Origin of the sequence: Alloalcanivorax profundimaris (genome assembly GCF_015265435.1) — a bacterium.
Classification (GTDB): domain Bacteria; phylum Pseudomonadota; class Gammaproteobacteria; order Pseudomonadales; family Alcanivoracaceae; genus Alloalcanivorax; species Alloalcanivorax profundimaris.
This window is the reverse complement of the sequence record NZ_JABJWH010000036.1, coordinates 167597-221619: the sequence shown is the minus strand read 5'-3', so window position 1 is coordinate 221619 and position 54023 is coordinate 167597. Positions and strand designations below refer to the sequence as shown.

At 66.3% G+C, this 54023-nt stretch carries 61 protein-coding genes (2 of these 61 running past the window's edge); 40 read left to right on the top strand and 21 right to left on the bottom strand.

Annotation, left to right across the window (positions count from 1 at the left end):
• Positions 1-240 carry the start of a pyridoxal phosphate-dependent aminotransferase gene (locus tag HMJ39_RS15715; RefSeq protein WP_228462406.1) on the bottom strand. 939 nt of this gene lie to the left of the window's left edge, so 240 of the gene's 1179 nt are visible here — the first part of the coding sequence; the start codon lies at positions 238-240; its stop codon lies off the left edge, out of view.
• Positions 241-327: 87 nt separating this feature from the next.
• The gene (locus HMJ39_RS15710) at positions 328-669 is read right to left on the bottom strand and encodes a DUF3301 domain-containing protein (protein ID WP_194298010.1); all 342 of its coding nucleotides are present in this window, start codon (positions 667-669) and stop codon (positions 328-330) included.
• A gap of 131 nt (positions 670-800) precedes the next feature.
• On the opposite strand from HMJ39_RS15710, the gene HMJ39_RS15705 reads away from it, so the two are divergent.
• Positions 801-1046: a hypothetical protein gene (locus tag HMJ39_RS15705; protein WP_228462405.1), complete on the top strand. Its 246-nt coding sequence runs from the start codon at positions 801-803 to the stop codon at positions 1044-1046.
• 128 nt (positions 1047-1174) lie between these two features.
• A complete protein-coding gene (locus tag HMJ39_RS15700) occupies positions 1175-2635 on the top strand; it encodes a catalase (protein WP_161382826.1) in 1461 nt (486 codons plus the stop codon).
• An 81-nt stretch (positions 2636-2716) separates the two neighbouring features.
• On the opposite strand, the gene HMJ39_RS15695 is transcribed toward HMJ39_RS15700, so the two are convergent.
• Entirely contained in the window at positions 2717-3478 is a 762-nt protein-coding gene (locus HMJ39_RS15695) for an ABC transporter permease (RefSeq protein ID WP_161382827.1), read from the bottom strand.
• 1 nt (position 3479) lies between these two features.
• On the bottom strand, positions 3480-4415 hold the full coding sequence (locus HMJ39_RS15690; RefSeq protein ID WP_194298009.1) for an ABC transporter ATP-binding protein: 936 nt from the start codon (positions 4413-4415) through the stop codon (positions 3480-3482).
• A 117-nt stretch (positions 4416-4532) separates the two neighbouring features.
• Here HMJ39_RS15690 and soxR point away from each other — a divergent pair, with 117 nt between their 5' ends.
• Positions 4533-5015, top strand: a complete 483-nt coding sequence (gene soxR / locus HMJ39_RS15685) for a redox-sensitive transcriptional activator SoxR (RefSeq protein ID WP_161382829.1) — start codon at positions 4533-4535, stop codon at positions 5013-5015.
• Here the strand turns inward: soxR and ligD are convergent.
• Together ligD and HMJ39_RS15675 are read right to left on the bottom strand one after the other, a co-directional pair.
• Positions 5012-5932, bottom strand: coding sequence for a non-homologous end-joining DNA ligase (ligD, locus tag HMJ39_RS15680; RefSeq protein ID WP_161382830.1), 921 nt, complete (start codon positions 5930-5932; stop codon positions 5012-5014). The two genes, soxR and ligD, sit on opposite strands and share 4 nt — an antisense overlap.
• The gene (locus HMJ39_RS15675) at positions 5925-6536 is read right to left on the bottom strand and encodes a DNA polymerase ligase N-terminal domain-containing protein (RefSeq protein ID WP_194298008.1); all 612 of its coding nucleotides are present in this window, start codon (positions 6534-6536) and stop codon (positions 5925-5927) included. The genes ligD and HMJ39_RS15675 overlap by 8 nt, the downstream gene beginning before the upstream one ends.
• A gap of 144 nt (positions 6537-6680) precedes the next feature.
• Here HMJ39_RS15675 and HMJ39_RS15670 point away from each other — a divergent pair, with 144 nt between their 5' ends.
• The 3 genes from HMJ39_RS15670 (at position 6681) to thpD (ending at position 10099) form a co-directional block, all read left to right on the top strand.
• Positions 6681-7511: an HAD family hydrolase gene (locus HMJ39_RS15670; protein WP_194298007.1), complete on the top strand. Its 831-nt coding sequence runs from the start codon at positions 6681-6683 to the stop codon at positions 7509-7511.
• A 97-nt stretch (positions 7512-7608) separates the two neighbouring features.
• Positions 7609-9039 carry an amidase gene (locus HMJ39_RS15665; RefSeq protein ID WP_194298006.1) on the top strand — a complete coding sequence of 477 codons (1431 nt, stop codon included), beginning with the start codon at positions 7609-7611 and terminating at the stop codon, positions 9037-9039.
• Between the two features lie 124 nt (positions 9040-9163).
• Positions 9164-10099 carry an ectoine hydroxylase gene (gene thpD / locus HMJ39_RS15660; protein ID WP_194298005.1) on the top strand — a complete coding sequence of 312 codons (936 nt, stop codon included), beginning with the start codon at positions 9164-9166 and terminating at the stop codon, positions 10097-10099.
• Here the strand turns inward: thpD and mmsB are convergent.
• From mmsB to HMJ39_RS15640, 4 genes are all read right to left on the bottom strand, one after another.
• On the bottom strand, positions 10080-10976 hold the full coding sequence (gene mmsB / locus HMJ39_RS15655) for a 3-hydroxyisobutyrate dehydrogenase (RefSeq protein WP_161382835.1): 897 nt from the start codon (positions 10974-10976) through the stop codon (positions 10080-10082). The genes thpD and mmsB overlap by 20 nt on opposite strands.
• A 10-nt stretch (positions 10977-10986) precedes the next feature.
• Positions 10987-12138, bottom strand: coding sequence for an acyl-CoA dehydrogenase family protein (locus tag HMJ39_RS15650; protein WP_194298004.1), 1152 nt, complete (start codon positions 12136-12138; stop codon positions 10987-10989).
• A 73-nt stretch (positions 12139-12211) separates the two neighbouring features.
• Positions 12212-13717: a CoA-acylating methylmalonate-semialdehyde dehydrogenase gene (locus HMJ39_RS15645; protein WP_194298003.1), complete on the bottom strand. Its 1506-nt coding sequence runs from the start codon at positions 13715-13717 to the stop codon at positions 12212-12214.
• A gap of 43 nt (positions 13718-13760) precedes the next feature.
• Entirely contained in the window at positions 13761-15071 is a 1311-nt protein-coding gene (locus HMJ39_RS15640; RefSeq protein WP_161382838.1) for a GntP family permease, read from the bottom strand.
• Positions 15072-15233: 162 nt separating this feature from the next.
• Between HMJ39_RS15640 and HMJ39_RS15635 the strand changes: the two genes are divergently transcribed.
• Complete coding sequence (locus tag HMJ39_RS15635; protein WP_256244445.1) at positions 15234-16109, top strand: AraC family transcriptional regulator; 876 nt, start codon at positions 15234-15236, stop codon at positions 16107-16109.
• A gap of 119 nt (positions 16110-16228) precedes the next feature.
• Entirely contained in the window at positions 16229-16576 is a 348-nt protein-coding gene (locus HMJ39_RS15630; protein WP_194298001.1) for a hypothetical protein, read from the top strand.
• A gap of 133 nt (positions 16577-16709) precedes the next feature.
• On the opposite strand, the gene HMJ39_RS15625 is transcribed toward HMJ39_RS15630, so the two are convergent.
• Genes HMJ39_RS15625 through HMJ39_RS15610 form a run of 4 tightly spaced genes read right to left on the bottom strand, consistent with a single transcriptional unit; the run spans position 16710 to position 20272 of the window.
• Entirely contained in the window at positions 16710-17228 is a 519-nt protein-coding gene (locus HMJ39_RS15625; protein WP_194298000.1) for a hypothetical protein, read from the bottom strand.
• Between the two features lie 39 nt (positions 17229-17267).
• Positions 17268-18698 carry a GTPase/DUF3482 domain-containing protein gene (locus tag HMJ39_RS15620; protein ID WP_194297999.1) on the bottom strand — a complete coding sequence of 477 codons (1431 nt, stop codon included), beginning with the start codon at positions 18696-18698 and terminating at the stop codon, positions 17268-17270.
• Complete coding sequence (locus HMJ39_RS15615) at positions 18695-20020, bottom strand: DUF2868 domain-containing protein (protein ID WP_194297998.1); 1326 nt, start codon at positions 20018-20020, stop codon at positions 18695-18697. The genes HMJ39_RS15620 and HMJ39_RS15615 overlap by 4 nt, the downstream gene beginning before the upstream one ends.
• A complete protein-coding gene (locus HMJ39_RS15610) occupies positions 20021-20272 on the bottom strand; it encodes a hypothetical protein (protein WP_194297997.1) in 252 nt (83 codons plus the stop codon).
• A gap of 176 nt (positions 20273-20448) precedes the next feature.
• Here HMJ39_RS15610 and HMJ39_RS15605 point away from each other — a divergent pair, with 176 nt between their 5' ends.
• The 7 genes from HMJ39_RS15605 to HMJ39_RS15575 all read left to right on the top strand — a co-directional run bounded on the left by HMJ39_RS15605 (position 20449) and on the right by HMJ39_RS15575 (position 27131).
• Complete coding sequence (locus tag HMJ39_RS15605; protein WP_194297996.1) at positions 20449-21213, top strand: ATP-binding protein; 765 nt, start codon at positions 20449-20451, stop codon at positions 21211-21213.
• A gap of 209 nt (positions 21214-21422) precedes the next feature.
• Positions 21423-24218: a monovalent cation/H+ antiporter subunit A gene (locus tag HMJ39_RS15600; protein ID WP_194297995.1), complete on the top strand. Its 2796-nt coding sequence runs from the start codon at positions 21423-21425 to the stop codon at positions 24216-24218.
• A complete protein-coding gene (locus HMJ39_RS15595) occupies positions 24218-24553 on the top strand; it encodes a Na+/H+ antiporter subunit C (protein WP_161382845.1) in 336 nt (111 codons plus the stop codon). The genes HMJ39_RS15600 and HMJ39_RS15595 overlap by 1 nt, the downstream gene beginning before the upstream one ends.
• On the top strand, positions 24553-26034 hold the full coding sequence (locus HMJ39_RS15590; RefSeq protein WP_194297994.1) for a monovalent cation/H+ antiporter subunit D: 1482 nt from the start codon (positions 24553-24555) through the stop codon (positions 26032-26034). Before HMJ39_RS15595 ends, HMJ39_RS15590 begins: the two co-directional genes overlap by 1 nt.
• Positions 26031-26519, top strand: a complete 489-nt coding sequence (locus HMJ39_RS15585; RefSeq protein ID WP_194297993.1) for a Na+/H+ antiporter subunit E — start codon at positions 26031-26033, stop codon at positions 26517-26519. Before HMJ39_RS15590 ends, HMJ39_RS15585 begins: the two co-directional genes overlap by 4 nt.
• Positions 26513-26782: a K+/H+ antiporter subunit F gene (locus HMJ39_RS15580; RefSeq protein ID WP_161382848.1), complete on the top strand. Its 270-nt coding sequence runs from the start codon at positions 26513-26515 to the stop codon at positions 26780-26782. Before HMJ39_RS15585 ends, HMJ39_RS15580 begins: the two co-directional genes overlap by 7 nt.
• Before the next feature lie 16 nt (positions 26783-26798).
• Positions 26799-27131: a Na+/H+ antiporter subunit G gene (locus HMJ39_RS15575; protein ID WP_161382849.1), complete on the top strand. Its 333-nt coding sequence runs from the start codon at positions 26799-26801 to the stop codon at positions 27129-27131.
• 459 nt (positions 27132-27590) lie between these two features.
• On the opposite strand, the gene yihA is transcribed toward HMJ39_RS15575, so the two are convergent.
• On the bottom strand, positions 27591-28232 hold the full coding sequence (gene yihA / locus HMJ39_RS15570) for a ribosome biogenesis GTP-binding protein YihA/YsxC (RefSeq protein WP_194297992.1): 642 nt from the start codon (positions 28230-28232) through the stop codon (positions 27591-27593).
• A gap of 219 nt (positions 28233-28451) precedes the next feature.
• Here yihA and HMJ39_RS15565 point away from each other — a divergent pair, with 219 nt between their 5' ends.
• From HMJ39_RS15565 to HMJ39_RS15545, 5 genes are all read left to right on the top strand, one after another.
• Positions 28452-28748: a c-type cytochrome gene (locus tag HMJ39_RS15565; RefSeq protein WP_161382851.1), complete on the top strand. Its 297-nt coding sequence runs from the start codon at positions 28452-28454 to the stop codon at positions 28746-28748.
• A 24-nt stretch (positions 28749-28772) separates the two neighbouring features.
• Positions 28773-29429 carry a c-type cytochrome gene (locus tag HMJ39_RS15560; protein WP_194297991.1) on the top strand — a complete coding sequence of 219 codons (657 nt, stop codon included), beginning with the start codon at positions 28773-28775 and terminating at the stop codon, positions 29427-29429.
• Positions 29430-29600: 171 nt separating this feature from the next.
• Positions 29601-30245, top strand: coding sequence for a thiol:disulfide interchange protein DsbA/DsbL (locus HMJ39_RS15555; RefSeq protein ID WP_161382853.1), 645 nt, complete (start codon positions 29601-29603; stop codon positions 30243-30245).
• Positions 30246-30262: 17 nt separating this feature from the next.
• Positions 30263-31162, top strand: coding sequence for an endonuclease/exonuclease/phosphatase family protein (locus HMJ39_RS15550; protein WP_194297990.1), 900 nt, complete (start codon positions 30263-30265; stop codon positions 31160-31162).
• 118 nt (positions 31163-31280) lie between these two features.
• Positions 31281-32840, top strand: a complete 1560-nt coding sequence (locus HMJ39_RS15545) for a purple acid phosphatase family protein (RefSeq protein WP_228462403.1) — start codon at positions 31281-31283, stop codon at positions 32838-32840.
• On the opposite strand, the gene HMJ39_RS15540 is transcribed toward HMJ39_RS15545, so the two are convergent.
• Entirely contained in the window at positions 32837-33970 is a 1134-nt protein-coding gene (locus HMJ39_RS15540; RefSeq protein ID WP_228462402.1) for a helix-turn-helix transcriptional regulator, read from the bottom strand. The two genes, HMJ39_RS15545 and HMJ39_RS15540, sit on opposite strands and share 4 nt — an antisense overlap.
• Before the next feature lie 327 nt (positions 33971-34297).
• Between HMJ39_RS15540 and HMJ39_RS15535 the strand changes: the two genes are divergently transcribed.
• Positions 34298-35068: an alpha/beta fold hydrolase gene (locus tag HMJ39_RS15535; RefSeq protein ID WP_194297988.1), complete on the top strand. Its 771-nt coding sequence runs from the start codon at positions 34298-34300 to the stop codon at positions 35066-35068.
• On the opposite strand, the gene HMJ39_RS15530 is transcribed toward HMJ39_RS15535, so the two are convergent.
• Positions 35062-36414 (bottom strand): deoxyguanosinetriphosphate triphosphohydrolase, encoded by a 1353-nt coding sequence (locus HMJ39_RS15530; RefSeq protein ID WP_194297987.1) that lies wholly within the window; start codon positions 36412-36414, stop codon positions 35062-35064. The genes HMJ39_RS15535 and HMJ39_RS15530 overlap by 7 nt on opposite strands.
• 141 nt (positions 36415-36555) lie before the next feature.
• Between HMJ39_RS15530 and HMJ39_RS15525 the strand changes: the two genes are divergently transcribed.
• Positions 36556-37230 carry a type 1 glutamine amidotransferase domain-containing protein gene (locus tag HMJ39_RS15525; protein WP_194297986.1) on the top strand — a complete coding sequence of 225 codons (675 nt, stop codon included), beginning with the start codon at positions 36556-36558 and terminating at the stop codon, positions 37228-37230.
• A gap of 9 nt (positions 37231-37239) precedes the next feature.
• Here HMJ39_RS15525 and HMJ39_RS15520 read toward each other — a convergent pair whose 3' ends face one another.
• Positions 37240-37668 carry a DUF3617 domain-containing protein gene (locus tag HMJ39_RS15520; RefSeq protein WP_194297985.1) on the bottom strand — a complete coding sequence of 143 codons (429 nt, stop codon included), beginning with the start codon at positions 37666-37668 and terminating at the stop codon, positions 37240-37242.
• 195 nt (positions 37669-37863) lie between these two features.
• Here HMJ39_RS15520 and HMJ39_RS15515 point away from each other — a divergent pair, with 195 nt between their 5' ends.
• From HMJ39_RS15515 to HMJ39_RS15430, 18 genes are all read left to right on the top strand, one after another.
• Positions 37864-38199 (top strand): hypothetical protein, encoded by a 336-nt coding sequence (locus tag HMJ39_RS15515; protein ID WP_194297984.1) that lies wholly within the window; start codon positions 37864-37866, stop codon positions 38197-38199.
• Between the two features lie 498 nt (positions 38200-38697).
• Positions 38698-39636, top strand: a complete 939-nt coding sequence (locus tag HMJ39_RS15510) for a hypothetical protein (RefSeq protein ID WP_228462401.1) — start codon at positions 38698-38700, stop codon at positions 39634-39636.
• Between the two features lie 77 nt (positions 39637-39713).
• The gene (locus HMJ39_RS15505) at positions 39714-39974 is read left to right on the top strand and encodes a Flp family type IVb pilin (protein ID WP_161382863.1); all 261 of its coding nucleotides are present in this window, start codon (positions 39714-39716) and stop codon (positions 39972-39974) included.
• Between the two features lie 57 nt (positions 39975-40031).
• On the top strand, positions 40032-41426 hold the full coding sequence (locus tag HMJ39_RS15500; protein ID WP_194297982.1) for a pilus assembly protein TadG-related protein: 1395 nt from the start codon (positions 40032-40034) through the stop codon (positions 41424-41426).
• A gap of 26 nt (positions 41427-41452) precedes the next feature.
• Positions 41453-42223 carry a hypothetical protein gene (locus HMJ39_RS15495; RefSeq protein WP_194297981.1) on the top strand — a complete coding sequence of 257 codons (771 nt, stop codon included), beginning with the start codon at positions 41453-41455 and terminating at the stop codon, positions 42221-42223.
• Between the two features lie 8 nt (positions 42224-42231).
• Complete coding sequence (locus tag HMJ39_RS15490) at positions 42232-42897, top strand: hypothetical protein (protein WP_194297980.1); 666 nt, start codon at positions 42232-42234, stop codon at positions 42895-42897.
• On the top strand, positions 42894-43067 hold the full coding sequence (locus HMJ39_RS15485) for a hypothetical protein (RefSeq protein WP_194297979.1): 174 nt from the start codon (positions 42894-42896) through the stop codon (positions 43065-43067). Before HMJ39_RS15490 ends, HMJ39_RS15485 begins: the two co-directional genes overlap by 4 nt.
• A 15-nt stretch (positions 43068-43082) precedes the next feature.
• Positions 43083-43976, top strand: a complete 894-nt coding sequence (cpaB, locus tag HMJ39_RS15480) for a Flp pilus assembly protein CpaB (RefSeq protein WP_161382868.1) — start codon at positions 43083-43085, stop codon at positions 43974-43976.
• A complete protein-coding gene (locus HMJ39_RS15475) occupies positions 43966-45276 on the top strand; it encodes a type II and III secretion system protein family protein (protein WP_161382869.1) in 1311 nt (436 codons plus the stop codon). Before cpaB ends, HMJ39_RS15475 begins: the two co-directional genes overlap by 11 nt.
• A gap of 4 nt (positions 45277-45280) precedes the next feature.
• The gene (locus tag HMJ39_RS15470) at positions 45281-46981 is read left to right on the top strand and encodes an ATPase, T2SS/T4P/T4SS family (protein ID WP_161382870.1); all 1701 of its coding nucleotides are present in this window, start codon (positions 45281-45283) and stop codon (positions 46979-46981) included.
• Complete coding sequence (locus HMJ39_RS15465; protein WP_194297978.1) at positions 46971-47825, top strand: type II secretion system F family protein; 855 nt, start codon at positions 46971-46973, stop codon at positions 47823-47825. The genes HMJ39_RS15470 and HMJ39_RS15465 overlap by 11 nt, the downstream gene beginning before the upstream one ends.
• Complete coding sequence (locus tag HMJ39_RS15460) at positions 47818-48705, top strand: type II secretion system F family protein (RefSeq protein WP_228462400.1); 888 nt, start codon at positions 47818-47820, stop codon at positions 48703-48705. Before HMJ39_RS15465 ends, HMJ39_RS15460 begins: the two co-directional genes overlap by 8 nt.
• Complete coding sequence (locus HMJ39_RS15455; protein ID WP_194297977.1) at positions 48702-49061, top strand: DUF192 domain-containing protein; 360 nt, start codon at positions 48702-48704, stop codon at positions 49059-49061. The genes HMJ39_RS15460 and HMJ39_RS15455 overlap by 4 nt, the downstream gene beginning before the upstream one ends.
• A complete protein-coding gene (locus HMJ39_RS15450; protein ID WP_161382873.1) occupies positions 49018-49473 on the top strand; it encodes a tetratricopeptide repeat protein in 456 nt (151 codons plus the stop codon). The genes HMJ39_RS15455 and HMJ39_RS15450 overlap by 44 nt, the downstream gene beginning before the upstream one ends.
• Positions 49473-50267, top strand: a complete 795-nt coding sequence (locus HMJ39_RS15445; RefSeq protein WP_194297976.1) for a hypothetical protein — start codon at positions 49473-49475, stop codon at positions 50265-50267. Before HMJ39_RS15450 ends, HMJ39_RS15445 begins: the two co-directional genes overlap by 1 nt.
• A 3-nt stretch (positions 50268-50270) precedes the next feature.
• Positions 50271-51284 (top strand): OmpA family protein, encoded by a 1014-nt coding sequence (locus tag HMJ39_RS15440; RefSeq protein ID WP_194297975.1) that lies wholly within the window; start codon positions 50271-50273, stop codon positions 51282-51284.
• Positions 51265-52416 carry a hypothetical protein gene (locus HMJ39_RS15435; RefSeq protein ID WP_194297974.1) on the top strand — a complete coding sequence of 384 codons (1152 nt, stop codon included), beginning with the start codon at positions 51265-51267 and terminating at the stop codon, positions 52414-52416. The genes HMJ39_RS15440 and HMJ39_RS15435 overlap by 20 nt, the downstream gene beginning before the upstream one ends.
• Positions 52417-52458: 42 nt before the next feature.
• Positions 52459-52935, top strand: a complete 477-nt coding sequence (locus HMJ39_RS15430) for a glutathione peroxidase (protein WP_161382876.1) — start codon at positions 52459-52461, stop codon at positions 52933-52935.
• A 7-nt stretch (positions 52936-52942) separates the two neighbouring features.
• Here the strand turns inward: HMJ39_RS15430 and HMJ39_RS15425 are convergent, their stop codons facing one another.
• The 3 genes in view from HMJ39_RS15425 to HMJ39_RS15415 are tightly spaced (each overlapping or abutting the next) and all read right to left on the bottom strand, a layout consistent with a single transcriptional unit that may run on beyond the window.
• Complete coding sequence (locus HMJ39_RS15425; RefSeq protein ID WP_194297973.1) at positions 52943-53350, bottom strand: YeeE/YedE family protein; 408 nt, start codon at positions 53348-53350, stop codon at positions 52943-52945.
• On the bottom strand, positions 53350-53787 hold the full coding sequence (locus HMJ39_RS15420; RefSeq protein ID WP_194297972.1) for a YeeE/YedE family protein: 438 nt from the start codon (positions 53785-53787) through the stop codon (positions 53350-53352). The genes HMJ39_RS15425 and HMJ39_RS15420 overlap by 1 nt, the downstream gene beginning before the upstream one ends.
• Positions 53784-54023, bottom strand: the 3' portion of a protein-coding gene (locus HMJ39_RS15415) for an ArsR/SmtB family transcription factor (protein WP_194297971.1). The gene runs 111 nt beyond the window's last position; only the last 240 of its 351 coding nucleotides appear in the window; its start codon lies beyond the right edge, outside the window; it ends in the stop codon at positions 53784-53786. Before HMJ39_RS15415 ends, HMJ39_RS15420 begins: the two co-directional genes overlap by 4 nt.

Sequence of the window (54023 nt, the reverse complement as noted above, 5' to 3'; positions counted from 1 at the left end):
GAATTTCTCGCGCACGGCGGCTTTCAGATCCGGGCAGCCGTCCACCGCGGTGTAATGGGTGAAACCCCGGTCGATGGCCGAGTGGGCGGCTTCCTTGATCGCCGCGGGGGTATCGAAATCCGGCTCGCCGGCGCCCAAACGCGCCACCCGTTCGCCGCCGCGCTGCAGAGCGGCGGCCTCGGCGTTGATCTTCAACGTCAGCGAGGGTTGGATATTCTCCACGCGATGCGAAAACGACATGGGTAACTCCATTGACCGTTTCGCACAGGGGTACGCCCATGGGGCCGGCGTGGGCAAGGTGGGAAGACAAAAAGGTGTAAAAGCCGGTCAGTGAAGCTGATCCGGCTCCTGGCTGAAGCGGTGCGGCGGCAGGGTCACCCGCACCACCCGGTCGCCGGTCACCAGGGTTTCGCCCCGGTAGCGCTCGCCGCCGGTGACCGTGAACTCGAACTCGTAAACCCGCCACAGGCGCAGCCGGCCTTCGCCGTCCCGGCGCAGCCGCAGGCGCTTGAGGCCCACGGTCTGGTCGAGCAGCAGCACTTCCTCGCGCTCGCAATGCCGGCGGGTGACGCGCAGGGTCGTTTCGCGGATGCGCTGGGCCCGCCAGAACACGGCCGCGCCGATCACCAGGGCGGCCAGCAGCAGAAGGTCGGTGAGAGCCAGGTTCACGTTGGTTTCAATCCGCGGTCGTCATTATCGGTTCATGGTAAGCGCCGCCCGCGGGGAAGGAAACCGGGCGGCTGACCGGCGCCGGATGCCCTGGCATCATGGCGGTATCGACGTTCACGTCGGGAGCCAGCATGAGCGCATTGATGGATCGACTGCGGCGCCTGTTCCGGCGCCGCCCGGAACCGGAGCCCCCCAGCCGGCCGCCGCCGCCCGCCATGGGCGAGGAGAGCGGTGCCCACGGCGGCGATGATCCGGAGCCCCTGCACCGGGGGCGCCGCCGCCTGAAGGAAACCTACACCAGCCACTGGGACCTGGACTATCTGCCCCGCGACGAAGTGGAGAAAATCCTCGACGACGAGGACCCTCACCGGCGCTGAAGATCAAACTTTGTAAAGCTCGCCATGGGCCCCTTCCCGGCCCCGCGCCACCTTGAGACGTTAGGGGAATTCCCCGACAGATCATGCGGACTTCAAAGCATGCGGACTTCAAGGAAGGTGACAGCACCATGAGCGATCAGCATCGTAATCCGACCACCAATGACGCCGGCAACCCGGTGGCCAGCGACGAACACGCCCTCTCCGTGGGCGCCGACGGTCCCATCGTGCTCCATGACCACTACCTCATGGAGCAGATGGCCGCCTTCAACCGGGAGATGATTCCCGACCGTCAGCCCCATGCCAAGGGCGGCGGCGCCTTCGGCCATTTCCAGGTCACCCAGGACGTGAGCCGCTACACCAAGGCGAAATTTCTCCAGAAGGGCACCAAAACCGATGTGGTGATCCGGTTCTCCACCGTCGCCGGCGAGGCGGGCAGCCCGGACACCTGGCGCGACCCGCGCGGTTTCGCGGTGAAGTTCTACACCGAGGACGGCAACTTCGACATGGTCGGCAACAATACGCCGGTGTTCTTCGTGCGCGACCCGATGAAATTCCAGCATTTCATTCACTCGCAGAAGCGCCGTGCCGACAACGGCCTGCGCGACAACGACATGCAGTGGGATTTCTGGACCCAGTCGCCGGAGTCCGCCCACCAGGTGGCCTGGTTGATGGGCGACCGGGGCGTGCCCGCCACCTGGCGCCATATGAACGGTTACTCCAGCCACACCTATATGTGGGTCAACGAAGACGGTGAGCGCTTCTGGGTGAAGTATCACTTCAAGACCGATCAGGGCATCAAGTGCATGACCCAGGAGCAGGCCGACCAGATGGCCGGCGCCGACGCCGATTACCACCGCCGGGATCTGTTCAAGGCCATCGAGCGCGGCGATTACCCGACCTGGACCCTGAACGTTCAGATCATGCCCTTCGAGGATGCCAAGACCTATCGCATCAACCCGTTCGATCTCACCAAGGTCTGGCCCCACGAGGACTATCCGCTGCACGAGGTGGGCAAGCTGACCCTGGACCGCAACCCCACGGACTTTCACAGCGAGATCGAGCAGGCGGCGTTCGAGCCCAACAACATGGTGCCCGGCACCGGCCTGTCCCCGGACAAGATGCTGCTGGCCCGTTCCGTGTCCTACGCCGACGCCCACCGCGCCCGGCTGGGCGTGAACTACAAGCAGCTTCCGGTGAACGAGCCCAGATGCCCGGTGCACAGCTACAGCAAGGGCGGCGCCATGCGCATCCGCAAGACCGAGGATCCGGTGTACGCGCCCAACACCAAGGGCGGCCCTGCGGCGGACCCGCACCGTTATCCGGAGCAGGCGGTATGGTCCGCGGACGGCGAGCTGGTGCGCGAGGCCTACACCCTTCGCCCCGACGACGGCGACTTCAACCAGGCCCATGACCTGGTCACCAAGGTGATGGATGACGCCGCCCGGGAGCGCCTGGTGAACAACGTGGCCGGGCACGTGCTCGACGGCGTGGAGGAGCCGGTGCTGTCCCGGGTGTTTGAGTACTGGCGCAACATCGACAAGGACATCGGCGAGCGCATCGAGAAGGCGGTGCGCGCCGAGAAGCAATAAGACCCCATTGTAGGAGCGGCTTCAGCCGCGATCCCGCGATCCGACAATCGCGGCTGAAGCCGCTCCTACGAATACTTGGGCTCAATCACGCAGCCGGTAACCAGTTTTGAAAATCCAGCCGATCAACCCGGCGCATACCAGCATGAACAGCACCGTCATGCCCAGGCTTACCCCCAGGTGCACGTCCGCCACGCCGTAGAAACTCCAGCGGAAGCCGCTCACCAGATAAACCACCGGGTTGAACAGCGTCACCGTTTCCCAGAACGGCGGCAACATGGACACCGAATAGAAGGTGCCGCCGAGAAAGGTCAGCGGCGTGACGATCATCATGGGAATGATCTGCAGCTTCTCGAACCCGTCCGCCCACACCCCGATGATGAAACCGAACAGGCTGAAGGTCACCGCGGTGAGCGCCAGGAAACCGACCATGGCGAACGGATGGGCGATCTGATAATCCACGAACAGCCGCGATGTGGCGAGAATCAGCAGGCCGAGAATGATCGACTTGCTGGCGGCGGCGCCCACGTAACCGAGCACGATTTCCAGCGGTGAGATCGGCGCCGACAGTACTTCGTAGATGGTGCCGGTGAACTTGGGCATGTAGATGCCGAACGAGGCGTTGGAAATGCTCTCGTTGAGCAGCATCAGCATCACCAGGCCGGGAATGATGAAGGCGCCGTAGCTGATGCCGTCGATTTCCACCATGCGCGAGCCGATGGCGGAGCCGAACACCACGAAGTAGAGCGAGGTGGAAATCACCGGGGATGCGATGCTTTGCAGCAGGGTGCGCCAGGTGCGTGCCATCTCGAACCGGTAAATGGCCTTTACGCCGTGCAGGTTCATGTCAGTCTCCCTTGCGACCGTTGTGGACCAGGTCCACGAAAATCTCTTCCAGCGAACTCTCGCGGGTGCGCAGGTCGCGGAAGGCGATGCCCTGCTCATCCAGACGGCGCAGCAGGCCGGCCACGTCGCCCTGGTCGTGACGGGCGTCGAAGCGGTACACCAGCTCCTGCCCCTCGGCCTCCAGGCTCAGCGGCAGATCGCTCAGTGCCTCGGGCAGTGTCGCCAGGGGTTCCGCCAGTTGCAGACGCAGCTCCTTGCGCCCGAGCTTGTCCATCAGCTCCCGGGTGCGTTCCACCAGCACGATCTCGCCGTGGTTGATCACGCCCACCCGGTCGGCCATCTCTTCCGCTTCCTCGATGTAGTGGGTGGTGAGGATGATGGTCACGCCCCGCTCGCGCAGGCCGCGCACCAGGTTCCACATGTCCCGGCGCAGCTCCACGTCGACGCCGGCGGTGGGCTCGTCCAGGAACAGGATGTCCGGCTCGTGGGCCAGCGCCTTGGCGATCATCACCCGGCGCTTCATGCCCCCGGAGAGCGCCATGATCTTGTCCTTGCGCTTGTCCCACAGGGACAGGTCGCGCAGCACCCGCTCCACATAGGCCGGATTGGCGGGCTTGCCGAACAGCCCCCGGCTGAAGGTCACCGTGGCCTGCACGGTTTCGAAGGCGTCCGTGGACAGCTCCTGGGGTACCAGGCCGATGCGCGACCGGGCCGCCCGGTAGTCGCGGCGGATATCGTGGCCGTCGGCGAGCACGGTGCCGGAACTGGCGTTGACGATGCCGCAGACGATGCTGATCAGCGTGGTCTTGCCGGCGCCGTTGGGGCCCAGCAGGGCGAAAATCTCGCCTTTGCGGATGCTCAGGTTCACGTCGCGCAGGGCGGTGAAGCCGGAGTCGTAGGTTTTGTTGAGCCGCTCGATCTGAATGACGTTGGACACGAATGCTCCTTGCCAATGGCCTGGGACCCGACATTCTAGAGAGGTCTTGTGAATCGGGCGAGGAGCGGGCAGCATGAAACCTTAACCATTGTTAAGGTCAATCTCCGGAGAGCGTCCATGGCCAGGATCACCGCCGCCAACATCGACAAGGCCCTCACCGTGGGTGAAGTGGCGGAACGCAGCGGCGTGGCGGTGTCCGCGCTGCACTTCTACGAACGCAAGGGGCTCATTCACAGCCGCCGCAGCGCCGGCAACCAGCGTCGCTACCACCGGGACGTGCTGCGCCGGGTGGCGGTGATCAAGGTGGCCCAGCGCATCGGTATTCCGCTGGCGGAGGTGGCGGAGGCACTGGCGTCCCTGCCGGAGGCGCGCAGCCCCAACGCGCGGGACTGGTCGCGGCTGTCCGCCCGTTGGCGCCAGGAGCTGGACGAGCGCATCCAGCGGCTCACCCAGCTGCGCGACCAGCTCAGCGACTGCATCGGCTGTGGGTGTCTTTCGATGACCGCCTGCCGGTTGCGCAACCCCGGCGATGAGTTGTCCGAGCACGGGCCCGGCGCCCGCCGCTGGGAAGGTGATCTCCCCGGCGGCCAGGCCGATTAGCCCTGGTCCCATTCCTCCAGGGCGTGTTCCAGCACCGCCGGGTCCGCCGCGTGGCGGGCCATGCCGGCCCAGGGGTCGTCCTTCTGGCCGAGCCGGCGGAACAGGTTGCCGAGGGTGTAGCGGCGCGGGCCCAGGGCCGGGTCGTCCAGTTCGTGCCAGTCCAGGGGCGTGGCCACCGGCGCGCCGGGGCGGGCGCGCACCGCGTAGGGGGCCACCGCGGTTTGCCCGAAGGCGTTGCGCTGGATGTCCAGGTAGAGCCGGCCGCGTCGTTTGTTCTTGCGCTGCTCGGTGGTGAGCTGATCCGGGTGGCGCGCCGCCAGATGGTCCGACAGCCGGCGGCAGGCGCGCCGCACCCGGTTGAAATCGGCCACCGGCTTGAGCGGCGCCACCACGTGCAGGCCCCGGGAGCCGGTGGTTTTCAGAAACGGGGTCAGGCCGGCCTGGCGCAAGGCGTCGCGCACCTGGCGCGCGGCCTGGCGTACCGGCTCGAAATCGCCGCCGGGCGGGTCCAGGTCGAACACCAGCTGGTCCGGCCGTTGCGGGCGGTCGGCGTGGCTGAGCCAGGCGTGCAGGGTGAGGGTGCCCTGGCCGGCCAGGTAGACCAGGTCGGCGGCCCGTTGGCACAGGATATGGTGGACCTCGCCAGTGTCGCCGCCATGATCCAGGCGCCGGCCTGGCAGCCAGTCCGGGAAGTGGTCGCTTCGATTCTGCTGGTAGAAGCCGTCCGCGCCGATGCCGTCCGGGAAGCGGTGCAGGGTGAGCGGCCGCTCGGCCAGATGCGGCAGCATCACCGGCGCCACCCGGCGATAGTAGTCGGCCAGGTCCGCCTTGGTCAGGCCGTCGTCCGGGAACAGCACCTTGTCCGGGTGGGAGAAGGGCACGGCGCGGCCGTCCACATCCAGGGTGGCGTCAGTCATGGTGGTCTCCCTCGTCCTGTTCCCGCCGGGCCTCCCGGGCGATGCCCGCCAGGGTGCGGCCGCTTTTCACCGAGCGGTTCTCGGTGGACACCGGGTTGCGCCGGGCGTCCGCCTGCTCGTCGTCCATCTTGATCAGTAGCCATTGGGGTTTGTCGCCGTCGCGGAAGCGCTTCAGGGCGTAGCCGCCGCGCAGCTTGTCGCCCTCCAGCCACACCTCCAGCAGGCCGTCTCGCCAGCCCTCGGCCATGGTTTTCGGCGGGTCCTTGTCGGCCAGCAGATTCCGGTAGCCGCCCTGGTCCCAGACCATCACGGTGCCGGCGCCATAGTGGCCCTTGGGGATCACGCCCTCGAAGTCGGCGTAGTCCAGGGGGTGATCCTCCACCTGCACCGCCAGCCGCTTGTCGCGGGGATCCGTGGACGGCCCCTTGGGCACCGCCCAGGATTTCAGGGCGCCGTCGAAGGCCAGGCGGAAGTCATAGTGGAGGTGGCTGGCGTCGTGTTTCTGGATCACGAATCGCGGCGCCCGGTCCTCGCCGCCGGCGGGTTCGCGGCTGGCCTCCAGGTTGCGTTTGCGGCGGTAGTCTTGAAGCCGGTCCTTGCTCATGGAAGGAGCATAGAACGGGGGCCCGGGAGATCGCCAGCGACGCGCGTCAAGAAAACCACTTCGCGGTTCGTCTTCACGCCGCTGTGGTACCGTTGGGCTTCCGGCATGGCACCCGTGCCGGAGGGCATACGGAGACGCGCGACCATGAGTATCCTGCAATTGCCGCACGCGCCGCCGGCGGCCGTCCTGATCGACTGGCACGCCACCCTGGTGGACACCCACGACGCCATGTACCACGCCGTGGACGACGTGCTGCCGCGCCTGGAGGAGCTGGGCCTCTGGGAGCGACTTCTGCGGCCGGAAGAGTCCAAGACCATCGAGGACGCCAAGCTGGTCAAGTACGTGCGCGAGCACCACAAGCTGCACCCCAAGATCACCGCCCAGCGCAAGATTTCCCGCACCGACATCTTCGAGGTGCTGTTCGGCGCCGACGGCGACGCCAAGCGGCGCATTCACCGGGCCTTCGACGACTGCTACAAGAACTACGTGGACGAAGTGCACCCCCTGGAGCCGGACATCCGCGCCCAGCTGGAGCGGCTGCGCGCCGCCGGCGTGCCGGTGGGGGTGATCTCCAACCGCAAGCGCGACTTCTTCGAGCACGAACTGGCCATCGTCGACGGCAGCGGCTGGCGGGACCTGTTCGACGTTACCGTGTGCGGCGACGACGTGGCGCACCGCAAGCCGGCCCCGGACATGCTGCTCAAGGCGTTGGCGGAGCTGGGGCTGGAACCCTCCGAGCGCTGCTGGTACGCCGGCGACAGCACCACCGACGTGATCGCCGCCAAGGACGCCGGGATCACCGCCATCTTCTACAACGGCGCGCACTGGTCGCAAAGCTGGCTGGACAAGATCTTTCCCGGCACGGTGAGCCACCCGCACCGGCCCGACGCGGTGGTGGACAGCATCGGCGGGCTGACCGGGCTGGCGCGGCGGATGCTGGCCAACGGCAAGCGGGTGGAGCGGGCGCGGGCCTGACGGGATTGGCCCGTTCTGATTTTGGCACCATGGTACAGTTTCGGCTCCGGGCGATACCGACCCCACCGGTATCGAATAACAAAAGGAGCCCCCGACCATGGGAACCCCGACCAACGACCCGCGCCAACGCCTGCACGCCTTCACCGACGACGCCCTGGGCGCGGACGACGCCACCGCCCTGGCCGAGCGCATCCGGCGCGGTGATGTGAGCGCCACCGACGCCGCCGAGGCGGCCATCGAACGCATCGGCCGGGTGGATCCGGTGCTCCAGGCGGTGGCCTGGGAAGCCTGGGACCGGGCCCGTGGCGAGGCCGCCCGGCCCGGCCGTGGCGCCTTCGCCGGCGTGCCCACCCTGATCAAGGACAACATCGACGTGGCCGGCCTGCCCAGCGGCCACGGCGCCCGCGCGGTGCGGCCGGGCCCGGCGGACAAGGACAGCGACTTCGCCCGCCAATTCCTGGATCAAGGCTTCACCCTGATCGGCAAGAGTCGCCTGCCCGATTTCGGCTTCAGCGCCAGCACCGAGTTCATGGACCAGCCGCCCACCCGCAACCCCTGGCACACCGATTATTCCTCCGGCGCCTCGTCCGGCGGCGCCGCCGCCCTGGTGGCCGCTGGCGCGCTGCCCATCGCCCATGGCAACGACGGCGGCGGCTCGATCCGCATTCCCGCCGCCTGCTGTGGCCTGGTGGGGCTCAAGCCCACCCGGGGCCGGCTGGTGAAATCCGAGGCCTCCCAGGCGCTGCCCGTGGATCTTATCGGCGAGGGCGTGCTGACCCGCAGCGTGCGCGACACGGCGCGCTTCTTCGCCGCCGCCGAGGGCTACTACCGCAACCCCAAGCTGCCGGCCATCGGCGAGGTCACCGGCCCGGGCAAGCGCCGCCTGAAGGTGGGGCTGGTGGTGGATTCCATCACCGGCCGCGCCACCGACGCCGCCACCCGCGCGGCGGTGGAAGACACCGCCCGCCTGCTGGCGGACCTGGGGCATCATGTGGAGGAGGCGCCGATTCCCCTGAAGCCGTCCTTCATCGACGACTTCGTCACCTACTACGGCATGATGGCGTTCATGGTGCGCACCTTCGGCCACCGGCTGTTCGGTCCTGGCTTCGACCGCGCCCGGCTGGACGACCTGACCCAGGGGCTGGCCGGCCATTACCGCAAGCGCATGCTCAAGACGCCGGCGGTGCTCTACCGGCTGCGGCGCAGCTGGCGGGAGTACGCCCGCGCCTTTGAAAACTACGACGTGGTGCTCTCGCCGGTGCTCGCCCACACCACGCCGAAGCTCGGTTACCTGAGCCCGACCCAGCCGTTCGAGACCCTGATCGAGCGTCTGATCCACTACGCCAGCTTCACCCCGGCCAACAACGCCTCCGGCAGCCCGGCGATCTCCCTGCCCCTGGGGGCCACGGCGGAAGGGCTGCCCATCGGCGTGCAACTGGCGGCGGTGCAGGGCGGCGAGCGCACCTTGCTGGAACTGGCCTACGAGGTGGAGGCGGCCCGGCCCTGGCGGCGCATTCAGGACGCTTGACCGCCCCCCTTGAAACCCTTTTGAGCGTCTTTATATTCACATTGCCAAGTCGGACCCGGGTCCCGGGCCGGCTTCAACATCGTTGCCAATCTGATTCTGATCCCAAATCTCAGGAGGTGATTTGATGTCAGTGCAGACGCAAGCCCGCCCCGCCCAAGCCGACGCCCGGCGGGATGATCCATACCCCACCCGTCTTTCCCGTCGCCCGGATTTGCCGTGGCTGAACCGTCGCGAGCCGGTGGTCCAGGGCCGTGCCGAGGACGGTCCGCTGAGCTCTTCGCAATTGGATGAGTTCGAACGCCGCGGCTTTCTGTTCGAGCCCGGTTTCCTGGGCGAAAACGAAGTGGCGGAACTCACCGGCACCCTGCATGAGTTGTTGAGCCGAGAGGAGTTCCGGGGCCGCGATTTCAGCGTCACCGAGCCGGGCAGCAAGGAAATCCGCTCCCTGTTCGCCGTGCATGTCCTGTCTGAACGATTTCGCGAACTAGCCGAGGATCCGCGCCTGCTCGGTCGGGTACGCCAGATTCTTGGCGGCGACGCCTACGTGCACCAGTCCCGCATCAATTACAAGCCCGGTTTCCATGGCAAGGGCTTCAACTGGCATTCCGATTTCGAGACCTGGCACGCCGAGGACGGCATGCCCGCCATGCACGCGGTGAGCGCCTCCATCGTGCTCACCGACAATCACGCTTTCAACGGGCCGCTGATGCTGATCCCCGGCTCCCACAAGGTGTTCGTGCCTTGCCTGGGAGAAACCCCGGACGACCATCACAAGCAGTCCCTGAAAACCCAAGAGTTCGGCGTGCCCGATAACCAGGTGCTCCGCGAGCTGATCGACCGGGGTGGCATCGAGGCGCCCACCGGCAAAGCCGGCGGTTTGCTCCTGTTCGACTGCAACACCCTGCACGGGTCCAACGCCAATATGTCGCCGGACCCGCGCAGTAATGTGTTCTTCGTCTACAACCGCCGTGACAATGTCTGCGTGGCGCCCTACGGGGCCCGTCGTCGGCGGCCCTGGTTCCTGGCCCACGAGCCGGGCGCTAGTCGTCCTGGCGCTTGAACTGGGTCAGGATGCTGGAAAAGTCCTTGCCGCCATGGCCCTGGTTGGCGTGGCTGGCGTACAGGCTGCGCGCCAGGGCGCCCATGGGGGTGGCCGAGCGGGTCGCCAGGGCGGCGGTGAGCGCCAGGCCCAGGTCCTTGTTCATCAGATTGACGCCGAAGCCGCCCTCGTAGTTGTTGGACGAGGGCACATTCGGCATCACCCCGGGCCAGGGGTTGTACACCTGCAACGACCAGTTGCTGCCGGAGCTGGCCTTCATGATCTCGGAGAGCACCGCCGGGTCCAGGCCGTGGTCGGCGCCCAGCTGCAGGGCCTCGGCGGTGCCGATCATGTGCACCGCCAGCAGCATGTTGTTGCAGATTTTCGCCACCTGACCGGCGCCGCTATCACCGGCGCGGAACACGTTCTTGCCCATGGCTTCGAGCACCGGACGGGCCTGTTCCACCGCCGCTTCCGGACCGCCGCAGATGAACGTCAGGGTGCCGGCCTTGGCGCCGCCCACGCCGCCGGACACCGGCGCGTCGATCATGGCGAGACCCCGTTGGGCCGCCGCGTCCGCCACCCGGCGGCTGGTGTCCGCGTCGATGGTGGAACAGTCGATGATCAGGGTGTCCGGGGCGATGCGCTCCAGCAGCCCGGGCTCGTCGCCGCCCAGGTAGAGGCCGGTGACCGCCGCCGCCGAGGGCAGCATGCTGATCACCACCTCGGCGCCGTCCACCGCCCGCGCCGGGGAGTCGGTGGTGTGCACGCCGCTTTCTTCCGCGGCCACCAGCAGGGCCGGCACCAGGTCGAAGGCGGTCACGTCGTGGCCGGCGGCGGCCAGGTTGGCGGCCATCGGCCCGCCCATGTTGCCGACGCCGAAAAATCCGATCTTCATGTTGTTCTCCTTATAAAAACGACAAATCCTTGAGCACCCGGCGGGCGATGATCACCCGCATGATTTCGTTGGTGCCCTCCAGAATCTGATGCACCCGGCTGTCGCGCACATAGCGCTCCAGCGGGTACTCCTTGATGTAGCCGTAGCCACCGTGCAGTTGCAGCGCCTGGTTGCAGACGTCGAAACACAGATCGGTGGCGAGCCGCTTGGCCATGGCGCAGTAGGTGCTTTTGTCGGCGTCGCCCTGGTCCAGCTTCCAGGCCGCCAGGCGCACCATCTGTTGCGCCGCCACCAGATGGGTGGCCATGTCCGCCAGGGCGAACTGGGTGTTCTGGAACTCGGCGATGGGCTGGCCGAACTGCTTGCGCTCGCCCACGTAGCCCTGGGCCTGGGTGAGCGCGGCGGTGGCGGCACCCAGGGAGCAGCTGGCGATATTGATGCGCCCGCCGTCCAGGCCGGCCATGGCGATGCGGAAACCCTGGCCCTCGTCGCCGATGCGCTGGTCCGCCGGCACCCGTACGTTCTCCAGGGTGATGGCCCGGGTGGGCTGGCTCTTCCAGCCCATCTTCTCCTCGTTGCGGCCATAGCTGACGCCCGGCGCGTCCGCCGGGATCGCGAAGCAGGAGATGCCGCCGGCACCGGGCCCGCCAGTGCGCGCCATCAGCACCAGCACATCGGTGTCGCCGGCGCCGGAAATGAACACCTTGGCCCCGTTGATGACGTAGTCATCACCATCGCGCTTCGCCGTGGTGGCCAGCGAGGCGGCGTCGGAGCCGGCGTTGGGTTCGGTGAGGCAGTAGGAGGCCAGCGCCTCGCCACTGATCAGCGGCGCCGCCCAGCGCGCCCGCACCGCGTCGCCGCCGAAGCGGGTCAGCATCCAGGTGGCCATGTTGTGGATGGTGATGAAGGCGGTGGTGGAGGTGCAGCCGGCGGCCAGTTGCTCGAACACCAGCGCCGCGTCCAGGCGGCTCAGGCCCAGGCCGCCGTGTTCCTCGTCACAGTACAGCGCGCAGAACCCCAGCTCGCCGGCGCGGCGGATGGTGTCCTTGGGAAACACGCTGCCCGTGTCCCAGTCAGCGGCGAACGGCGCCAGTTCCTTGTCGGCGAACTGGCGGGCGGTATCCCGGAACGCCTGTTGTTCTTCGTTGAGGGCGAAATCCACGTTTGATCCTCGCGCTTCGCGGCTCAAGCCGCTCCTACGGCACGGACTATGTAGGAGCGGCTTCAGCCGCGATTCATTTCAGATTAATGGTCATGTTCGGTCCGCCGTGGGCGGCGTCCGGAATGTCGTCGTCGAACCAGCGGCTGGTCACCGTCTTGGTCTCGGTGTAGAAGCGCACCGCCTGTTTGCCGTAGGCGTGCTGGTCGCCGTAGAAGGAACCCTTCCAGCCGGTGAAGCTGAAGAACGGCAGCGGCACCGGAATCGGCACGTTGATGCCCACCTGGCCCACCTCGATGCCGTGCTGGTAACGACGCGCGGCGGCGCCGCTGGCGGTGAAGATGGAGGTGCCGTTGCCATAGGGGCTGTTGTTCACCAGCTCGATGGCTTCATCCAGGGTGTCCACGCACACGCAGCACAGCACCGGGCCGAAAATTTCCTCCCGGTAGAGGGCCATCTCCGGCTTCACGTCGGTGAACAGGGTGGGGCCCACCCAGTTGCCGTCCGGCAGGCCGTCCACGGCGCACTCGGAGCCGTCCAGCAGGCAGGTGGCGCCTTCCTCCTTGCCCTGGCGGATCAGATCCAGCACCCGGTCCCGGGCCTTGGCGCTGATTTGCGGGCCGTAGGCCGCCTTGTCATCGTCCCAGGCGCCGGGTTGGATGGCGGCGAACTCGTCCTTCAGCTCCTCGATCCACTGCTGGGAATCGCCCACGAACACCGCCACGCTGATCGCCATGCAGCGCTGCCCGGCGGCGCCGCAAGCGGAACCCACCAGGTTGCTGATGACCTGATCCTTGCGCGCGTCGGGCATCACCACCATGTGGTTTTTCGCGCCGGCGAAGCACTGGGCGCGCTTTAGGTGATCGGTGGCGGTGCGGTAAACGTGCTGGCCCACCGGCACCGACCCCACGAAGGACACCGCCTTGATGTCCGGATGGGTGAGCAGGGTGTCCACCTGCTGCTTGCCGCCATGGATCACCTGCAACAGGTTCTTGGGAGCGCCGGCGTCCAGGAACAGCTCGGCGAGAATGTTCGGGGTCATCGGGTCCTGCTCGGAGGGCTTGAGCACGAAGCTGTTGCCGCAGGCGATCGCCATGGGGAACATCCACAGTGGAATCATGGCCGGGAAATTGAACGGCGTGATGCCGGCGCACACCCCCAGCGGCTGGGTCCAGGAATGGCTGTCGATGCCCCGCGCCACGTTCTCCACGGTCTCGCCCATCATCAGCGAGGCGATGTTGGCGGCGTGCTCCACCACCTCGATGCCGCGCCACACGTCTCCCTTGGCGTCGGCGAACACCTTGCCGGTTTCCCGGGCCAGCACCTCGGCGATTTCATCGTGGCGCTCCTTGAGCAGGTGCTGGTAGCGCAGCATCAGCCGCGCCCGCTCGGACACCGGCACCTCGCGCCACTCCAGAAAGGCCGCCTTGGCGGCGGCGATGGCGCGTTCCATTTCGTCGGCGGTGGCCGCCGGCGCTTCGCACAGCACCTCCTGGTTGGCCGGGTTGGTCACCGGAATCCAGGTGTCCGTGTCACTGTGCCGGAATTCTCCGTCGATCAATTGGGGCAGTCGGGTGGTCATGGGGCTCTCCATCATTATTGGCCGTATTGGGAAGCCAGTGTCTCTACACCAGCGTATATAGAACCACCGCCATTACCAGTACCACCGAGGGCACCAGCACACTGGCGATGAACACCGTCGGGTAGGCCCGTTGGTGGGTTTCCTTGCAGATCGCGCGAATGGTGGTTACCACGTAGCCGTTGTGCGGCAGCGAATCCAGGCCGCCGGAAGCCAGCGCCGAGATGCGATGCATGGCGCCGTTGTCCAGGCCCATGCCCTGGTAGATCGGCGCCAGAATGGGCAGCGCGATACCCAGGCCGCCGGAAGCGGAGCCCGTGATGCCGGCGATTACCGTCACCGCCATGGCCAGCCCGGCGTACTCCAGCCCTGGCAGGTCGGTGAGCACCGCCACGATTTCCTTGAACGCCGGCGTCAGCGCCGCCACCGCGCCAAACCCCACCACCGCGCAGGTATTGGCGGTGGCCACCAGCGCGTTGTCGGCGCCGGTGCCCAGGGTGCGGGCGCGCTCATGCAAATGGCGATGAAACAGCACGAAGCCGAGCAGCAGGCTGGCGCCCATGGCCACCAGCAACGCCTCCACCGGGCGCATGCCCAATGCCAGCGACAGCAGATTGAAGCCGCCCACCAGCACCAGCAGCGGCAATAACGCCGCCCAGGTGGGCACCGGCGCGCCGTCGCCCTGCTCGTGCAACTGGCGCGCCGCCGCCGGCGGATCGAAAGTCTCGCCAGCGTGCACCGCCCGCCGCACGCAGCGACGGATCGCCCAGGCGCCCAGCACCAGAATGGTGAGCGCGCAGATCACCCCGATCACGCCGCCGGCCACCGCGGTGGTGCCGAAATGCTCGGTGGGGATCAGGTTCTGTACCTCCGGCGACCCGGGCGAGGTCATGGTGAACGAAATCGACCCGAACACCATGGCGCCGGGGATGAAGCGGTGCGGCAGGTTGGCGTGCTTGAACAGCTCGAAGGCGATCGGGTAGACGCTGAAGCCGACCACGAACACGCTCACCCCGCCGTAGGTAAGGATCGCGGAGGCGCCCACCACCGCCATGATGGCCCGCTTCTCGCCGAACCAGCGGCTGGACTGGCGGGCGATGGCCTTGGCGGCGCCGCTGTCGTCCATCAACTGACCGAAGATGGCGCCCAGCAGAATCGCCGGGAACCAGGTGGTGAAGAAGCCGGTGAAGCCGGCCATGTAACTGTCCAGCATGGCGTCGTTGAGGGGCAGGCCGCTGCACACCGCCACCAGCATGGCGCAGAGTACCGCTGAGATGATGATGTTGACGCCGCGCATGGTCAGCACCACCAGTAAGGCCAGGCCGGCGAACAGTCCGAGGAAGCTGGCTACAAGCATGAGCTCTCCCTGTTTCTCGTGTTGTTGTTCTGGTGGCATGCCGGACCCGGCAACACCACGTTTTTCAATTATTGCTATGGTGTACCACAGCGTAATGCTGGATAAGATGGCTTTAATTGATGGATGATGGACAAAATTGCGATGCGCGGAACCAGTCCACAGGTGGAAACGTCCCGTTGGCCATTACCGGAAAGCGGCCGGCGCGTGGTGATCCCGCAGAATCTGGTGGCGGAGCTGGCGGGGCACCCCTTGTGCCGTGATTGCCTGCCCCACGGCGCCGGGTTCTATCCCAGTGCCGCCGGACATCACATGGACCGTGACGCGCCCCGTGACCACTTGCTGATCTACTGCCTGGCCGGCTCCGGCGAAGCGGAGCTAGAAGGCCGCCGCCAACCGGTGGAGGCTGGTGACGCGCTGCTGTTCCGGGAAGGGCGGGCGCACCGCTACCGGGCCAACCCGGACGATCCCTGGACCATCTATTGGGCGCACCTGGGCGGGGACCGGGTGGATGATTACTTCGACGCGGTGCTGGAGGGCCCGGATACCTTCGTTGCCCCGGTGGGCTTGCACCCCCGCCTTACCGAGGACCTGGACGCCCTACTGGCAACAGTCACCCGCTTTCGCGGCCACCACCTGATCTACGCCGCCAACTTGCTGAAAAGCCTGCTCAGCTACATGGCCCTGATGCGCCGCCAGCGCGAGGACCGCAACGACGCCCTGGACGTGGCCCGGGTGCAAGCCTGGCTGCGCGGCCGGCTCCATCAACGGGTGGACCTGGATACCCTGGTGGCGGCCACCAGCGACCTGTCACGCTACCACTTTATCCGCGCCTACAAGCGCCAGACCGGGCAGACGCCGATGCAGGCGTTCCAGCACCTCAAGATCAGCCGTGCCTGCTACTTGCTCGATATCACCGACCTGAGCGTGGCGGACATCGCTCAGCAAATGGGCTTTGACGATCCGTACTATTTTTCGCGCCTGTTCAAGAAAGTCATGGGCGTGGCGCCCCGCGACTACCGCCGCGAACATCTCGCCTAAACGAAGAGAGTGTATGCTTTGGATCTTTGTGAAATGGCTCTAAAAAAAATAAATGGGGGTTTGTGCTGTAAGAAAATATGCAATTTCATGGATGGGAAATTAAGAGCAAGGATAGAAAAATGGCCCTTTCAACGGAAGAAAAAGAGCGCTACCACGATTTAATACAATCCATCTGGTCTGGATCGGTGAGTTCTTCGCCGAGCCAGATTACCGAAGCCGTCGCGGATATTGTTGATACCGTCCTTGATGAAACCTACCAGTGCTCAGAAAACTTCGCTGGAACCCTGACTTTTCTGGCCGCGATTGGTGGGGCATGGATATTGCCACGCAATATTGTTAAGCATTATTTCGATGTCTTGAATACTTGGTTGTCCGAGGTCGAAGGGGATATTACCTATCAGGCCTGCTTGAACCAAGCCGCTTTAAACTGGAAAAGCCCGTTGGTGCTTGCCTTGATGGGGCTATGAGACATGGACTTTCTTAGGGTTTGTTTCTGGATTCTTGCCGCGATAAGCGCGATCTGGTACTTCAGGGACAGAGATAGCTGGGTATTCCGCGCTTCCTCGGTGGCGGCTACGATCTTGATCACCTTTCTCCTTGCTAAGAGGGTGTTGGGTTGATCATGGCTGTTTGAAAAATTTTGAGGGCTTCGGTTTTGCTCATCAGAAGATCAATGTAATGGGCTTTCTGACCATCGATAAAAAGCATGGTCCGATATCCGGCGGTGTTTTTTGTGGCTCGGAGGTACAGCGAAGTATCTCCGAGCTTTCTTACGTGGATTTCTGGAGAGAGGCCCTCGGGCGAGAGAAGCTTCGTTGCCCGTTTTGCTTCATTGGGGGCATCTTTGTACAGCTTCGACTCATCCTTACTAAGGATTCGGTGAGTGAGGGTGTTCCCGTTCGAGTACTTGACGACGACCATGTCGTCACGGTGGGCAATGGCCTCCAGGTAGCTTTCGGGTAGGTGTAGCCTCAATGATCCAAGCACGATTTGGAAACGGGCGGGCGGAACCTGTGATTCGACATCAGCCGGATCGGTTCCTTCCACCGAAGCGGTACTCGCCAGAGCTGGAACACAAAACAAAAAAAGCAGCGTAATGGTTGTCATTGCTCTGGCCATTGCTCTTTTCCATGGAACCTTCTCCATACGTTTCAATCCTCATTCGGCATCATCGTTGCCGCTCCGCCACTGAAGAAACGCGGCGCCGGCGTTTTCCACGGCCTGCTCCAGGGCCTGGTGGCGCTTGCCGTCGCCGGGGTGGCGGGGCGGGTTTTGCAGCGCTTTTTGCAGGCGCTGGCGGTCGCCGCGCGGCAGTTGTTCGAGCCAGTGGCGGTCGCCCTGGTCGAGGGTGAGCGGGTCGCGGCCGGCGTGGTTGCGGTGGCTGACCTGGAACCAGTGCTCCAGGGCGCGGCCGAGCACCACATAGCCGAATTGCGGGTCGCGCACCGGGCCGAATTCCGCCCGGCGGCCGCCGCCGGTGAGCGGCGCCAGCAGTTTCAGGGCGGCCAGTTTGCCGGCGTATTTTTCCCCGTAATAGAGGCTGCCGGCGGCGCCGAGCACGCCGCCGATCAGCGCGCCGGTGCCCAGGGAGTGGCCGGCGGCCAGGGCGTCCACGCCGGCGCCGCCCAGGGCGCCGGCGCCGAAGCCGGCGGTGGCCAGGTAGGCGCGGCTCACGCCCCAGGCGCGGCGGGTCTGTTCGCTGAACAGGTCGCCGCCTTGCCAGTCCAGGGCTTGCTCGCGGCGGTGCAGGTGGCGGTGTTGGTAGAGGGCTTCCACGTCCCGACGCAGGTGCTGCTCGCGCTGGCGCTGGCGGTCCCGCCAGCGCCGCGCCAGGTCGTGTTCCAGGGCGTCGCGGTTGGCGTCGTCGGCGAGGCGGGCGCTTTCCACGTGCAGCAGCATGTCGGTGAGCGCTTCGGCGATCAGAGCCATGGCCCGGTGTTGGCGATGGCCGCGCTGGTCGCGCAGATAACCCACCGCTTCTTCCAGGGGCGCTTCCCATTCCGGGGCCAGCTGGCCGAAGCCTCGCAGCAGGCTCAGGTGGGTCTCGAAGGGGGCATGGACGGCGTCGAAGTCGCGCACGATCTGGAAATACTGACCGAGAGCGGCGCGCCAGTCGTCCAGGTGGTCGCCCTCGCCGATGCGGTTGATCAGCGCCAGGCTGGGACGGCCGGTCCAGCGCAGAATTTCCATTTCCGCTTCCTGTTCCGGGCTGTAGGGTACGGCGCCGTCCACCACATAGAGAATGCCGGCGCCTTCCAGAATCGGCGTGAGCAGTTCGCATTCGTCGTGGAAGCGCGGGTCGTCGCGGTGCTGGGTGACGAAGGCGCGCACCGTGTCCGGCCGGTCCGAGGCGCTGGCGCTGTGCGCCTGCAGCCAGGCCAGCACCTTGCGCGGGCGCTGGAAGCCGGGGGTGTCGATCAGTTCATAGAGCGGGCGGCCGTCCACGCTCAGCGGGTAGCGCTGGCTGTCCCGGGTGGTGCCCGGCTCCAGGGCAATGGCGATGCCGTCGTTCTGGGCCAGGGTGGCGACGATGCTCGACTTGCCCTTGTTGGGGTGGCCGACCACGGCGAAGCGGGGCAGGGCGGTCATGGGCGCGCCTCCTCGCTCACCGGCGCCGGCGGCGCGCACAACCGCAGGGCCGGGTCCTCGCGGCGGGCGGCGAAGCGCCGCCAGGGGGCCAGGGCGGCGGGGTCGTCCCCGGTCAGGGGCAGCAGGGCGATCACGGTGTCCGGGCCCCAATGGGCGCGGGCGTCATCGAGAAAATCCGCCAGGTCGCCGGTGGGTGGTTCCCAGGCGCGCACCAGCAGCCATACCGGTCGCTCCGGATCGGCCCGGTTGAGGGCGTCCCGGTCCTGTTCCAGGCTGGCGCTGCCGCCGGCGTCGAGGACCCGGTCGGGGCGCTGGGGCAGGGCCGGGTGGTCGGCGCCGGCCCAGCGGATCAGGGTGCCGGCGTGGTCCGGCGGCGGCGGGGCCGGCGTGTCCTCGACCCGGGCCGGCGCCGGGCCGGGCGGTTCGTCGGCGCCGCTGTCCACCCAAGGGGTGGCGAAGCGTTCGCGCAGGGCGGCGTAGCCGGGGTGGTCGCGCAGCAGGCGGCGCGCCCGCCGGTTCAGGTGCCAGCGGCTGAGTGCCAGCAGCGCCAGGCGCGGCAGCACCACGTAGCACAGCCACAGCAGGGTGAGGAATGGCCACCAGCCGCCCAGTAGCGCCGGGTCCGCCGGGGTACCGCCTTCCAGGCGGAAATAACGGGACTGGGCCACCAGTTCCGGGCCGGGCACGGCGGCGGGCAGCCAGGCCCGCCAGGGCCAGGCCAGGGCGTCCATCAGTTGCTGGTAGGCCGGCGCGGAGGTTTGCAGGGTGGTGCTCCAGCCGAACGCCAGGTCCCGCACCAGCACCTGGGCGAGCAGGGTGGCCAGGGCGGTGAGCGCGAACGCCAGGCCGCCGGCCTGGGCCGCCCGGGCCGCCAGTTGCGGCTGCAGCTGGCGCAGCACCGGGGCGCCGTGGCGGTCGCGGTCGAACAGACCGCCCCAGGGCCGCCACCCGGCCAGGGCCTGGCCGGCGGTGGCCAGGGCCAGCAGCAGTTGCAGCAGGGCCAGGGCTACGAACAGGGTGACGTTGATGCGTGCCGGGCCGGTGACGTAGAGCAGGCCGAGCATGGTGAGCACGCCCAGCACCGCGCCGGCGCCGGTGAACGCCAGGGTGGCCCGGCGCCAGCGGCGCAACGGCGCCGGGTCGTGGTGGCCGGCATTCACCGCGTGCAGCCACTCCGCCACCGAGGGGGGCTCGGCGCCGGCTTCTTCCCGGGCCAGGGCCAGACGGCGGTCGCGGCGGTGCAGGAACGCCGGCGTCTGGTCCCGGTCACGTTGGTACTGGGCGTCGAAATCCAGCAGAAGCGGCAGGGGCGAGCGGGACAATTAGCGCGTCTCCCCGTCCTCGGGAAGGGTGTAGTAGACGCCGTCCTGGCCGCAGGCGTGGCAGGCGTTGCCGAACTTGCCCACTTTCTTGCCGTTCTTGTCGTAGCCGATCGCCGGGCGGTATTCCATGGTGCAGGCCTGGGGGCGCGGCTCCGGGCAGAGGTTGGCGCCGGCGGGCGGGGCCACGGCCTGCTGGGCGCAGCCGGTGGCGAGGGCGGTCAGGCCGCCGAGCAGGGCAATGGAACGCAGCATCGGAATACTCCCTTTGGACAATGAAATCTGGCCGCCATGGTACCGCGTGGACCGGCTTTTTGGCGCGCCCGTTCCCATGAGTGTCGATCATGGGTGCCATGACAAGCGCCTTGACCTTATCATTGGCGTCCTGTGTGAACGGTGAAGATGTAAACGGCGAAAAGGAAACAGGCATCATGAACGAGGTGGACTGGCGCAACGACGTGGCGGCGATCTGGCGGCCCCGGCAGCAACGGCTGCGCCCGGTGCGGCATCTGGACCCGGTGTCCCTGGACGATCTGCTGGGCATCGAGACCCAGAAGGCCAAGCTGATTCAGAATACCGAGCGCTTTCTCGCCGGCAAGCCCGCCAACCACGCTTTGCTGTGGGGCAGCCGGGGCACCGGCAAGTCGTCGCTGGTAAAGGCGTTGCTCAATGCGTTCGCGCCCAAGGGCCTGCGCGTCATCGAGGTGGAAAAGCACGATCTGGTGGATCTGCCGGAAATCGTCGACGACATTCGGGAACGTCCCCAGCGGTTCGTGATCTATTGTGACGACATGGCGTTCGAGGACGGCGACACCCAGTACAAGCACCTCAAGAGCGTGCTGGAAGGCTCCCTGGAGCTGCCCCCGGAGAACGTGAAGCTCTACGCCACCAGCAACCGGCGGCATCTGGTCAGCGAGTACCTGAGCGATAACGAGCAGAGCCGGGTGGTGGGCCGCGAGATCCATCACGGCGACGTGGTGGAGGAGAAGATCTCCCTGGCGGACCGCTTCGGGCTGTCGCTGAGCTTCTACCCGATCAACGAGGAGCGCTATTTCGAGATGGTCGACCATCTGTTCGGTGCGGTGGCCGATCCGGAGCAGTTGCATATCCGCGCGCGGCGCTTCTCCATGGAGAAGGGCGTGCGCTCCGGGCGCACGGCGCGCCAGTTCTACAACCAATTCGTCGGCGAGTTCTGACAGACCCCCGGGGCTCGTGGCATACTGTCGATTCACTTTTGAAGAGCCGCTTTCATGGCGCGTCATTCGCTGCACAACAGAATGATGGTCACACCCGCGCACTGTCCCCGCCGCGGTCGCCGCCCCTATTTTCCCGATCCGCCCGTTGTTGCCAAGCCTTGACCTGTTAAGCTCAAAGCGGCTTCGCCGCAACGGATAACGGATACTCTATGAATCTAGCCATTCTGGTGCTGCTGCCCTTTCTGGGCGCGGCGCTGCCGCCCCTGGCCGAGCGGCTGAGGGCCCCGCGCACCGCCCTGGCGCTGAGCGCGGCTTTGATGCCGGCGCTGGCCCTGGCGCTGCTGATCGGCCCCGCCGGCCAGGTGTTCGAGGGCCGCACCGTGCAGGACGCCTTGAGCTGGATGCCCAGCCTGGGTTTGACGCTGGCCTTCCGCCTGGACGGGCTCGCCCTGTTGTTCGCCCTGCTGGTGCTGGGCATCGGCCTGCTGGTGATCCTCTACGCGCGCTATTACCTGTCCGCCAACGAAAAGGCGGGCCGGTTCTACGCGTTCCTGCTGTTGTTCATGGGCGCCATGCTCGGCGTGGTGACCAGCGACAACCTGCTGCTGTTGGTGTTGTTCTGGGAGCTGACCAGCCTCAGTTCCTTTCTGCTGATCGGCTTCTGGTCCCACCAGAGCGCCGCCCGCAAGGGCGCGCGCATGGCGCTCACGGTCACCGGCATGGGCGGCCTGGCGTTGCTGGCCGGGGTGTTGCTGATCGGTCAGGTGGTGGGTAGCTACTCCCTGGATCAGGCTCTGGCCAGCGGCGATCTGATTCGCGCCAGCGGGCTCTACCCGCTGATCCTGGTGCTGGTGCTGCTGGGCATCTTCACCAAGAGCGCTCAGTTCCCGTTCCATTTCTGGTTGCCCCATGCCATGGCGGCGCCGACGCCTGTGAGTGCTTACTTGCACTCCGCCACCATGGTCAAGGCGGGGGTGTTCCTGCTGGCCCGCTTCTACCCGATGCTGGCGGGCACCGACCTGTGGTTCGATCTGGTCACCCTGGCGGGCATGGCCACCCTGCTGTGGGGCGCGGCGGCGGCCCTGTTCCAGCATGACCTGAAGGGCCTGCTGGCCTATTCCACCATCAGCCACCTGGGGCTGATCACGCTGCTGTTCGGTCTCAACACCGAGCTGGCGGCGGTGGCGGCGGTGTTTCACATCATCAACCACGCCACCTTCAAGGCGTCCCTGTTCATGGCCGCCGGCATCATCGACCACGAGACCGGCACCCGGGACATGCGGCGCATCAACGGCCTGTGGAAGTACATGCCCTATACTGCGGTGCTGGCCATGGTGGCCTCGGCGGCCATGGCCGGGGTGCCGTTGCTGAACGGCTTCCTGTCCAAGGAGATGTTCTTCGCCGAGACCCTGCAGTCCAGCCGGCTGGGCGCCATGAGCTGGGTGCTGCCCCTGGGCGCCACCCTGGGCGGGGTGTTCTCGGTGGCCTATTCGGCGCGCTTCATCCATGACGTTTTCTTCAACGGCGAGCCGGTCAATCTGCCCAAGTTCCCGCCCCATGAACCGCCGCGTTACATGAAGGTGCCGGTGGAGATCCTGGTGGCGCTGTGCGTGGCGGTGGGCGTGCTGCCCGCGATCACCGTGTCCGGGCTGCTGGCGGTGGCGGGCAGCGCCACCCTGGGCGGCGAGCTCCCGGAGTACCATCTGTCGATCTGGCACGGTTTCAACGTGCCGCTGCTGATGAGCGTGGTGGCGCTGGTGGGCGGCGTGGCGGTGTACAGCCTGCGCCGCTGGCTGTTCGCCCAGTACGACCGGCTGCCGGCGATCAACGCCAACCTGATTTTCGAGGGCCGGGTGCAGGCCCTGGCCCGGGCCGCCACGGCCCTGGGCAACACCCTGCGCAACGGCTCCCTGCAAAGCTACGCCGCCTGGCTGCTGGCCCTGGTGGCCCTGGTGCTGCTGGTGCATCTGTCGCCGGCGGCCATCGACGGCACGCGCGGCCTGCTGCCGCTGGACGGCGTGGCCCTGCTGGCCGGCGCCATGCTGGTGGTGGCGGCGCTGATCACGGCGGTGCTGCACCGCCACCGGGTGACCGCGATCATGTCGGTGAGTGTGGTGGGCCTGGTGGTGTCGCTCACTTTCGTGCGCCTGTCGGCGCCGGATCTGGCGCTCACCCAGTTGTCCGTGGAAGTGGTCACGGTGCTGCTGCTGATGCTGGCGATGTACTTTCTGCCGGTGCGCACGCGCATGGAGTCCGGGGCCCTGCGGGTGTCCCGGGACCTGCTGCTCTCGGTGGTGATCGGCGGCGGCGTGGGGCTGATGGCGTTCGCCATGATGACCAGCGATTTCCAGACCATCAGCGGCTATTTCCTGGACAACGCCAAGCCGGGTGGCGGCGGCACCAACGTGGTCAACGTGATCCTGGTGGACTTCCGTGGCTTCGATACCTTTGGCGAGATCACCGTGCTGGGCATCGCCGCCATGGGCATCTATGCCCTGCTGCGCGATCTGGACCTGCTGTCCGCGCGCAGCGATTCGGTGGGCCGGCCCTGGGCCCGGGATGCCCATCCGCTGGTGCTGGTGACCATTTCCCGGCCGTTGCTGCCGCTGGCGCTGCTGATCTCGGTGTACATCTTCCTGCGTGGCCACAACCTGCCCGGCGGCGGTTTCATCGCCGGCCTGATCACCTCGGTGGCGCTGCTGCTGCAGTACGTGGCCTCCGGGGTGGAATGGGTGCACCGGCGCATGCCCGGCGACTACCACCCGGTGGTGGCCGTGGGCCTGCTGCTGGCCGGCGTCACCGGCCTGGGCTCCTGGTTCTTCGGCCATCCGTTCCTGACCAGCACCTTCGACCACGTGCACTGGCCCCTGGTCGGGGAATTCGAGCTGGCCAGCGCCATGCTGTTCGACACCGGGGTGTTCCTCACCGTGGTGGGGGCGACGCTGTTGATGCTGGCCAACCTGGGCAAGCTGTCCTTGCTGGACGACAAGAAGGGAGGGGCCTGATGGAAGCCATGGTCGCCATCATGATCGCGGTGCTGGTGGGCACCGGGGTCTACCTGGTGCTGCGCGCGCGCACCTTCCCGGTGATTCTGGGCATTACCCTGCTCAGCTACGGGGTCAATCTGTTCGTGTTCATTTCCGGCCGGCTGGCGCTGGATCAAGCGCCCATCGTGGGGCGTGGCCCGGCCACCGACCCGCTGCCCCAGGCGCTGGTGCTCACCGCCATCGTCATCGGCTTCGCCATGACCGCCTTCCTGGTGGTGCTGGCCCTGCGTGGCCAGGGGGAAACCGGCACCGACCACGTGGACGGTGACGCGGATGAAGGAGGGCAGCGCTGATGGAACACCTGATCATCGCGCCCATCCTGATTCCCGCCTTCGCCGGCATGTTGCTGCTGCTGGAGGTACGCGAGCGCCAACCGTTGCGCCGGCTCACCGGTCTGGTGTCCGCGCTGGCGCTGATTCCGGTGGCGGTGGGCCTGTATCTGCGCGCCGCCGGCGGCGACATCCTGGTCTACCAGTTGGGTGACTGGGCGGCGCCGTTCGGCATCGTGCTGGTGCTCGACAAGCTCAGCGCCCTGATGGTGCTGCTCACGTCGTTGCTGGCGTTGCCGGCGCTGATTTATGCCAGCCGCGCCGACGACAAACGGGGCGCCAACTTCCATGCCCTGTTCCAGCTTCAGCTGATGGGCATCAATGGCGCCTTCCTCACCGGCGATCTGTTCAATCTGTTCGTGTTCTTCGAGGTGCTGTTGATCGCCTCCTACGGCCTGGCGCTGCACGGGCGCGGCCCGGCCCGGGTCAAGGCGGGCATCCATTACGTGGTGCTCAACCTGATCGGCTCGGCCCTGTTCCTGGTGGCCCTGGGGCTGGTCTACGGCACCACGGGCACCCTCAACATGGCGGATTTCGCGGTCAAGGTGCGCGAGCTCGACGGTGGCGCCCTGGAGCTGGCGCGCATCGCCGGCCTGCTGATGTGGGTGGTGTTCGGCCTCAAGGCGGCGCTGTTCCCGCTCTACTTCTGGCTGCCCGCCACCTACGCCAACGCCACCGCCGGGGTGGCGGCGCTGTTCGCGATCATGACCAAGGTGGGCGTCTACGCCATTGCCCGGGTTCAGGGATTGGCGTTCCTGGACGGCCCTCTGGCCGGTCTGGGCCGTGACGCGCTCTGGGTGCTGGCGCTGCTGACGCTGCTGCTGGCGGCCATCGGCGTGCTCGGCGCGCGCCGGCTGGGCGAGATGGTGGCCTACCTGGTGGTGATGTCGGTGGGGACCCTGATGGCCGGGCTTAGCTGGGGCTCCCCGGAGGCGACCGGCGCCATGCTCTATTACCTGATTCATTCCACCCTGGTGTGCGGCGGGCTGTTCCTGCTCGCCGATCTGGTGGCCCGGGGGCGCGGCAAGCTTGGCGATCAACTGGTGGCCGGGCCGGCGCCGGCGGGCCGTTCCGGCCTGGCGGCGCTGTTCTTCCTGGGCGCCATCGCGGTGATCGGCCTGCCGCCGCTGTCCGGCTTCATGGGCAAGGTGGCGCTGCTGCAGACCGTGCCGTCGCCGCTGTATTGGCTGTTCCTGCTGGGCGGTGGCCTGCTGGCCCTGGTGGGCATGAGCCGCGCCGGCTCCACCCTGTTCTGGCGCGCCACCGGCGACGGTCGGGCGCGGCGCCTGGACCGCCCCCGCCTGGCCGCTACCGTGCTGTTGTTGAGCGCGGCGCCGGCCCTGGCGATCTGGGGTGAACCGGTACTGGAAGCCACCGTGGCGACCGCCGCCCAATGGGCCCAGCCGGGGCTGTACATCGAGGCGGTTCTGGGAGGAGGCGCATGATGAGCCGTTTATTACCGTTTCCGATGCTGAGCCTGCTGCTGTGGTTGTCCTGGCTGCTGCTCAACGGGTTTTCCTGGGGGCACGGGCTGCTGGGCCTGGTGCTGGCGGTGGTGCTGCCCCTGGGCACCCGGCCGTTCTGGCCGAACGTGCCGCGCCTGCGGGATTTCCCCAAGCTGGTGCGCTTCGTGCTGGTGGTGCACTGGGACATCATCACCGCCAACGTGGTGGTGGCGCGTTTGATCCTGGGCTCGCCGCGCAAGCTGCGGCCGGCGTTCGTGGAATTGCCCCTGGAGCTCACCGACGACTTCGCCATAACCCTGCTGGCGAGTACCATTTCCCTGACGCCGGGCACGGTCAGCGCCGACGTCAGCGAGGACCGCCGCACCCTGCTTATCCACGCCCTGGATATGGACGACGAAGCGGAGCTGGTGGCGCAGATCAAGCAGCGCTACGAGCGGCCGCTCAAGGAGATCTTCGAATGCTAGCCATCGCGCTCCCCATCGGCTTCGGCCTGATCGTGCTGGCCCTGCTGCTCAACCTGTACCGGTTGCTGCGCGGGCCCACCCTGCCGGACCGGGCCCTGGCGCTGGACACCATGTACATCAACGCCATCGCCCTGATCGTGCTGTACGGCATCGCCACCGACGGCAAGCTGTATTTCGAAGCCGGCATGCTGATCGCCCTGATCGGCTTCGTATCCACCGTGGCGGTGGCCAAATACATGACCCGCGGCGACATCATCGAATAGCGGACGGAGGAAAATCATGGATCAAGTGGTTGAGTTTCTGGTCAGCGCCGCCATTCTGGTGGGAGGCGTATTCGCCCTGGTGGGGTCGATCGGGCTGGCGCGTCTGCCGGACTTCTATCTGCGGCTGCACGGGCCGACCAAGGCCTCCACCCTGGGCGTGGGCGGAACCATTCTGGCGTCGTTGCTGTTCTTTTCCTGGCAGGAGCGGGCGCTGCAGTTGCAGGAAGTGCTGATCGCGCTGTTCCTGTTCATCACCGCCCCGGTCTCGGCGCACATGCTGGCGAAGGCCGCCATGCATCGGGATCTGAAACGCCGTGAGGACACCCGCGGCCGGCCCTGGAAGCAGTAGCCCGAACGGGCGTCGGGCCGGCGGTTCCGGAAAAGTTTCGGAGACGAAAAGTGAAATTTGTAAAAGGTGAAATGACCTGGAAACTTTTTCCAAAGGCGGCCGGTCCTAACTAATGGCTACGGACCGGTACCCCCGATCCCCCAGTACCCTCGCCGGTTCGTAGCTTCTGGACACCCCGGTCTCTCCCCCAGGAGGCCGGGGCGGCAAGCCTCCCTGGCAGCGCAGTCGTTCCCTTCCCCCCACTTGCTGCCAGGGATTTTTTTTGCCTGCTGAAAAGCAGGTGCCGGCTCCGGGCCGGGCTTTCCCCTATCCGCCCCATTTCTAGCAAACCCCGTGCCGTACCGGTCGAAATATAAAAACCGGATAAAAATCATGAAGTTACGATATCGAAGCCAGGGTGGGCCGCGTTGACGGGAATCAATATAGTGCCGAAAAGCGTCGAAAGTGTGACAGAGGGGGTCAGTTCGCCGGCGTGTCGTCGTCCGGTGGCGGCATCCGCAGCCATTGGCCGAGACGGGTCCAGGCCTCGTCGCAACCGGTGCCGGCGGTGGCGGAGAACAGCTGGGCGCTGAGCGGCGCCGGGTGATCCTTCAGCGTCTTGCGCACCTGCAGCAGGGTGGACTTGGCGGCGCCGAACTTGAGCTTGTCCGCCTTGGTGATTAGCAGGTGCAGTGGCATCCCGGCCTGGGCGGACCAGTCCAGGATCAGCCGGTCGAAGTCCTTGAGCGGGTGGCGGATGTCCATCAGCAGCACCAGGCCGGCCAGGCAGGCGCGCCGCGCCAGGTAGTCGTCCAGGTGGTGCTGCCACTGCTGGCGGGTCTGCTTGTCGACCTTGGCGTAGCCGTAGCCGGGCAGGTCCACCAGGCGGCGCTCCTCGTCCAGCTCGAAGAAGTTCAGCAACTGGGTGCGGCCCGGGGTCTTGGAGGTGCGCGCCAGGCTGCGCTGGCCGGTGAGCCGGTTGATGGCGCTGGATTTACCGGCGTTGGAGCGGCCCGCGAACGCCACCTCGTAGCCCTCGTCCGGCGGACACTGCTCCACGGTCTGGGCGCTTTTCAGGAAACGGGCCTGGTGCAGCAGGCGCTGGGTCGGGTGTTGGGGCATGGGCCGGGTCTCACACACTGGGCGGTTGGCACTGGGCGGCTTGGAAAAACCGCACCGTTAATAAGGCATATGACGGGAGCGGACCTCTAGTATATAATGCGCGCCGTCGCGCGTTCGCCGCGTGGCCGACGTTCTACAGGTCTTTGTCTTTAAAGGCAAATACCAGACAAAGACCCACAATAAAGCCAGCATGTCGCCAGCTCCACGGGGAGATACCGCATGAAAGGTTTGATCGCAGGGCTCGCCCTGACCCTGGCCCTGGGCCTGACCACGGGCGCCCAGGCCGATGCCGTTAAGGAACGCTACGATCAAAGTTGCACCTACTGCCATTCCAGCGGCGCCGCCGGCGCGCCCAAGACCGGTGACCAGGCCGCCTGGAAACCGCGCCTCGAGAAAGGCATGGACACGCTGGTCAAACACGTCAAAGAGGGCTACAACGCGATGCCGCCGGGGGGCATGTGCGGTGACTGCTCCGACGAGGAATACCGCGCCCTGATCGAATACATGTCGAAGTAAGTCGCTGTTTTTGAAGGAAAGGCCATGAAGTGTATCAAGCTGATCGTGCTGCTGGCGGCCCTGGTTGCCGCCCCTTTCGCACTGGCTGAGGGGAATCCGGAAGCCGGCAAGGAAAAATCCCAGCCGTGCGCCGCCTGCCACGGCCCGGACGGTAATTCGCCGTCCGGCATGTACCCGAGCCTGGCGGGCCAGGGGCAGAAGTACCTGCTGGAACAACTCAAGGCGTTCAAATCCGGCGCCCGTGAAAACGCCATCATGGCCGGTCAGGTGGCCAACCTGAGCGACCAGGACATGCAGGACCTGGCGGCGTATTTCGCCGAGCAGACGATCACCACTGGCCAGGCCAGCGCGGACTGGGTCGACCAGGGCGAGCGCCTGTACCGTGGCGGCGACGTCGAAGCCGGCATTCCCGCCTGCTCCGGCTGCCACGGCCCGGCGGGCGAGGGCATCGACGCCGCCGGTTTCCCGGCGCTGGCGGGCCAGCACCCGGATTACGTGGAAGCCCAGCTCAAGGCATTCCGCGCCGCCGGCAGCGAGGCCATTGGCGACATGGCCAAGCGCGCCAACGATCCGCAGGCGATGATGCGCACCATCGCCGCCAAGATGAGCGACGCTCAGATCAAGGCGGTGGCCAGCTTCGTCTCCGGCCTGTCCGTGGACGAGGGCGGCGCCGAGGAATAAGCGCCGACCCGCCCCGCGACGAAAAAGGCAGCCTCTGGCTGCCTTTTTTATGGGCTCTCTTCATGCAAGTGACCGGAGATGTGGTCATAATGAGGATGTTTTCCGGCCGCCGGGAGCGTTTTCGCCCCACGGTGGTCACAGAGTGGACTAGTCGACAACAAGGAGAATTTCATGTTGCGTAAGCTCATGACGGCAGCGGCGTTGCTGGTGGGTCTGGGCCTAGCCGGCGCGGTCGGGGCGGCGGAATCCAGCGGCCATGCGCGCTACGCGGAAGGGACGCACTACAAGGTGCTCGAAGCGCCGGGTAGCGTGGATGATCCGGACAAGGTGGAAGTGCGCGAGTTCTTCTCCTACGTCTGCCCGCACTGCTACAACCTGGAGCCGCTGGTGCACGACTGGCTCGAGGACAAGCCGGACAACGTGAACTACGTGCGTACCCCGGTGACCTTCCTGCGCAACGCCGAGCCGCTGGCCCGTGCCTACTACGTGGCCGACATCCTGGACATCGTGGACAAGGTCCACAAGCCGGTGTTCGACGCCATCCACAAGCACCGGGAACCGCTGTTCACGCCCACCGCCCTGGCGGATTTCTTCGCCAAGTACGGCGTGGACAAGGACGAGTTCAACCAGCTCTACGGCTCCTTCGGGGTGTCCACCAAGCTGCGTCAGGCCGATGCCCTGGCCCGTGACTACCAGATCCGTGGCGTGCCGTCCTTCGTGGTCAACGGCAAGTACCTGATCCTGCGTGATGGCCTCAAGAGCAACGCGGAAATGTTCGACGTGATCGACTACCTGGTCGAGCAAGAGAGCCAGTAACCGGAGCCCGAGCGTCCATGCTGCTGGACCGCGCCCGTACCGCCTATCAATCCTGGAAGGCCCGCCCGGCGGGCTTTTCCCTGGCCCGGGAAGGGCACCGCCGCACCCGCCGGGTGCGCGAGGTGACCCTGCCCGAGGACAGCCTGAAGCTGCTCAGTTTCAATATCCAGGCGGGCATCGGTACGCGCCGCTTCCGGGAGTACCTCACCGGCAGCTGGAAGCATCTGGTGGCGCATCCGCGCAGCGTGGAAACCATCGAGCAGATCGCCGAGGTGGTGCGCCACTTCGACGTGGTGGGCCTGCAGGAGGTGGACGGTGGCAGCCTGCGCTCGCGCAACGTCAACCAGCTGGTGCACCTGGCCTCGATGGCGGACTTCCCGTTCTGGCACCAGCAGCTTAACCGTAACCTGGGCCGCCTCGGCCAGTTCAGCAACGGTTTCCTGAGCCGCCTCACGCCGTTCGCGGTGGAGGACCACACCCTGCCGGGCCTGCCCGGTCGCGGCGCCATCCTGATCAAGTTCGGCCATCCGATACAGCCCCTGGTGGTGGCCGTGGTGCACCTGGCCCTGGGCGAGAAGATGCGCAACACCCAGCTTGGTTACGTGAGCCGCCTGCTGCGCCCCTATCGCTACACCGTGGTGATGGGGGACTTCAATTGCCGGCTGGAGCACCTGGCTCAGTCGCCCCTGGCGGAGCTCGACCTGGTGCCCGTGGAAGGCGAGCTGTTCACCTTCCCCAGCTGGGCCCCGGACCGGCACATCGACCACATCCTGCGTTCGCCGGAGCTGGAAGTGCGCCACACCCGCGTGCTCACCGACTGCCGGCTCTCCGATCACCTGCCCCTGGCCACGGAAATCCGCATCCCCGACGCGGTGCGCGCGGCCACCCTGGAACACCGCCTGCCCCTGATCGAGTAGGACCGTTTACCGGACCTTCACGTAACGCTACCAAAAGCCCACCGTCGCGGCGGGGTATTGTCAGGGAACCGACATCAGCGGCGGCCATGCTCCCGGCTTTTCGCCAAGGAGCACGATCATGCAGCGTGACGATGAGTTTGCCGGTGCCTTGAATCGACGGCGCCGGTTTCTGTTGAAGGGCATGGCCGGTTCCGCCGTGGTGCTGGCCGGTTGTGGCGGGGGTGGCGGCGGCAACGGCGCCGCCGCGCCGGCGCCGAACGCCCCGGACCCGGCGCCGCCCGGGCCCACCACGCCGGACCCGGAGACGCCGGTCCCGCCGGAGCCCCGGCCGGCGACCCATCCGCCCCGGGGGCTGCACGTCAGCGTGCAGGACAACAGTAACCGGACCCGCACCCTGACCTGGTTCACCGACGGCGCCGAGGCACCCCGCCAGCGGCTGGAGTACGACCAGCCCGACGGCCCCTGGGACGAGGAGCGCATTCAGAGCCGGCCGCTGCTGAAATGGGTGTACGCCTTCTCGGAGGACACCTTCGGCGTGGACGCCCGCACCCACCGGGCCATGGCCCCGGCGCTGGACCCGGACAAGCCGTTCCGCTACCGGGTCGGGTCCGAGCAGGGTGGCTGGTCCCGGGTCTACTGGCTCGACGCCATCCCCCGGGACAACTGGACCTTCATCCACTACGGCGACGTAGGCGTCAACGAGCGCGCCCGGCGCGTTATCGACGAGAGCCGGCGCCATCGGCGGGATCTGCTGATCCTGGCCGGCGACCTGTCCTACGCCAATGGCGACCAGCCGGTGTGGGACCAGTGGTTCGATCTGGCGGAGCCGTTGCTGGCCAGTACCCTGACCATGGCGGCGGCGGGCAACCACGAGGCCAAGGACGGCGAAGGGCTCACCGCCGGCAAGGCCTTCAAGAGCCGGCTGACCCACCCGGACCCGCTGTTGGACAACCTGAACCCCAATCCGGGCAGCACCTACTACGGGTTCGACATCAACCGGGTGCATTTCTTCGTCAGCAGCGCCGGTGCGTTGATCGAGGATTTTTCCCTGGCCGAGGAGCTGGTGAACCTGGAGATCGATCTGGCCAAGGCCGCCGCTCGGCGGGCGCGGGGTGAAATCGACTTCATCGTGCTGGTCCAGCATTACCCGATCTGGACCGACCAGGACGGTCGCAGCCCGGCCAATTTCGCGCTGGTCACCCTGCAGGAAAACATTCTGCTGCGCTACGGCGTGGACCTGCTGCTGGTGGGCCACGACCACGTTTATCAGCGCTCCAAACCCATGGCCTACGGGGTCGAATCATCGCTGGGCTATGTGCAGGTGCTGTGCGGCACCGGCGGCGCTTCCGTGCGTCTGTTCGACGACGGTCCCCAGGGCTGGTCCGCGAAGCAGTTCGTGGGCATCGGGTTGGTGCATTACCAGGTGGAGCCGGGCCGCATCACCGGCGAATTCTGGGGCGCCGAACCGGAGGGGCTGGAGGACGAGAAGCGGCAGACGGTGACCGGCCCGTTCCAGTCGCGGGACCGCTTCGTGGTCGAAAAGCGGGAGCATCTGGCCTGCCTGGAATGCGCCCGTCCGGCGCGGCCGGCGGCGGAACTGCTGCGTGATTACCCGGCCATCGTGGCCCACACCCGGGAGCGCAACCGCCGCCATCTGGCGGAAGAGCACGGCGGCTAGCGCACCCGGTCCAGGGTGATCGGCGCCGGTTCGGCGGGCCGCAGGGCCGGTGATTTGAGGATGCGCGCGGCCAGTTCGTTCTGCCGCGAGGTGCCGGTCTTGCGGAACACCGCCTTGAGCTGGCCGCGCACGGTTTGCACCGAGACGCCCTGGTCCCCGGCCAGGGAGGCCAGGTCGCGGCCCTCCGCCACGCCCCGGGCCACGCGGGCTTCCGCCGGGGTGAGATCGAACAGCATGGCCACCTGGGCTTCGTCCACCCGGCCCTCCTGTTCCGGCAGGTGGAAATAGACCAGCGCCCGGCCGCCGCCGGGCAGCAGGGCGCGGGCCACTTCCGGCGCCAGCGGGCTGACCACGCACACCAGTGGCCGCTTTCCGAGGCGCGGCACCGCCAGGGCGCCGCCGGCGTGGCCCCAGCCCCGGCCGGCGCTGGCGAGCACGCTGTCGAGCAGTTGCTGGAAGCGGTCGCGCAGCCCGGCCGGGCGCAGGGTCAGCCGGCCATGATGGTGAATCAGCGCCGGTTCGTGGGCGATCAGGGTTTGCGCCCGCTCGCACAGATAGTCCACCCGGCCCGCCGCGCCCACCACGGCGTAGGGCCGGCTGCCGGCCACCGAGCCGGCTTCGCCGCGCCAGCGCAGCCGTTCACCGTGGCGGCACAGCTCAATGGCGCGGCGTACGTGGGGCACCAGATGGTTGAACCAGTCGGTGTCCGGCTGGTCGTAGGGGCCCTGGCCGTCGGTGCGCTGCACCAGCAACTGGATGGTGTGGTCCTCGCCTTGATAAACGGTGCCGCACACGCCGTGGTGAATATCCAACTGGCGGGCCCAGTCATTGTAGAATTCGGTGCCGTAGAACCGCTTCTGGCGGCAGGAAAAGTCCAGGTAGGTGGAATACAGGCGCCCGGGGGGCTTTTCGCGCAATTCCGGCCGCCACGGGCAGGCGTTGACGAAGTAATCCACGTACTGGCGGTGGGCGCCGTCGTCGATATTGATCTTGGCGCTGGAGGTGACCTGCTCGGCGGACCGGTCCAGCACCAGCATGCGCGCCGAACGGGAGCGGCTGACGCGCACCAGCTGTTCCAGGAAAGCGGGCCAGCATTGCTGGTCCACCGGCGTGGCGTAGAGCGTGTCCAACAGTTCGTCGTAGGCCGCTCCGCTATACGGAAGGAGTTTTGACGCTTCCATGGAATCCCCGATGTAACCTTGTACCCCCAATGTCGACTATGTCACAAAATCATCCTTGCCACGAGAACCGGATAGCAAAACGCTACGCGACGGCGGCGCCGGTTAACGTTCCGACACCCGCCGATAACGGGCCTTCACGGGATTGGAGGGGGCGCCGTGAGAATGTTTGTGCATGGCCGCGCCCTGAATCCCACCTGGCTGGGGGCGGCGCTGGGAAGACCGCCTTTAATCCGCCCTGAAAGGGCCATTGATGATTGAATGTTTGGGGGAAACCGCATGATCGAAACCACCATCACCCTGTCCGACGGGCGCGAGCTGCGAGCCTCGGAAACCGGCTCCGGCGACCACCTGGTGGTGCTATTGCATGGCTGGACCTGTCGCCGCCAGCACTGGGCCGGTTTCCTGGGGGCGGAAGGGCGCCGGTACCATTGCCTGGCACCGGACCTGCCCGGCCACGGGGATTCCGCCGATACCGCCGGCGACGGGAGCGTGGCCGGCCTGGCCGCCGATGTGGCGGAACTGGTGGCGGCGCGGGCGCCGGCGCGCACGGTGCTGGTGGGACATTCCATGGGCGGCGCCGTGGCCATGGAGGCCGCCGCGCGGTTGTCGGCGGTGGCGGCCGTGGTACTCGTGGACACCTTCGTGATTCCCTACGGCGATCTGGCCGAGGCCGACGCCGCGGCCATCGAGCGAGGCTTCCAGGAGGATTTCGAGTCCGCCCTGGACCGGCTGGTGGACACCAATGCCGCCAGCGGCATGCGACGGGCCGCCAAGGACGCCCTCGCCGACGGCATGAAGGAAACCGACCCGGAGCGCATGCTGCCGCTGTGGTCGGACCTGCTGCGCTGGGACCCCGAACCCGCCTTTCAGGCCCTGGAAGCGCCGATTCTGGCCATCAACGGCGATCTGATCCCGGACGCCTCCTATCGGCGCTGCGCCGGCCGGGTGGACGAGCAGCGCCTGCCCGGCGCCGGCCACTTCCCGCAACTGGAAATGCCGGAGGCGTTCAACCGCGCCCTGGACGACATTCTGCGCCGGGTTCAGTAGCGGGTTTCGGCCATGCCGGAGAACTGCTTGGCCAGGTAGGTGGCGTAGTTGTCGGTCATGCCGGAGAGGAAATCCAGTGCCCGCATGATGCACTGGTATACCCGCTCGCGCTCATCCAGTTCCGCCAGGCCGTCCGGGAAACTGTGGCGGCCGATCAGGTCGATGATGCGCTCGTGGCGGTAATTGCGGGCGGTGCCCCGGGCATGGGACAGCGCCGCCTCGATCAGACCGTCGAGCAGCGCCCCCATCACCTCGAAGGCACCGATCTCCAGCTCGATCTTGCGCGGGTGCTCGAACACCTTGCCCCGGGCCAGTTGCTTGGCGTTCTCCACCACGTCGTGAACCGACGGCTCGCAGTGGTGCAGCAGGTCGCCTTCCATCCGTCCCTCGAGCAGCGCCTGGTGGTTGACCACGAAGGCCTCCACCCCGGCCTCGATGAAACGCTCGATGATCTTGCCGCGCAGCAGCGCCGCCTTGCGGCCGTCGCGCATCTCCGAGCGCACCAGGTGGCGTACCTCGGCGTTGTCCGGCAGCGCCGGGGAGAGCAGGGCGTAGACCTCGTCCCAGTGCAGCAGATCCATCTCCAGGCCGTCTTCCAGATCGATGATGGCGTAGCAGAAGTCGTCCGCCGCCTCCATCAGGTAGGCCAGGGGGTGCCGGCAGTGGCGCCCCGGCGCCAGTTCGCGCAGGCCGGTGGCCCGGCACACCTCCTCGAAGGGCGCCGCCTCCGCCAGGAAGGCGCTGTACTTGCCCGGCTTGGCGCCGCCCTCGCCGGCCCGGGAGGACAGCCAGGGGTATTTCAGGAAGGTGGCCAGGGTGGCGTAGGTGAGCCGCATGCCGTCGTCGTACTGGTGGTACTCACTCTTGGTGAGGATGCGAAAGCCCTGGGCATTGCCCTCGAAATAGATCAGGTCGCACTGCTGCGCCGGCGTCAGCAGCTCCAGATAGCGCTGGCCGCGTTCCTGGAACCAGGCGCGGATGGCGCGCTCGCCGGTGTGGCCGAACGGCGGGTTGCCGATGTCGTGGGCCAGGCAGGCGGACTGCACGATGTCGCCCAGGTCGGTGGGGTTGACGCTCTCCGGCAGGTGCCCCAGGCGCGCCAGCCGCTCGCCCACGCGGATGCCCAGGGTGCGCCCCACGCAGGACACTTCCAGGGAGTGGGTGAGGCGGTTGTGCACATGGTCGTTGGTGGCCAGCGGGTGGACCTGGGTTTTGCGCGCCAGCCGCCGGAACGCGCCGGAGAAGATGATCTTGTCGTGGTCGCGCAGGAAGGCGGTACGGCCGGTCTCGTCCTTGGCGTCGCGCTGGCCCAGCCGCGCCTTGTTCAGCAGTTGTTCCCAGTTCATGGTCACCGTGCGTTGAAAAGAGGGCCCGTGCCCCCAGGGCTGCGTGTATTGATCCCATCTTGATGCCGAACCTGTCAGCGTCAAGCGAAATCTCAAACCCCGAAAGGGGCAAACCGAACCCGGGAGAGTGAAGGAGTCACTATGAATCTGGACAAACCCCTTTTGATGTTGGTGACCAGTGCATCGCAAATGGGCCAGGGCCAGCAGACCGGCCTGTGGCTGGAGGAATTCGCGGTGCCCTACAAGGTGTTCAAGGACAACAACATTCCGGTGCGGGTGGCCAGCCCCTCCGGCGGCAAGGTGCCCATCGATCCGCGCTCCGTGCCCGACGACGAGCAGAAGGAAGCCTGGAAGGAAGCCATCGCCGAGCTGGAGAACACCCGGCCCCTGGAGGAAATCTGGGAAGACGGCTTCGTTGGCGTATTCGTGCCCGGCGGCCACGGCGCCATGTTCGACATGCCCGACAATCCGCTGGTGGCCGGCGTGCTGGAACGCACCTGGGCCCAGGGCGGCGTGGTCAGCGCCGTGTGCCACGGGCCGGCGGCGCTGGTGGGCGCCCGCGACGAGAACGGCGTGCCGCTGGTGAAGGACCGCCAGGTGGCCTGTTTCACCAACGAGGAAGAACGCGAGGTGGGGCTCGAGGAAGTGATGCCCTTCCTGCTGGAGACACGGCTCGCCGAACTCGGCGCCGAGCTGCATAACAAGGGCAAGTTCGAGCCCCAGGCGGTCACCGACGGGCGCCTGGTCACCGGCCAGAACCCGCCCTCCAGCCAGGTCACCGCCGAAGCGGTGGTGGAAGTGCTCTACGCCGAGTAGAAACCGCGATCAGGAATCGCAGGGGCCCGCCCAGCGGGCCTCTTCCTCGATCGTCAGAGGCTGCTCGCCCTGCGCGCGGGTGGTCATCCTCGAAGTGTAGTGCTCGTCATCCTCCAGCGTCATCGCGCCGCTGGAATCGAGGCTGCGCTCTCCCGCCTGACACCGGGTGGTCCATTCCAGGGTATCCCCGTCCCAATCCATCTCCGGGCTTTCGCAGCCATTGCGCAGTGACGCCTGGCGGGTGGTTCGCTCGATGTTGTCCGCTTCCTTGGCGGTCAGGCAGCGGGTGTAGGTGGCTTCCTTGTCCATGCCCGGCGGCGCCGGCTCGCTGGTGATCGTGCGCTTGATTTCCCATTCCCCGGGCTTCAAGTCGGCGGCCATCGCCTGGCTACCCAGCGCGGTCAGCGCCAGGCCGAGAATGATGCTGGTTTTCTTCATGGTCCATCCTTAATCAACTAAAAAACCGTGCCCAAGTGTAACCGCGTGCCATAAGCCGGAACCATGGAGCGGCGCGTGGGGCGTCATGTTGTGAGCACCGGGTCACGTTTTCCGGTTTGACCGGGCCGGCCGGCCACGGTGGGGATGATAGGGTTCCCCCGGTTACCGTTTCACTGAACCCGCGAGGAGAAACCCGTGAAAAGAACAGGCATCGTGACGTGTTTTCTGATGGGGCTGGCAGGGCCGCTGACCGCCCAGGCCGCGGACCGAGTTGATTGCATGAAGGTCACTAAGGCGGTCTCCGACATGCAACTGGCGTTGGCCGGGATGGGCAATCTGAATGAAACCCTGGCGAAGCTCGAGTCGGCCGGCGATCAGGTCCCCGCCATGGAAGAGGCCCTGAGCGGCATGCATGAAGTGGTGGCCAACGCGGATTCCGACGCGCCCCTGGAAACCATGGACATGGACGCGTTTGATCGCGCCGAAGCACGGTATGAGAATAAATACCGGCAAGAATGCGATGGCGCCTAGGGAGCCTCTGAATAACGCCTTACGTGCTCAGCGTGGCCTGAAGTGCGCAGACGCCGTGTCTTGTCTCGACGGACAGGGTGGCTCCCTTTCCAAGAGGCAAGGCGCGGCGGCTGTGCACTTCAGGCCGCGCCCTGCGGGGCTTACAGGCTGGCCCACACTCAGCGTTCCCCTTTTTCGACAGGCAACCAGCCTGCCTTCAAAAGGGCGCCTTGATTGTGAGCCAGCCTGTAAGCCTGAGTACGCAAGGCGTTATTCAGAGGCTCCCTAGCACTATTTCCTGAAGAATAAAAACGCCGACCGCTCGAACCTGGTGCGCGGGACCGTTCGCGCACCGAAAGCGTTCACTGGCCATTTCTCACGGCGAACGCTAACTGGTTCCAATTTCAGAATGACGAGTTGTGACCTGGTTAAAAAAAAAGGGGACGGTCATCGTTAGTTAATGGAAAGGATTGCAATGCTTATCTAAGGTCCCTCCCGCGAGGATGGAGGGACCTTACGATGTATCGGCCATGGACAATTTGTGTCGCCCTGTTGGCGATCGTCGGCTGTGACAACGCCACGGACGCGTCGGCGGAGGCCGAAGGCGGCGGTATCGATCAACCGCGCGGCGGCTATCAGGTCGCGCAACGATGCAATGGTCTGGGGCCGGCTTCGCTGGACCTCACCGCGACGGACAAAAGCAGCAACTACCGCCTCCTGGTGCGAGGTGGCGAGCAAGAACCTCGCTACGCCGCCGTCGATGACCTGGTGGTGGGCCCCTCCTGGAGCGACGATTACAGCACCATCGAGACCGCGTCCGACGGCTTGCCCCTGTATGAATGGCGCGCCCAGCTTACCAAGGAACCGGGCTGGCTCGATGACGGCACCGGCAAGAAAGCGCTGCCGGACGACGTCGAGATCGCCTATGACGCCGACGAAGACCAATTCTTTTTCGAGAGCGGCTGCGGCGAGAACAAGCGCGCCGCCAACCACGCTTACCAGCATACCGAATCCCGGCTGGTCCTCCGGTCCCTGAATCTCGCCATGGCCGAGGCGCGCGAGCGGCTCTATCAACAGGCCAACCACGACTACATCGAACATCGCGGCGAGTATCTGGGCCGCTCCGGTGCCGATGGCGTCAGTGAAGGCCATCACGATCGCAATCGACTTCTTCTTAACGTGGCCGCGCTGATGAAAGCGGACGCCGCGGATGACGTGCCGGGGCTGGCCCGGCTGGTGGCGGAGCACAGGCCGGCGGACGACGCCGAAGCGCGACGCTACCGACAGGAACTGCCGGCGTACCTGGGCGCCGCCGCGACGGCACACGCGCGCTGGTACATCGACGCGGCCGACATCCGCCTGGACTGGTTCCACGGAACCTACCCGGAGGGGGAAGCCGCGATCCGCGAGGGCATGGCTAATTTGCAGGACGCCTACCTTCGTCTGGCAGGAGAGTAAGCGCCTCGGCGCTTGAAAAGCAGCCTTTTCACCGCCGGCTGGCCGGTGATTCTCAACGATCCAAAAGAGAGGGGATTATGAAACTTCGCAACCGCCAACTCGGCCAGGGCATGACCGAGTACATCATCATCGTGGCACTGATCGCGGTGGCCGCCATCGGCGTTTACCGTCTGTTCGGCGACACCCTGCGCAACCAGACCGCCGGTCTGGCCCAGGAAATGTCCGGCCAGGACAGCAGCCAGCAGGTCAGCAACGCGCAGCAGGCCGCCGGCGACGCCGCCTCCCAGGCCGGCGAGGAGAAGGACCTGAGCAACTACGGCGACGGCAACCGCAAGTAACGGCACACCGGCGTGCCCGCTCCGGGCACGCCTTCTTCATTGCCGCTGGGGGAAATCATGAAACGCCATCATCAGCGTGGGCAGATGACTGTCTATGTGCTCGTGATGTTGTTCGCGGTAACCGCCGCGGTCTACTTCGTCCACGACGCCTATAACGTCAGCAACGAAAAAACCCGCCTGCAATCCACCGCCGACGCGGCTGCCTACAGCGTGGCGGCGGTGGAAGCGCGCAACCTGAACATCCAGGCCTACGCCAACCGTGCCATGATCGCCAACCACGTGGCGGTGGCCCAGGGCGTCACCCTGGTCAGCTGGACGCGCTGGCTGCACAACACCACGCGCAATATTTCGCTGGTGACCAAATGGATTCCCTATCTCGGCCAGGTCATGACGGCGCTGGAAAAAATTCTTGATCGCAGCGCCAGCGCCATCGAGCGCGCCATGCGCTTCGCGGTCGCCGGCCTCGACCAGGCGATCCGGGTGCTGGCGGGCCTTCAGGATTTCGCCCACGTGGAAACCCTGGCTCTCGCCCAGCAGGTGTTCGAGGACGTGGTTGAAAAGAACGACGCGCAGGTGGACACCGCCTACACGATCACCTCCCTGGCCTCGTTCGCCCGTGCCCACGCCGATATGGTGGGGCGCTATAACCCGGACCGCGCCTACCCGTATCGCGGCCGGCGCGGGAATCCGGACGATCGCGCCCGCAGTGACGAGTTTCGGAACATCCTCCTGGATAGCCGCGACAATTTCACCACCGAACGCCGAAGCGATCTCCCGGTGGTGGATGTGCTGGGCTTCTTCAAGGTGGAAATCAAAAAGCGCGGTGGCACCGAACTGGCGCGCCGCCGCGATAACCAGGGACCCTATTACACCTGGTCCGCCATCGACACGCTGTCGGTGCACACCTGGATGCTGACGCCGTTCGGCAGGAAGCATGAAGAGATACCGGTGGGCTGGGCGGGTTCGCAAAGCGCGCCGTCGAACACCCGCAGGCTCTATCGTTTCCGGGACATTCACGACGGCAACGATTACTGGGATGACAACAGCCGCGCTTCCCGGCTCGCCGCCGCCGAATACCGCCGGTCCGGAGTGCAGCACAACTACCAGGGCATGCGCCGCTTCAGCGCGCTGAAGAAGGACGGTGTGCTGAACGAGGGCCCGGGCATCATCATCACCCTCACCAAGCCCGGCGGCAATGAAGGGGTCAAGACCGCCTCGGATGTTACCGGCGCCCGCGATCGCATGAAGTTCGGCGGCGAGCAGGACTTCCTGAATGGCCGCATGGCGTCGATCTCCAAGGCACGGGTGGAATTCCACTACCCCAACGATCTGTTTCCGCGCCGCGACGGGCGCCGGGAATACGGTAGTCTCTACAACCCTTACTGGCAGCCGTCGCTGGCGGCGCTCTCCACCGGTGAACGAATGCTGGCGCTGGGAGAGCTGGGGCTATGAAGGCGGCACGTCAAAGGGGCCAGTCCATGGCGGGGTTTCTGGTCGCTTCCCTGTTCATCCTGGTGCCCACCTTCATCGCCCTGAGTTTCCTGGCGAAAACTGGCGACATGAAGTTCCGTGCCCAGGAAGCGTCGCGCTATTCCGCCTGGGAAAAAACCGTGTGGGACGATAATTCGATCACCAAGGGTGACCAGGAACTGGGCTGGGAAGTGCGCAACCGGGTATTCGCCCGCGCCGAGAGCCTGATCGATTCCCAGCATGATAAGACCGACCAGGAAAACCAGCCCCTGGACACCATGGCCTACACCACCTACGGCGAGGGCGGTGGCCGGGAAGTGATGCTCGCCGACCTTGGTGAAAGCAATTCCGGCGTGCAGGTGAGCACCAGCGCGGTGGCGGCCAGCGGCATTCTCGGGCGGCTCAATGGCATGGCCGCCGACGCGCTCAAGCTTCAGGACGACGGCTATCGTCAGGCCTCCGTGGAGGTGGCCTTGCTCAAGCCCGATTCGGATTTCCTGCCCGTGGAACCGCTGTCCCTCAAGACCCGCTACGTGTTGCTCGACGACGCCTGGAACGCCGGTTCGCCACAGATGGCTCGGGAAAGCATTCGGCGCATGGTGCCCACCTCCCTGCTCGACAATGGTGTGATCCGAACCGTGCAGGACATTGTCGGGTTCGTGTTCGACGACCTGGATTCGGACAACTTCGAGCTCGGCAAGGTGGATGTGGGCGTGGCCCCCTGCCAGCGCCTGGCGCCGTATGAACGCGGCAACACCGACGCCCCGGACGCTTGCTAGGAGCCACCATGAAACCTGTTCTGTTCGTGATGACGCTGTTGCTCACCGGTCTGGCGCTGGCCGATGACTGGCCGGACGTGCCTGTGCCCGACGGCGTGAAACGGGAGTGGGTGGCCGACAGCATGGTGTTCAACGGCGTGGCCATGCGTATCTTCACCTTCAATTATCCGCGCGACGTGGAGCAGCTGAAACGCTTCTACACCAAGGCCTGGGATGAACAGGGCCGCGATCACAAGGAAGCCCGCCAGGGCAAATGGTGGGTGCTGAGCAGCCTGCGGGGTGATTACTACACCACGGTGCAGATCACCGACCTGGCCGGCACCACCTACGCCCAGGTGGGCGTCAGCCGCATCGCCGATCTGCGCACCTCGGCGCCGCCCGGCGAAGGCGTGCCGGCACTGCCGCGCAGCCAGGTGATCAGCGACATCACCGCCGAGGACGCGGGCCGGCCGTCGCGCACGGTGATCCTGCGCAATCAGCATTCGGTGGGCAGCAACTACAACTACTACCTGAATCATTACCGCAGCCATCACTGGACGGCGGTGCGCAAGAACCTGGATCAGTCCCGGCGCGGCGCGCGCATCAGCCTGGCCAAGGACGACCGGGAAATGGACATCGTCATCAAGCGGCAAGGCCGCGAGGTCAACGTGATGACCGTGGAGGTGCGCCGATGAAAAGGCGTCAGAACGGGCAGGCCTACGTGGAATACGTGGTGGGCGCGGTATTCGTCGTCGGCGCGTTGTTCGCGCCGGTGTTCGACGGGCAAAGCGCCATCGGGTTTCTGATGGAGGCCTTCCAGGCCAATCAAGAATCGTACATCTGGGCCATGTCGGTCCCTGGCTAACGGGTTCGTGAACGAATGAAGAAATACACCGCAATCATCATGCTGGTGGTGGCCATCGGTCTGGCGGTTCTCGCCGGCTGGCTGGGCCTCACCTATCTGGAGAACCGCGAGGCCTCGATCCGCAGTGAACTGGCCCGCCAGAAGGAGCCGGTGCAGATCGTGGTGGCGTCCCGGGATCTTTACCCCGGTGATCCGGTGGACGGCAGCACCATGGCGATTCGCGAGATACCCCGGGAATTCGTGCCGTCCGGCGCCATCAGCGTCAACCAGTACGACGGCGTCTCCGGTCTGCGGCTGAAGATGCCCATGAAGGAAGGCACCGCGCTGATCTCCGCGTTCATCGCCGGCATGCAGGGCGTGGGCTCCTTCTCGGAACTGCTGCGCCCCGGCGAGCGCGCCATCACCGTGGATGCCAGCCCGGTGGATTCCTCGGAGAACCTGCTGCAGGCCGGTGACCACATCGACCTGCTCAGCGTGGTCGACGAAGGCGGCGCTTTCTACATGGAGAAGCTGCTCGACAACATCACGGTGCTGGCCACCGGGCCGCGCACCATGGCGGACATGGGCTTCGGCGATGACGGCCAGCCTTATTCGTCGATCACCGTGGGGGTGCCGGTGGAAGACGTGGCGAAAATGCTGCGCGCCCGCGCCGCCGGCGAGCTGAGCTTTTTGCTGCGCCACCCGGACGACGAGAAGGTGGCCAACTACGGCCAGGCCCAGGGCCGCGACGGGATCGAGGTGCTCGCCGGCGGCGAGGCCAACAACGGGCAGCTGAACGCCAACACCTACCGCGCCGGCGACCAGGAGCGCCGGTACTGGAACAAACAAGCCGCCGGCCAGGGGCGCGTCTATCAGCTGGCGGAAGGCGCATGGGATACGGAGACGGTGAGTGAAAGCAATGAGAAGTAGCATCGTACTGGTACTGCTGGCCGCCAGCCTGTGGGCGTCGACGGCCACCGCCGCCACCCGCTATATGGATCTGTACGCCGGGGAAGCGCGCACCTTTTCCATGGGCACCATCACCCGCGTGGCGGTGGGCAGTCCCAGCGTCCTCAATTACAAGGTACTCGACGACGGCTCCCTGCTCCTGATCGGCGTGGCCGAGGGGGTGTCCAATGTATCGGTCTGGAAGCGCGGTGGCCGCAAGGACACGCTGGAAGTCACCGTCTCCAGCCTGCCGGTGGACCGCCAGCTCAGTGTGTCCAAGAAACTCGCCAACCTGTTCCAGGGCCTGGAGGTGGAGCAGGTCGGCAAATACGTGGTGTTCAAGGGCCGCGTGGAGCCGCAGTTCATCGACATCATCAAGGAACTCACCGACGAGATGCCGAACTCCATCAACATGGTGCGCGGCGACGGCTTCGAGGTTTCCGAGATGGTGCGCATGGACGTGAAGATCGTCGAGATCGGCCGCCAGGATCTGCAGCGTCTGGGCATTCGCTGGGATGACCAGATCGGTGGGCCGGCCTATGGCGTGCACTCCGCGGCCACCACCAACCCCATTTTCGGGGTCTACAGCAGCGCCGAGAACGAGCTGCCCGGTCAGATCTCCGAGGCCCTGGAGAACGCCAACTTCAATTTCGACAGCTACGACACCCAGCAGTACTTCGGCATCACCACCGGCATCGGTTCCACCATCGAAGCGCTGGCGGAAGTGGGCGACGCGCGCATTCTTTCGGCGCCGAGGCTGGTGGCGCGCAGCGGCGAGGAGGCGGAGTTCCGCTCCGGTGGCGACTACCCGATTCCGGTGATCAACCAGGACGGGTTCATCGACGTCACCTTCCGAGAGTACGGCATCATTCTCAACATTCTTCCGGTGGTGTCCGGCGACGACATCAAGGCCTCGGTGGAAGCGGAGGTCAGCAACATCGACCTGTCCACCCAGGTGAACGGCGTGCCCGGCGTGCTCGTGCGCCGCGCCCTGACCACCATCAACGTCAAGGACCAGGACACCATCGTCATCTCCGGCCTGGTGTCCGGCAACCTGGCCAAGCAAACCCAGAAAGTCCCGTTCCTCGGTGACATTCCCATCCTCGGCAAGCTGTTCAGTTCCACCGAGGACCGCATCGATGAAAGCGAGGTGCTGATCATGGTCACCCCGCGCATCGTCGATGCCCAGGAAGAGAGCAACCAGAAGCTGGTGGAACGGGTGCGCGGCGAAGTGGAGTCGATCCGCAAGGACATGGAAATCGACGCCCTGTTGATGGAGTAGGCGGATGTTCAGCGTTCTGGTCAAAACCAAGAAGGGCACCCTGGTGGGCAGCTACACCTGCGAACGCGGCGAGTGCGTGCTTGGCAAGGACAAGGAAAGCCTGGTGCCGATGGCGGGCTGGAAGGTGGCCGGCTCCCACGCGCGTCTGCAGTGTCGCGAGGACGGTCTCTACGTGATCGACCAGGGCCATCGCACCGGCACCAACGTGAACGGCCGCAAGGTGGAGGAGTACGGTCCGCTGGACGAAGAGGACGTGGTCGAGATCAGCGACTACCGGCTCAACTGCCGTCTGCTCAATACGCCCGCGGAGTTGCGCAAGCCGGCCACCGGCGACGGCCCGGCGGTGACCGGGCCCGCCGACGACGAGCCGCGCTCCCAACGCTATGAGCCGGATGAAACGCCGCGCTCCCGGGAGCACGAGGCCCGCGTCACCCACTGGCGCGAGCGTATCCGTCGCTCGCTGGTGGACTACATGGACCTGCGCCGCGTCAACGTGGCCGACATGAGCGACCAGGAGCTGCGTCAGTTCACCGCCGGCGCCATCGACAAGATCATCCGTGACCAGGACGGCATCGACGCGGACATCGACAAGGAGGAGCTGGCCCGCCAGGTGCTCGCCGAAGCGGTGGGGCTGGGCCCGCTGGAACCGCTGCTGGCCGATGAAAGCATCTCCGAGATCATGGTCAACGCCCGCGACGAGATCTACTACGAGCGAAACGGCCGGCTCAATCAGTCCCGCGTGACCTTCACCGACGACACCTCGGTGATCTCCGCCATCGAGCGCATCGTGTCGCCCCTGGGCCGGCGCATCGACGAAAGCTCGCCGATGGTGGACGCCCGCCTCAAGGACGGTTCCCGGGTCAACGCGGTGATTCCGCCGCTGGCGCTCAAGGGCCCCAACATCACCATCCGTAAATTCATGAAGGAGCGTCTCACCGCCGAGCACATGCGCCGCTTCGGCTCGCTCAGTGACGAGATGGTGGCGTTCCTGGATCTGGCCGTGCGCAGTCGCAAGAACGTGGTGATCTCCGGCGGCACCGGCTCGGGCAAGACCACCTTGCTCAACGTGCTCTCCAACTTCATTCCCGACAGCGAACGCATCATCACCGTGGAGGACGCCGCGGAGCTGAAGCTCTATCAGCCCAACCTGGTGTCCCTGGAAGCACGCCCGGCCAACCAGGAAGGGCGCGGTGCCATCAGCATCCGCGACCTGGTGAAGAACTGCCTGCGCATGCGTCCGGACCGCATCGTGGTGGGCGAGTGCCGGGGCGGCGAGGCACTGGACATGCTGCAGGCCATGAACACCGGCCACGACGGCTCGCTGACCACGATTCACTCGAACTCGCCACGGGACTGCATTTCGCGCCTGGAGGTACTGGTGCTGATGTCGGGCATGGATCTGCCGGTGCACGCCATCCGCGAACAGATCGCCTCGGCGGTGGACATCATCGTCCAGCAGACCCGCTTCGCCTGCGGTAGCCGCAAGGTCACCAGCGTGGCCGAGGTCACCGGCCTGGAGGGCGGCGTGATCCAGCTCTCCGAAATCTACCGTTTCCAGCAAAAAGGCTATGACCAGGAAGGCCGCGTGCGTGGCGATTTCGTCGCCACCGGCGCGATTCCGGATTTCGTCGAGGAGCTGCGCGAGCGGCACATCGACGTGGACATGAACCTGTTCCGTAACCGGGAAGAGGCGCATGACTTTTAGCATCCTGCTGTTCGCATTGCTGCTGGCCGTCAGCGTGTTTCTGTTCGCGCTGATGGGCTACCGCCTGTTCACCCAGGCGGCGGTGCGTTACGAGGAGCGGTTTCGGGAAAGCGCCGAGGCCAACCTCAAGGATCTGTTCATCTTCATCGATCCGCAGAAGCTGTTCCTGTTCAACCTGGGCATTCTGGTGGTATCCGCGTTTCTGATCTGGGCGGTGTCCGGCAACCTGCTGGTCAGCGTGCTGGTGGCGGCGGCGCTCGCCGCCTGCCCGCGCATGGTCTATTCGGTACTGCGCGCGCGCCGCGAACGCAGCTTCAGCTATGCCCTGCCGGACAGCATGGCCTCGGTGGCTTCCATGCTGCGCGCCGGCTCCAACCTGCAATCCGCCCTGGAACTGATGGTGAAGGAATCCTCCGGGCCGATTCGCCAGGAATTCGGCCTGCTACTGCGCGAGCTGAAGATGGGCGTGGACTTCAACGAAGCCCTGGACAATATGCTCGAGCGCATGCCCGGCGAGGACCTGCGCATGCTCACCGCCGGCATGAAGATCGCCCGGGAAGTGGGCGGCAGCCTGGCGGACGTACTGGCGAGGTTGGCTGAAACGCTGCGCCGCAAGCTGGAAATCGAAGGCAAGATCAAGGCGCTCACCGCCATGGGCAAGGCCCAGGGCTATGTGATGGCGCTGCTGCCCCTGGCGGTGGGATTCGCCATCGCGCAGATCGAACCGGAGGCCATGGACAAGCTGTTCACCACCATGGCCGGCTGGGCGGTGTGCGCGGTGATCGTGGTGCTCGAGCTGCTCGGGTTCTGGTTCATCAAGAAGATAGTGTCCATCGATGTTTGAGTCCGGAGCCCTCTACGCCCTGATCGCCGTGTGTCTGCTGCCGGTGGCCTTGATCCTGATGTTTCTGGCGCTCAACCGCGCGCGCAAGGAAGTGGAGCGCGACGAGCGCGAGTTCATGGACCCACTGCCGTTCACGCTGCGCCTGGTGTGGCCGCTGGTGGAATTCTTCGCCCACTATCTGGGCAGCCTCATGCGGGTGGAGCAGATTGCCCGTGGCAACCGGCTGCTGGCGCAATCCGGGCAGGGCTTCATGATGAACGCCCAGCAGTTCTTCGGGCTGCAGGTGGTGTCCTCGCTGCTGTTCATGCTGGGCACCTGGCTGTGTCTGGCCATGCTGGAACACAGCGATCCGCTCTGGGTGTTCCTGGCGGGCCTGCTGGGCTTCGCGCTGCCCTATCTGAACGCCCGGGAAAAACGCAAGAAACGGCGCATTGAAATCCTCCGCCAGCTGCCGGTGTTCCTCGATTACCTGGCCATGAGCATCCAGGCCGGCGCCAACTTCACCGGCGCCATTCGCCACTCCGTGGAAAAGGGCCCGGAAGGGCCCATGAAGGCGGAGCTCAACAAGGTCATGCGTGACATCCGCGCCGGCATGGGCCGCTTCGATGCCCTGCGCCTGATGGCCGAACGGGTCGACGTGGACGCGGTGCAGACCTTCGTCAACGCCGTGGTACAGGCGGAGCGCACCGGCGCCAGCATCGGCGACGTGCTCAAGGGCCAGGCGGACCAGCGCCGCACGGAACGCTTCCAGCTCGCCGAGAAACTGGCCATGCAGGCGCCGGTGAAGCTGATCCTGCCGCTGGTGGCGTTCATCTTCCCCACCACCTTTCTGATCATCGGCTTCCCCATCGCCATGAAGCTCTGGGAGGTGTTCCGGTGAGGGTGTACCTGGACGATCGCGCCACGCCGCTGCGCGCCGAAGCCGCCCTGCATTACCGGCGCCGTCTGGTGGGCCTGATCGGCCGTGCTCGGCTGGCGCCGGAGGACGCCCTGTGGATTCCGCGCTGTCGTTCCATCCATATGTTTTTCATGCGCTTCGCCATCGACGCCGTGTTCCTCGACGCGCACGGCCGGGTGCTGCGCGTGCACGCCGGGCTCAAGCCCTGGCGCACCGCCACTGTCTGGCGCGCTCGCTCGGTACTGGAGCTGGCCGCCGGTACCGCCGCCGACCTGGGAATCAAGGAGAACAGCCATGTACAGATTGTGGCCGACGCTGATACTGGCCGCGCTGCTTAGCGCCTGCGCCACCAGCGCCTCGAACATCGACGGCGAACACAGCGCCAACAAGCTGCGCCGCGCGGAGCAGGCCTACACGGACGGTCTGTTCGTGGAAGCGGAGGCTTACTACCGGGAGCTGGTCAACGACAACCCGGAGCTCTACCAGGGCTGGTTCCGCCTGGGCAACATCTACGCCCGCAGCGGCCAGCTGGATGCCGCCATCACCATGTACGAGCGCTGCCTGGAACTGGACCCGGACCAGGCCCGGGCCTGGTACAACCTGGCGCTGGTGCGCACCCGCCAATCCCTGCGCACCCTGGCCGATGCCGAGCAGCGCTTCGCCGACCAGCCCGCCGATCAGCGCCGGCTCGGCGCCCTGCGCCAGCGGCTGGTGGACGCGCTCACCGCCGACCGGGCGGAGGAGCGGTGATGATGCGCCGGCGCGCGCAACGGGGCCAGGCCCTGGCGGAGATGCTGATCACCTTCGCCTGGGGCGTGCCCCTGTTGCTGGCGATTCTGCAGCTCGGACTGATGTACCGCGCCAAGGCCACGCTGAATGACGCCACCTTCCGCGCCGCCCGCGCCGGCAGCCTGCACAACGCCTTCACCAGCGACATGAAGCAGGAGCTGGTGCGCGGCATGCTGCCCACGATGTACGCGGCGCCCCCCGGCGAATCGCCGAACCTGGCGACCTACACCGCCCGGCGCGAAGCGCTGGGCCGTCTCTACGGGGTCGACGCTCACCCGATCGCCAAGGTGGAAGTAATTTCGCCCACCGCCGCCGGCTTCCGCGAGCTGTCGCGGCCGGCCTGGCGGCTTACCAGCGACTGCCGGCGGCGCGGCTGCCCCAACGGCGGCGACTACCGGGAAGTGGAGGCCGACGCCCGCTACTACGAAATCCCCAACGACAATCTGTCGGAGCGCCCGTCCACCCAGGTGGATGTGAATGGCCGCAAGATCAACGTGCAGGACGCCAACCTGCTCAAGGTGCGCACGGTCTGGTGCCAGGAAATGAAGGTGCCGGGGATCAACAAGCTGATTTGGGAAGCGGTCAATGTCAGCGGCCTGATCAACTCCGGGGACTGGCGCCGCTGCAGCCTGATGCGCGCCGCCGAAGGCGGTTACTACTTTCCCCTGTCCAGCCACGCCGTGGTGCGCATGCAAACGCCGGTGCGCTGCGAAGGCAACCTGCTGAGAAACACCAACTGCAAGAATCTGAGGTAAAGCATGATCAAGCGAATTTCGTCGGCTTTGGCGTTGATGGCTCTGGCCGGTGCCGTGAAGGCGCTGCAGGTGCCGGCCCTGTTCGACCATGAAACGGTGATGGCGCGCACCTACCAGTCGCGGATCAACATCGAGCTGCCAAGTTCGCCGATACGCTATCTGGACAATGAGACGCGCCAGGGCTATGCCTCCGGTGGCGAAGTTCACCTGGTCGGACGGATGCGTCGGGTGGTGCTCGATCATCCCCCCGCCGACAGCGATCTGAGCATCATCGAGCACTACCGTGCCCGGCTCACCGGCGCCGGCTACCGGATCGCTTTCGAGTGCCACCGCGATGAGTGCGGTGATGCTCCCGGCTGGCGGCTGATGTTGGGCCAGGGGGTGATCGGCGAAAGCGGCAGCCAGCATTACCTGCTGGCCCACAAGGGCAAGCAGGCGGAGCGAGGCGACTACGTGGCGGTGTACGTCAACGAAGTGGATGACCTGCCGCGCAGCGTGGCGGTGAGCCTGGAGAACGCGCGCCTCACCCGGGTACTCACCCTGGCCGCCGAACCCGGTGAGCAGCAACTGTTCTTCGCGCTCAACGACAGCCGCCTGAGCCTGGCCGATCTGCTGCGCGTGGACCGCGTGGCCACCGCCCTGCGCGAACAGGACGACCTCCAGGCCGCGGTCACCGGCTACGCCGATGGCGCCGGTGACGCCGCCACCGAAAACGGCCGCGACAGCAATCGCCGGCTGGCCCGGGAACGGGCCGACCGGGTGGCCACCTGGCTCGCCGACCACGCCGACGCCGGCGACCGGGTCGCCAACCACGGCGGCCAGGTCCAGGTGCCGCCGCCGGGCGAGGACGGCCGCCACTGGCGCCGGGTGGATCTGATCCTGGAACAACGGCCCGCGCCGGCCCCCACCCCCCAGGCGGACGCCGAAACGGCGACGCCTCCGTCGGAGCCGGCCCCCACCGGCGACGGCGCAACCCAGCCCCAAGGAGATCAAGACGATGAAACGGATTCGGTTTGACCGCGCACCGGCCCGGGCCGGTATCACCCTCGCCCTGGCCGGCGTGCTGGCCGCCTGTGGCGGCAGCGGCGGTGGCGGAGACGGCGGCGACACCCTGCCGCGCTCGCTCTCCGAAGTGTCCCCCGCCACCTTCGACAGCGCGGAAACCGTGGCCCTGCTGGCGCCGGGTTCCGTCTACGGCAGCACCGTGGGCATGACCGCCGCCGGGCTGTCGCTGTTCGGCATGCTGGGCGGTGATGTGGAGGAGAGTCGGGTAGTGCGGACCCGGGACTGCTCCGACGGTGGCCAGGTGGTTTTTCTCGGCCGTGCTGATGAGGACCTGGGATCACCCTACACCGGTGGTCTTTTCGATGTGGTCACCACCGATGAACAGGGCTGCCAGGAAGGCGACCTGTCCGATCCGTCCGAATCCCTGGAGACACACACCGAGGGCGAGCGCCGCATCGGCTACCCGGTGAACGCCGATCCCGCCAATGCCGATGAGTTCGTGGCCTATGAGCTCTCCGGCGTCAGCCTGGACGACCCCTATACCGCGGTTCTGAACACCGAAAACGGTCCCGTTATGGACTGGTCCCGGTACTGGGATGGCCATATCGAGATACGGCGGGGCACCGCCCAGGACAGCCAGCTGGGCGATGGCGGCGGCGCCACCGAGCTGTACCAGGTGAGCCGCATCCGCAGCGGCGGCAGTGACGGGATCGGCTACGATCTGCAGACCGGCACCAGCGCCAACGACCGCTTCGTGATGCGCTATGACGCGATCAATGACCGTTCCGCCTCCGAGTACCGGGAAGAGCAATACAGCGGCGTGTTCGGCCGACGTTTCCTGGACAGTGACGGCCAGCCCATCGGCGGCGATTGCCCGGTCGGTCGCTATCAGGTCAGCACCGATGGCTTGACCGTGGACCAGGAGCGCGACAAGGACGTGTCTCTGTTCGTGCCCGGTGACACCCAGTCCATCGTTTCCGGCGGGCTGACCATGGAAGACCAGGCGGGCAACACCGCCCAGGTGGAATATGATGGGAATGCCGGTATCGTGACGGTGACGCTGAACAACGAGACGGCCGAGTCATTCACCTATCAGGAATTGAACGACGCCCTGCTGGCGCGCTGCTTTTCGGCGCGCCGCTGATCCGGGGCGCCGTTCGACCTTCACTCAGGAGGGAGGCGCCCCATGAGCATTTACGACTTTCAGGCCCGCACCCTGGACGGCGAGGAGAAAAACCTCGCCGATTTCCGGGGCAAGGTGCTGTTGATCGTCAACACCGCCAGCAAGTGCGGTTTCACGCCCCAGTACCAGGGCCTGCAGAAGCTGTACGACAATTTCGCCGATCGCGGCCTGGAGGTCCTCGGGTTTCCCTGCAACCAGTTCGGCCATCAGGAGCCCGGCGGCGCTGGCGAGATCGGCGCCTTCTGTGAAAAGAACTACGGCGTCGGTTTCCCCATGTTCGACAAGATCGATGTGAACGGGGACGACGCCCACCCCCTGTTCCGCTTTCTCAAGGCGGAGGCCCCCGGCGTGCTCGGCACCGAGGCGATCAAATGGAACTTCACCAAATTCCTGGTGGACCGGGATGGCCGGGTGGTGCGGCGCTACGCGCCCAAGGACAAGCCGGAAAAGATCGCCGACGACATCGAAGCGCTGTTGTAACCGCCGTTCAGCGGCGGGTCAGGCGGAACAGCCCCATGCCCGCCAGCATGGCGGCCACGAACAGCAGCGCCTGGCCATGGCCAGCGCCGGCGGCCACCAGGGCCGGGCCCGGGCAGAAGCCCGCCAGCCCCCAGCCGGCGCCGAACAGCAAGGCGCCGATCACCAGTGGCCGATCCGGCCGGTTGGCGCCGGGCCAGCGCAGCGGTTCGCCGAGCAGGGACCGGCGCCACCGCCGCGACACCGTGAACGCCACCATGCCCACCGCCACGGCGCCGCCCATCACCAGCGCCAGGGAGGGATCCCAGGCACCGGCCAGATCCAGGAACGCCAGCACCTTGGCCGGGTTGGCCAGCTGCGACACCAGCAGTCCAAGGCCGAACACCAGCCCCACCAGAAACGCCACCAAGCGGTTCATCACGCACCTCCCAGCAGATGCCGCGTCACATAGACGGTCAGGAACCCGGCGCCCATGAACAGCAGCGTGGCCACCAGGGAGCGGGGAGACAACCGCGACAGGCCGCACACGCCATGGCCGCTGGTGCAGCCGGACCCGAGCCGGGTGCCGTAGCCCACCAGCAGGCCGGCGACGATCAGCACCGGCGTGGACGCGTTCACCTCCAGGGGCGCCGGGCCGGCGGCCAGGAAGTACAGCCACGGGGAAACCAGCAGGCCGGCGAGGAACGCCAGCCGCCAGCCCAGATCGCCGGACTGTGGCGCCAGCACGCCGCCCAGGATGCCGCTGATGCCGGCGATGCGGCCCATCAGTAGCCATAGGGCGGAGGCGGCGACGCCGATCATCAGGCCGCCGGCCAGGGCGGTCCAGGGGGTGAAAGCGGTCCAGTCCACGGTCATCGGTCGGTCTCCCGGTTCGGACAAAACAGGCCGTGCAGGGTTTGCAGCAGGGTCAGCACGCGCGCATCGGCCACCCGGTACAGGCGCCGGCGCCCCTCGGCGCGGCTGACCACCAGCTCCTGACGGCGCAGGATGCCCAGCTGTTGGGACAGGCTGGGCTGGCCCAGGCCGACCCGGGCCTCCAGTTCCCGCACCGAGCACTCGCCCTGGCTGAGCTGGCACAGCAGCATCAGGCG

What these genes read in the sequence shown, in the direction of transcription:
- HMJ39_RS15675 (WP_194298008.1), bottom strand. Translation starts at nt 6,536, where the DNA reads ATGAGCAAGGACCGGCTTCAAGACTACCGCCGCAAACGCAACCTGGAG.
- HMJ39_RS15470 (WP_161382870.1), top strand. Translation starts at nt 45,281, where the DNA reads ATGTTCAGCGTTCTGGTCAAAACCAAGAAGGGCACCCTGGTGGGCAGC.
- HMJ39_RS15465 (WP_194297978.1), top strand. Translation starts at nt 46,971, where the DNA reads ATGACTTTTAGCATCCTGCTGTTCGCATTGCTGCTGGCCGTCAGCGTG.
- HMJ39_RS15510 (WP_228462401.1), top strand. Translation starts at nt 38,698, where the DNA reads ATGTATCGGCCATGGACAATTTGTGTCGCCCTGTTGGCGATCGTCGGC.
- HMJ39_RS15450 (WP_161382873.1), top strand. Translation starts at nt 49,018, where the DNA reads ATGTACAGATTGTGGCCGACGCTGATACTGGCCGCGCTGCTTAGCGCC.
- HMJ39_RS15475 (WP_161382869.1), top strand. Translation starts at nt 43,966, where the DNA reads ATGAGAAGTAGCATCGTACTGGTACTGCTGGCCGCCAGCCTGTGGGCG.
- HMJ39_RS15425 (WP_194297973.1), bottom strand. Translation starts at nt 53,350, where the DNA reads ATGAACCGCTTGGTGGCGTTTCTGGTGGGGCTGGTGTTCGGCCTTGGA.
- HMJ39_RS15460 (WP_228462400.1), top strand. Translation starts at nt 47,818, where the DNA reads ATGTTTGAGTCCGGAGCCCTCTACGCCCTGATCGCCGTGTGTCTGCTG.
- HMJ39_RS15645 (WP_194298003.1), bottom strand. Translation starts at nt 13,717, where the DNA reads ATGACCACCCGACTGCCCCAATTGATCGACGGAGAATTCCGGCACAGT.
- HMJ39_RS15585 (WP_194297993.1), top strand. Translation starts at nt 26,031, where the DNA reads ATGATGAGCCGTTTATTACCGTTTCCGATGCTGAGCCTGCTGCTGTGG.
- ligD (WP_161382830.1), bottom strand. Translation starts at nt 5,932, where the DNA reads ATGACTGACGCCACCCTGGATGTGGACGGCCGCGCCGTGCCCTTCTCC.
- HMJ39_RS15600 (WP_194297995.1), top strand. Translation starts at nt 21,423, where the DNA reads ATGAATCTAGCCATTCTGGTGCTGCTGCCCTTTCTGGGCGCGGCGCTG.
- HMJ39_RS15705 (WP_228462405.1), top strand. Translation starts at nt 801, where the DNA reads ATGAGCGCATTGATGGATCGACTGCGGCGCCTGTTCCGGCGCCGCCCG.
- HMJ39_RS15535 (WP_194297988.1), top strand. Translation starts at nt 34,298, where the DNA reads ATGATCGAAACCACCATCACCCTGTCCGACGGGCGCGAGCTGCGAGCC.
- HMJ39_RS15445 (WP_194297976.1), top strand. Translation starts at nt 49,473, where the DNA reads ATGATGCGCCGGCGCGCGCAACGGGGCCAGGCCCTGGCGGAGATGCTG.
- soxR (WP_161382829.1), top strand. Translation starts at nt 4,533, where the DNA reads ATGGCCAGGATCACCGCCGCCAACATCGACAAGGCCCTCACCGTGGGT.
- HMJ39_RS15590 (WP_194297994.1), top strand. Translation starts at nt 24,553, where the DNA reads ATGGAACACCTGATCATCGCGCCCATCCTGATTCCCGCCTTCGCCGGC.
- thpD (WP_194298005.1), top strand. Translation starts at nt 9,164, where the DNA reads ATGTCAGTGCAGACGCAAGCCCGCCCCGCCCAAGCCGACGCCCGGCGG.
- HMJ39_RS15430 (WP_161382876.1), top strand. Translation starts at nt 52,459, where the DNA reads ATGAGCATTTACGACTTTCAGGCCCGCACCCTGGACGGCGAGGAGAAA.
- HMJ39_RS15420 (WP_194297972.1), bottom strand. Translation starts at nt 53,787, where the DNA reads ATGACCGTGGACTGGACCGCTTTCACCCCCTGGACCGCCCTGGCCGGC.
- HMJ39_RS15485 (WP_194297979.1), top strand. Translation starts at nt 42,894, where the DNA reads ATGAAAAGGCGTCAGAACGGGCAGGCCTACGTGGAATACGTGGTGGGC.
- HMJ39_RS15490 (WP_194297980.1), top strand. Translation starts at nt 42,232, where the DNA reads ATGAAACCTGTTCTGTTCGTGATGACGCTGTTGCTCACCGGTCTGGCG.
- HMJ39_RS15550 (WP_194297990.1), top strand. Translation starts at nt 30,263, where the DNA reads ATGCTGCTGGACCGCGCCCGTACCGCCTATCAATCCTGGAAGGCCCGC.
- cpaB (WP_161382868.1), top strand. Translation starts at nt 43,083, where the DNA reads ATGAAGAAATACACCGCAATCATCATGCTGGTGGTGGCCATCGGTCTG.
- HMJ39_RS15670 (WP_194298007.1), top strand. Translation starts at nt 6,681, where the DNA reads ATGAGTATCCTGCAATTGCCGCACGCGCCGCCGGCGGCCGTCCTGATC.
- HMJ39_RS15440 (WP_194297975.1), top strand. Translation starts at nt 50,271, where the DNA reads ATGATCAAGCGAATTTCGTCGGCTTTGGCGTTGATGGCTCTGGCCGGT.
- HMJ39_RS15695 (WP_161382827.1), bottom strand. Translation starts at nt 3,478, where the DNA reads ATGAACCTGCACGGCGTAAAGGCCATTTACCGGTTCGAGATGGCACGC.
- HMJ39_RS15545 (WP_228462403.1), top strand. Translation starts at nt 31,281, where the DNA reads ATGCAGCGTGACGATGAGTTTGCCGGTGCCTTGAATCGACGGCGCCGG.
- HMJ39_RS15605 (WP_194297996.1), top strand. Translation starts at nt 20,449, where the DNA reads ATGAACGAGGTGGACTGGCGCAACGACGTGGCGGCGATCTGGCGGCCC.
- HMJ39_RS15530 (WP_194297987.1), bottom strand. Translation starts at nt 36,414, where the DNA reads ATGAACTGGGAACAACTGCTGAACAAGGCGCGGCTGGGCCAGCGCGAC.
- HMJ39_RS15495 (WP_194297981.1), top strand. Translation starts at nt 41,453, where the DNA reads ATGGCGGGGTTTCTGGTCGCTTCCCTGTTCATCCTGGTGCCCACCTTC.
- HMJ39_RS15505 (WP_161382863.1), top strand. Translation starts at nt 39,714, where the DNA reads ATGAAACTTCGCAACCGCCAACTCGGCCAGGGCATGACCGAGTACATC.
- HMJ39_RS15630 (WP_194298001.1), top strand. Translation starts at nt 16,229, where the DNA reads ATGGCCCTTTCAACGGAAGAAAAAGAGCGCTACCACGATTTAATACAA.
- HMJ39_RS15595 (WP_161382845.1), top strand. Translation starts at nt 24,218, where the DNA reads ATGGAAGCCATGGTCGCCATCATGATCGCGGTGCTGGTGGGCACCGGG.
- HMJ39_RS15500 (WP_194297982.1), top strand. Translation starts at nt 40,032, where the DNA reads ATGAAACGCCATCATCAGCGTGGGCAGATGACTGTCTATGTGCTCGTG.
- HMJ39_RS15565 (WP_161382851.1), top strand. Translation starts at nt 28,452, where the DNA reads ATGAAAGGTTTGATCGCAGGGCTCGCCCTGACCCTGGCCCTGGGCCTG.
- mmsB (WP_161382835.1), bottom strand. Translation starts at nt 10,976, where the DNA reads ATGAAGATCGGATTTTTCGGCGTCGGCAACATGGGCGGGCCGATGGCC.
- HMJ39_RS15665 (WP_194298006.1), top strand. Translation starts at nt 7,609, where the DNA reads ATGGGAACCCCGACCAACGACCCGCGCCAACGCCTGCACGCCTTCACC.
- HMJ39_RS15520 (WP_194297985.1), bottom strand. Translation starts at nt 37,668, where the DNA reads ATGAAGAAAACCAGCATCATTCTCGGCCTGGCGCTGACCGCGCTGGGT.
- HMJ39_RS15580 (WP_161382848.1), top strand. Translation starts at nt 26,513, where the DNA reads ATGCTAGCCATCGCGCTCCCCATCGGCTTCGGCCTGATCGTGCTGGCC.
- yihA (WP_194297992.1), bottom strand. Translation starts at nt 28,232, where the DNA reads ATGCCCCAACACCCGACCCAGCGCCTGCTGCACCAGGCCCGTTTCCTG.
- HMJ39_RS15625 (WP_194298000.1), bottom strand. Translation starts at nt 17,228, where the DNA reads ATGGCCAGAGCAATGACAACCATTACGCTGCTTTTTTTGTTTTGTGTT.
- HMJ39_RS15700 (WP_161382826.1), top strand. Translation starts at nt 1,175, where the DNA reads ATGAGCGATCAGCATCGTAATCCGACCACCAATGACGCCGGCAACCCG.
- HMJ39_RS15575 (WP_161382849.1), top strand. Translation starts at nt 26,799, where the DNA reads ATGGATCAAGTGGTTGAGTTTCTGGTCAGCGCCGCCATTCTGGTGGGA.
- HMJ39_RS15555 (WP_161382853.1), top strand. Translation starts at nt 29,601, where the DNA reads ATGTTGCGTAAGCTCATGACGGCAGCGGCGTTGCTGGTGGGTCTGGGC.
- HMJ39_RS15525 (WP_194297986.1), top strand. Translation starts at nt 36,556, where the DNA reads ATGAATCTGGACAAACCCCTTTTGATGTTGGTGACCAGTGCATCGCAA.
- HMJ39_RS15640 (WP_161382838.1), bottom strand. Translation starts at nt 15,071, where the DNA reads ATGCTTGTAGCCAGCTTCCTCGGACTGTTCGCCGGCCTGGCCTTACTG.
- HMJ39_RS15560 (WP_194297991.1), top strand. Translation starts at nt 28,773, where the DNA reads ATGAAGTGTATCAAGCTGATCGTGCTGCTGGCGGCCCTGGTTGCCGCC.
- HMJ39_RS15435 (WP_194297974.1), top strand. Translation starts at nt 51,265, where the DNA reads ATGAAACGGATTCGGTTTGACCGCGCACCGGCCCGGGCCGGTATCACC.
- HMJ39_RS15610 (WP_194297997.1), bottom strand. Translation starts at nt 20,272, where the DNA reads ATGCTGCGTTCCATTGCCCTGCTCGGCGGCCTGACCGCCCTCGCCACC.
- HMJ39_RS15620 (WP_194297999.1), bottom strand. Translation starts at nt 18,698, where the DNA reads ATGACCGCCCTGCCCCGCTTCGCCGTGGTCGGCCACCCCAACAAGGGC.